Here is a 57671-nt window from a genome sequence, read left to right on the forward strand (position 1 = left end):
CATGCCCAACTCGATTGGCCTGGTGATCGAACGCCAGCGCCTGGCCGGCGAGAAGGACGGCCTGATGTGGTTCTGCGAACGCTGCAACCACAAGCTGTACGAGGAATACTTCACGCTGGACAGCATCGAGCACGATTTCCCACCGGTATTCGAGCGCTTTTATCGCTCGATCGAGTCGCGCACGTGCGTGGAATGCGGGCATCTGAACCCGGCTCCCGCGCGGTACTCCGACTGAGACCCCACTCAGCTGGATCGACTCACCCGCGCAGCATCCATTTGCGCGCCATACGACGCAACGAGGCGTCGCTGGCGGGATCGTCGGCAATCTCCCCGACCGAGCGCCAGGTCAGCGCATTCGATTCTTCGCTGAGCACGAACTGCTCATTCGCTCCAGCGCGAACCACGTAGCGCACGTCGTAGTGCCAGTGTTCCGGCTCATCGCCGCGTGCGGGAATGCGGTGTCGGTCGAGATCGAACGGTTCCCGCAGCACGCTCAGATCGTCGAGCCCGGACTCTTCCTCCGCCTCGCGCAATGCGACACGGGCCAGATCGGTATCACCATCGGCATGCCCGCCCAACTGCAGCCAGCGGCCCAGCTTGCGGTGATGCGTGAGCAACACACGCTCTCCGTCCGCACTGACCAACCAGGCCGAGCCGGTGAAATGAGCATCCAAGCATCCCCTCTCAAAAGCGTGCGGGCGGGTCGTGAGCAGCTCAACAAAATGCCGCGTGTCCTGTTCTCCCGGCCACTGCCGACCGTAATGTTGAAACTGCGCAAGTAGCACGCTCATGTGATGCCCCAGGACCATGCGGCGCCGCACCCTAGCATGCGGCGGCCTGACATTATTTCAGACATTCCCCAGAGCACGCGTGGACGATCGCCAGCGCCCTACAGGCGCGCCCGGTCCTGCCCGCAGTGCAACTTGTACGCCCACACCCCGCTGGGCTATGGTTCTCCGTCGTTGCCAGGGTAGCGACGAGCCAACCGTGACATCTGGCACGGTTATATGCGGTAAAGAACGAAAACAAGGCTGTAGGGGAGAGATATGCTGAAAAACCTGTTCGCGACGCATCCGATTCAGGCGTCGCCACACGTCGACGCGGGCGAGTTGCCCCACGACAGCCTGCAAGGCGAAGCCAGCCTCAAGCGCGTATTGACCGCTCGCCACTTGATCATGCTAGGCATTGGCGCGGTGATCGGCGCCGGTATCTTCGTCATCACCGGCCAGGCTGCTGCGGAACACGCCGGCCCGGCCCTGGTCATCAGCTTTATCGTCGCGGGTATTGCCTGCGCCTTCGCCGGCCTCTGCTACGCCGAGTTTGCCGCGATGATTCCGGTCTCCGGCAGCGCTTACGCCTATTCCTATGCCACGCTGGGCGAGATCGTCGCCTGGTTCATTGGCTGGAACCTCGTTCTCGAGTACCTGTTCGCTGTCGCCACGGTGGCGGCGGGCTGGTCGGGCTATTTCAACGAATGCCTGTCCATTCTCAGTCACTGGACCGGCCTGTCGTTGTCGCTGCCCCCAAGCCTGGCGTCCGCGCCGCTGGCGTTCATGGATAGCAGCCAGATCAACCACCTGATGGCCGGCCAACAGATCCTGGCCAAGTTCTCCGAGCATTTCTACCTGGTCAGCACCAACACCATCATCAACCTGCCGGCCATCCTCATCGTGACCGCGCTGACGATGCTGTGCTATCGCGGCATCACCCAGTCGACGTTCGTCAACTCGATCATCGTGGCGATCAAGGTGGTGGTGATCCTGCTGTTCCTGGTATTCGCGTTCCGCTACATCGATCCGGCCAATTGGCATCCGTTCATTCCGCCGGCGGAAGGTCCGGGCCGTTTCGGCACCAGCGGCATCTTCCGCGCTGCTGTGCTGGTGTTCTTCTCCTACGTAGGCTTCGACGCGGTGTCGACGGCAGCCGGCGAGGCGAAGAACCCGCAGCGCGACATGCCGATCGGCATCCTGGGCTCGTTGTTCATCTGCACCTTGCTGTATATCGCGATGGCGCTGACCCTGACCGGCATCGCCCCGTATCGCATCCTGGGCACGCCGGAGCCGGTGGCCACGGCGCTGAGCATCCATCCGGAGCTCAACTGGCTGAAGGCGATCGTCTCGTTCGGCGCGCTGGCTGGCCTCAGCTCGGTGATCCTGGTGATGCTGCTGGGCACCTCGCGCATCTTCTTCAGCATGGCGAAGGACGGCCTGCTGCCGCCGACCATCTCGCGGGTGCATGCCAAGCACCGCACGCCGCACGTCGCCACCATCATCGCCGGCCTCGCCGCTATCGTGCTCGCCGGCCTGTTCCCGGTAAGCATTCTGGGCGAACTGGTCTCCATGGGTACGCTGCTGGCCTTCACCACGGTTTGCCTCGGCGTGCTGATCCTGCGCTACACCCGACCGGACCTGCCGCGCTCGTTCCGTGTTCCCGGCATCTGGGTGGTTAGCGTGCTTGGCTCGCTGATCTGCCTGTATCTGTTCTGGCAGTCGTTCCAGGCCAACTGGCCGCTGATGCTGGGCTGGACCACGGTCGGCATGCTGATTTATTTCGGCTACGGCTACGCCCATAGCAAGCTGCGCAAGCAGAACTCCTGATTCGACACGAAGGGCCGGCCTAGTGCCGGCCCTCTCGTTTTGACCGATGGCGGCATGCCGCCCCCACGACCAACGCTTCACCAGGTTGTTGCCCCATGCTCAAGCAGTTATTCGCCCGTAAAACCGACTTCTCTGACGCCGACGATTCGCATGGGCCCGCGCTTCGCCGCACGCTCGGCCCATGGGGTGTGACCGCGCTGGGCATCGGCGCGGTGATCGGCACCGGTATCTTCGTCGTCACCGGCCAGGCCGCGGCCGAGCACGCCGGCCCCGCTGTGCTGATCTCGTTCATGCTGGCGGCGATCTGCAGCGGCTTCACGGCGCTGTGCTACGCCGAGTTCGCCACGCTGATCCCGATCTCCGGCAGCTCCTACTCCTACGCCTATGCCACCCTTGGCGAGATGGTGGCCTGGTTCATCGGCTGGAACATGGTGCTCGAATACGGCATCTCGGCCTCCGCCGTGGCGGCCAGCTGGACGGGGTATTTCACCAGCCTGCTGGACAATATCGGCATCCATCTGCCGATAGCCCTTACCGAAGCACCGCTGGCGTATACCAATGGGCATCTCGTCACCACTGGGCACCTGATCAACCTGCCTGCCGTGGCGATCGTGGCGGCGCTTACCTGGCTTTGCTATGTCGGCATTCGCGAGTCGTCCGGCCTCAATGTGCTGATGGTGGCACTCAAGGTCGGCCTGATCATCGTGGTGGTGGTGGCTGGCTACCGTTACGTCGATCCGGCCAACTGGCACCCGTTTATCCCCGCGGCCGAGGGGACTGGCAAATACGGCTGGTCCGGCATCATGCGCGGCGCCGCCATGGTGTTCTTCGCATATATCGGCTTCGAAGCCACTTCCACCGCGGCCCAGGAGTGCAAGAACCCACAAAAGGACTTGCCGTTCGGCACCCTGGTGTCCCTGGTGATCTGTACCGTGCTCTATCTGGCCATGGCTGCCGTTTTGACTGGGCTTATCTCTTACACACAGCTGGGCACCAGCGAGCCGGTGGTCACCGCGATCCGCGTGCACCCTGAACTCGGTTGGCTGCGCTGGATCGTGGAGATTGGCGCGCTGATCGGCCTGTCGTCGGTGATCCTGGTGATGATCATCGCGCAGCCGCGCATTTTCATGGTCATGTCGCGTGACGGCCTGTTGCCGCCGGTGTTCGGTCGCATCCACCCCCGTCATCGCACGCCGCACATCAACACGCTGATCACCGGCACCGGCATTGCCCTTCTCGCGGCGATCTTTCCGCTGGACCTGCTGGCTGATCTCACCTCGATGGGCACGCTGATCGCGTTCGTGGCGGTCTGCTCCGGCGTACTGATCCTTCGCTACACGGCGCCGCATTTGCCGCGCGGATTCCGTGTGCCCTGGGCCTGGGTCATCTGCCCGGCCGGCGTGCTCAGTTGCCTCGCACTGCTGTACTTCATGGACTGGTTCAACTGGGTCTTGATGATTGCCTGGACCGTCGGCGGACTGGTGATCTATTTCGGCTACGGCATCCGCCACAGCCGGCTACGCGCCCAGCTGAATAAGTGACCACGGCGAATTGCCCGCCAACGGCGGGCAATTCCTTCGAACGTCAGGGAACAGGCTATTCACGTCCCAGATGATGAATAGCCACCGCGGCGTGGTCATTCGTGATGCAAAGTCTCGAATGTCACCATAACTCATTGTAATTATTGAATTTAACGAGACTTTTTCGATAATTTTTTTGGCGGCACAGGCCCCAAGACCGCTGGCCGGGAGTATCATCTGTGCTCCGCGGGTATATCACTTGGCAGTGGGCCCCGGATTGCCGCCCGGCGCGTCAGGCGGGTCAGCTCCTCGGCCTGACGCGTCTGGGCAGCATCTTCTACTCACCGAGTTCTTCGGTTGAAGTTGCCCTTCAGTGATTTCAAAAAGCTTCGCGCATTCGCGCTGAAGCTGCATGCCTCAGTGACTGAATCAGAAAAAGCAAAGGCCGGCACGAAGGCCGGCCTTGCAATGCTTCAACGCGCAACGAATGATCAGGCTTTCTTGACTGCGTGCGAGACGCACCAACCCTTTGCGCTGACGGCCTTGCCCGGGAACAGCTGGCACGGGCCAAAACCGGTCGGGCCGCCGGAGTAGAACTGGCAGTTGGCACAGGTGTCGCCGGGTTTGCGCTTGGCATCCGTAGTCGTGCTGGCATCCTCGACATAACCGAGTGCCTTGGCCGTTGGATCTGAATCAGACAGGTGCGGCAAATCGGCAGCGCGCGCGAAACGCGGCAGGCCACCAATCATGACGGCAGCGGCAGCGGTCCCTGCAGCAGCCTTGAGAAAACGACGACGCGATTCGATATCTTTTTCATGCGACATGGCTGAACTCTCCGTCAAGTGAAACACCCTTATCCACCGCGTCTGCGGCGGATCTTGGCCGAATGCTACTCGCTCGAAAAAAGCATCGTGAGAACGAATCGCATTTTCGCCGCATTGCACAAAACAAGCGTGTTATAGTGCCCCTTCATTTGGACGTCCATTCGCCATGAGTCAGGCTCTTCCCGCCACCATCTCGCCCGAGCTGTTTGCCCAGCGCGCCGATGCCATCGCCGATGCTGCGCGCGAGCTTGCCGCCGCCGGCTGGACCCCTGCGACCAGCAGCAATTTCTCCATGCGTATCGACAACGATCACGCGGCCATCACCATATCGGGCCGCGACAAGGGTCGCCTGGGTCGTGCCGACATCATGTTGATCGACATGCAGGGCAAGGCCGTCGGCACGTCGGCGCGCCCCAGCGCGGAAACCGAGCTGCATACGCAGATCTATCGCCGTTTGCCGGAAATGAACGTCGTACTGCATACGCATTCGCGCACGCAGAGCGTGGCTTCCCGCCTGTTCGCTCGCGAAGGCGTGGTGACGCTTGCGGGCTGGGAATTGCAGAAAGCCATCGCCGGCCAGACCACGCATGACAGCGAACTGGCGATCCCGGTATTCCCCAACACGCAGCACATGCCTGAATTGGTGGCGCAGGTCGATGCCTGGCTGGACAGTGGCCGACCGCTGCACGCTTACCTGATCAACGGCCACGGTATCTATACCTGGGGTCGCGACATGGCCGAGACACGTCGCCATCTGGAAGCACTCGAATTCCTGCTTGGCTGCGAAATGGACTTGAGGAGTCTTTCCGTATGAGCCGCCTGCGCATCTTCAACGACACCCTGCCGCAAACGCCGTTGTCTGTGCATACCGATCACGCGGACATCGCCCACGAGCTGGCCAAGGTCGGCGTGCGCTTCGAGCAATGGGAAGCCAGCCAGCCGATCGCCCCGGGCGCCAGCCAGGACGAGGTCATCGCGGCGTATCGCGCGGATATCGATCGTTTGATCGCGGAGGAAGGCTACCAGGCGGTCGACGTGATCAGCCTCAAGCCGGACCATCCGGATCGCGCCACCCTGCGCCAGAAGTTCCTCAGCGAACACACCCATAGCGAGGACGAAGTGCGCTTCTTCGTCGCAGGTGCCGGCCAGTTCACCCTTCATCTGGAGGGCAAGGTCTACGACATCCTCTGCGAGCAGGGCGACCTGATCGGTGTCCCGGATGGCACGCGCCACTGGTTCGACATGAGCGAGTCGCCGTATTTCGTGGCGATCCGGCTGTTCACCAACAAGGACGGCTGGGTGGCCCAGTTCACCGGCGAGGATATCGCCGAACGGTTCCCCCGCATGACGCCGCAAGCCACGGTCTGAGGCCCGCGTCGCGGGCGGTATGGTAGGCGGCGACCGTGGTGGCGGGTAAGCTTGTGGCCCCCGCTCCCTGGTTCTCCGCATGACCGTTATCCGCGCCATTCTCACCGATATCGAAGGCACCACCAGCTCGATCAGCTTCGTCAAGGACGTGCTGTTCCCCTATGCGCACAAGCGCCTGCCGGCGTTCGTGGAAACCCATGGCGATACGCCCGAAGTCCAGCACTGGCTGCACGAGGCGGCCAAGGAGGCAGGGATTATCGAGGCGCCCCGGCAGGAGGTGATCGAGTTGCTGCTGGGCTGGATTGACCAGGACCGCAAGTCCACGGCGCTGAAGGCGCTGCAGGGCATGATCTGGAAGGACGGCTACGAGAGCGGCGATTTTCGCGCCCATATGTATCCGGAAGTCGGGGCAAAACTGCATGCCTGGCGTGCCGACGGCCTTCACCTCTATATCTACTCCTCAGGCTCGGTTCCCGCGCAGAAGCTGTTCTTCTGCTACAGCGAGGCCGGCGACCTGAGCCCGCTGCTCTCGGGTTACTTCGACACCGAGACGGGCCCCAAGCGGGAACAGGCTTCGTACGAGAAGATCGCCGCGGCCATCGGCGAGCTGCCGGGACATATCCTGTTTCTCTCCGACATCGTGGAAGAGCTTGACGCCGCCAAGGCCGCCGGCTTGCGCACGGGTTGGCTGCTGCGCGCTCCCCTGGCGATACCCGACGCACCGCGCCATCCCGCTTATGCTGACTTCGACGCCATCGTCCTCTGACCTCCGCGCGAGCCACCTTCATGCGTACCGCACTCACTGCCCTGCTCGCCTTCGCTGCCGGGGTACTGCTCATGCTGGGGCTTGCGCGCCATGCGTCGCCACCTGCCAGACCAGCCGACGGCAAGAGCACCGTCGCCGAAGTGCGCTCCGTGCCCGCGCCCGCACCCGCCACCACGACGGCAGGTGATGACGGCAACGACGCCCCCGACTCCACCGACAACTGGCCAAACAAGGCACCGTCGCCTGAGCAGGTGATCTATGGCCAGCGCGACATGCTGCAAAAGGCACTGGCCCGCCTGGGACCGCGCATCGCTGGCCGCCCCAACCTTTACGTGCTTGCCTTCGGCGCCGACGGTGGCGAGGACGTGTTCCGCAACGAAGCCGAGTACGCTGCCAAGCTCTTTCCGGAGCGGTTCGGTGCAGGCACGCATGTGCTGGTGCTGGAAAACAATCCGAACTCGCTGGAGAAGCACCCACTGGCCACCTGGAGCAACCTGGAGGCCTCGCTGGACGGCCTCGCCGACGTGATGAAGCCGGATGAGGACATCCTGCTGGTTTACCTCACGACGCACGGTGGCGAAGACCACAGCCTGCTGGTGGATATGGATCCGCTGCCGCTGGACCAGATCGCGGCGCCCGACCTCGGCGATATTCTGAAGAAGCGTCCCTTCAAGTGGAAAGTGGTGGTGGTGAACGCCTGCTATTCGGGCGGATTCGTACCGACCCTGCATGGCCCTGGCACGCTCGTGCTCACCGCGGCTCGCGCCGACCGTAGCTCGTTTGGTTGCGGTTCCGATTCGGACATCACCTATTTCGGTCGCGCCTGGCTGGTCGATGCGCTGAATCGAACGCCCGATTTCATGGAGGCCTTCAGGCAGGCCTCCGGCGAAATCGCGCAATGGGAACAGAAGGACAAGCTCACCCCGTCCGAACCACAGATGGACGTAGGTGCCGGCATCGCCGATCAGCTGGCGCTATGGCGCAAGCACATCACGCCAGGTCCAGCCGTGGCGTTCAAACCTGCGCCTTCGTCAGCGACGCCAGCGGGCCCGACGGCGGCGCACTGACTCGATTACGCGTGTACGCGGTGAGCCGCGTGCCAGAGCCAGCGCTCTTCGTTGATCGTCGCGCCGCTCGCGTCACGCGGAAACAGCACCGCGCTACGCGGCGCCACCCGTAGCTCCATGCCTGCATGGAGTCCGAGGCGGGACAGATCTTCGCTGGCCACGTCGGCCTCCAGCGCCTGATCCAGCGAGGGCACATGCAGATCGAGGTGGGCCACGCTGCCAGCAAGATAGATATGACGCAGGCGTGCCTCCCACGCCGGCTGTGACGAAGGGACCGCCACGCGTAGCTGCTCAGGCCTCACATACGCTCGCGCCTCGGTAAATCGTCCTTCCCACGGGTCACCATCGGGCGCCCAGCCAGCGGCAGCGAATCCCTCGCCGTTCCGCGTTACCGTGAATCGATTGACCTTGCCGATGAACTCGCACACGAAGGGGGTGGCGGGCTGCTGATAGATGATTTCCGGCGCGCCCACCTGCTCGATGCGTCCGTGGTTCATCACCGCCACGCGGTCGGCCAGTTCGAGCGCCTCTTCCTGATCGTGGGTGACGAAGACCGTAGTGAGCTGCAGCTCCTCATGCAATTCGCGCAGCCAGCGCCGCAACGCCACCCGCACCTGGGCGTCCAGCGCGCCAAAGGGTTCGTCCAGCAGCAACAAGTCGGGCTCCACGGCCAGTGCGCGCGCCAGCGCGACGCGCTGCCGCTGGCCGCCTGACAACTGCGACGGGTAGCGGCCGCCAAAATCTTCCAGCTGCACGCGCTTGAGCAGACGATCCACCCGCCCGCGTATGTCGGCACGCGACGGGCGCGACCGCCACGACCGTACACGCAAGCCAAAGGCGATGTTCTCGGTGACGGTGAGATGGCGAAACAACGCATAGTGCTGAAACACCATGCCGATCCGGCGCTGCCTCGCAGGTGTGGCGAGAAAGTCTTCATCGCCTTTCAAAACCGTGCCGCTGTCCGGACAGTCCAGGCCAGCCAGAATGCGCAGCAAGGTGGTCTTGCCCGACCCCGAGGGGCCGAGCAGTGCCAGAAACTCACCGGGTGCAATCGTCAGACTGACATCGTCCAACGCGGCAAACTCGGTGAAACGGCGGTTCAGATGGGACAGTTCCAACGGCATGCAACGTCCTTAATGTCCACCGGGCGCGTGCGCGGCAATTTCGTCGCCATAGCGCCATTCCAGCAGGGTCTTGGCGGCCAGCGTGATCAGGGCCAGCAGGGCCAATAGCGAAGCCACGGCGAACGCACCGACGTAGTCGTATTCGTTATAGCGCATCTCCACTTCCAACGGCATGGTGGTGGTCAGGCCGCGGATATGGCCCGACACCACGGACACGGCGCCGAACTCGCCCATCGCACGCGCATTGCACAGCAGCACGCCATACAGCAGCGCCCAGCGGATATTAGGCAAGGTCACGCGAAAGAACATCTGCCAGCCGCTCGCGCCAAGCACGCGCGCCGCCTGCTCCTCTTCGCTCCCCTGAGCCTCCATCAGCGGTATCAACTCGCGGGCGACGAAGGGCAAGGTAACGAAGATCGTCGCCAGCACCAGTCCTGGCACGGCGAAGATGATCTTCACGCCATGGCTATCGAGCCACGGCCCGAACCACCCCTGCGCGCCGAATAGCAGCACATAGACCAGGCCCGAGATCACCGGCGAGACGGAGAACGGCAGGTCGATGAAGGCGCCTAACAGCGCCTTGCCGCGAAACTCGAAGCGCGTCATGGCCCAGGCCGCAGCGATGCCGAAAATCAGGTTCAGGGGTACAGCGATGGCCGCAACGATCAAGGTCAGCCGAATCGCCGCCAGCGCTTCCGGCTGTTTGATCGCGACGACATAGGCGGCAGCACCCTGTCGAAACGCCTCCACGAAAACCGTCGCCAGCGGCAACAGCAGGAACAGCACCAAGAACCCCAGCGCGACGAGGATCAAGGCGGCATGCGCGAGACGCCGCGGCCAGCCAACGGGACGGGAAGGCAACGGCACCTTCATCGACTACGCTCCGCCCAGCGACCGCTCCAGCGCTGCAGCAGTGCCACGATGACGAGCAGTGCGAATGAAAGTAGCAGCATGGCCGCGCCTAGGGCGGCAGCGCCGGCGTAGTCGAACTGCTCGAGCTTCTGCACGATCAACAGCGGCACGATTTCCGAATGCATCGGAAGATTGCCGGCGATGAAGATCACCGAGCCGTACTCGCCCATCGCCCGCGCCAGGGCCAGCGCAAAGCCGGTCAACAGGGTCGGCGCCAACATGGGCAGGATCACCCGGAAAAACGTCTGCCAGCGCTGCGCACCAAGGCTTTCGGCCGCCTCTTCCACGTCACGCTCCAGCGACGCCAGCACGGGTTGCAGCGTCCGCACGACGAAGGGAAAGCCGACAAAGACCATCGCCACGAATACACCGAGCGGCGTATAGGCCACCTTGATGCCAAGCGGATCGAGCCACTTGCCGAGCCAGCCGTTCGGCGCATACAGCGTGGAGAGCGCGATGCCCGCCACCGCGGTTGGCAAGGCAAACGGCAGATCGACCAGCGCATCGAACAGCCGCCTTCCCGGAAAGCGATAACGCACCAGCACCCAACCAACGAGCAATCCGATGACCGCGTTGAACAAAGCCGCCAGCAAGGCGCCGCCGATACTCAAGCGCAGCGCCGCCAGCGTGCGCGGCGTACTGAGCAGACGAATCAGTCCCTCCACGCCGATACCCGATGCCTTCCAGACCAGCGCCGCCAACGGCAGCAACACGATCAGCCCCAGGTATGCCAGCGCGTAGCCGAGGCTGATGCCGAAACCAGGAAGCACCCGGTGCCGCATGTCGCTTAGTTTCCCGTGCCGATCTGATCGAAGATGGCCCCTTCGTCGAAGAACTTCTTCTGCGCCTGCCGCCAGTCGCCAAACACTTCCTGGATGGTGAAGGTGTTGGTCGGCGGAAATTGGCTGGCGTATTGCTTCGCCACATCCGCAGAGCGGGGACGATAGAAATTCCTGGCGGCTATGTCCTGCCCCTGCGGCGAATACAGGAACTGGGCATAGGCCTGTGCCACCGCACGCGACTCTCGCTTGTCCACATTCTTGTCGACCACGGCGACCGGCGGTTCGGCAAGGATGGTGATCGATGGCACCACGATCTGGACGGCGTCACCGCCCACCTGCTTGCGCGCCAACAGCGCCTCGTCTTCCCAGGCGATCAGCACGTCGCCGATGCCGCGCTGGACAAAGGTGTTGGTAGCGCCACGCGCGCCGGTATCGAGCACCGGCACATGTTTGTAGAGGTCGTGCACGAATGCCCTTGCCGTCGCGTCGCTGCCACCGGGTTGCCTGAGCGCGTAACCCCAGGCGGCTAGGAAGTTCCAGCGCGCGCCACCGGAGGATTTCGGATTAGGCGTGATGACCTGCACGCCGGGCCGGACCAGATCCGCCCAGTCCTTGATGCCCTTGGGATTACCCTTGCGCACCAGAAAGACAATCGTGGAGGTATAAGGGGACGCGTTGTTCGGCAGCCGTTGCTGCCAGTCCTTGGCGATCAGGCCATGGTCGGCGATGGCATCGATATCGTAGGCCAGTGCAAGCGTGACGATATCCGCGGGCAAGCCGTCAACCACCGAGCGCGCCTGCTTGCCCGATCCTCCATGCGACATCTGGATGGTGACATTGTCGCCATGCTGCGCTTTCCACTGCGCGACGAATGCGCTGTTGATCTGACGATAGAGTTCGCGCGTGGGATCGTAGGACACGTTGAGCAGGGTGACATCCTTGGCTGCCGCAGCCGCGGTCACCAGCATGCCTGCGGTGAGCAGCAACACGGTGAGGAACTTCTTCATGACGCCTCCTGCGGATGAACGAACCCCCAGATTACCGTCGGGGCTTGACGATGCGAAATCGCAATATGGCATGACCTCATGTCGGCGCCTTGAGCGACATCACCCCGCTACACACGGGCATCAGCCGCTGTGGCCATCGCCCACGCTTTCTCGCGCAGCCGCACCCCGCTCGGAAAACCGCGCCGCAAGGCGATGCGCGGCGATGCGTATCTCGGGCATCGCCGTGCACTCCCACAGGTTTCCGCGCAATAGCGAACCGATCGCGTACAAGCCTCCTTGCGGCTCGCCGGATTCGCCAAGCAACTGTCCATCGGCCCTGGCGAGCACACCGAGCTGAAGCGGGTCGGCGACGGCCAGCCCGTCACGCAACAACTGGGATAGCAGATCGTGGGCGCCGTAGGCGACAGCGGTATCCAGCCCCGTCGCCTGTATCGCCAGGTCGGCCTCCAACGTACTGACCAATTGCGTCGCACGCTCGCGCAAGGTGACCTGCAACGGTGCAGCACCTTCCACTTCAAGCACGCGGGCCGCATGGACCTGCAGGCGCCCTTCCTCCTGCAGTTGATGGATGAGCTGGCCAGATGCTGGCGCCATGCGATGCCGGGAAGCCTCCCAGATCCATCGCGCGTGACGCAGGAACTGCCGCCTTTGATCGTTGCTCAACTGCTGCCACAGCAACGCGTTGATAGGACGCATGCCGTCGATCACGCTGCGCCAATCGACATCCGGCACGTCCTCCATGGCCTTGCGCACGAGGCGCACCATGGGTGCCACGCCATCGCACGCCAGCAGGGCCTGGTTGAGTTGTTCCTGCTGCGGATAGGACGCCAACGGCAAGGGCGCATGCGTGCATGGCAACAGTCCATGTCGCGATACCGCAACGAGCTCGGCGTTCGGCCATTGCATCGACGCCGACAACAAGGCGTCCACCGCAGTCAATCCCGTACCGATGACCAGTACGCGACGCGGCGCCTTCACACGTCGGTCCAGTCGCCAGGGATCGAGCTCATAGGCGCCGCTGGACAACGCCGCTGGCGATACCGTCCGCAAAGGACGTTGCGCGAGCGCACCGACCGCAAGCACGATGTGGCTGACCTCGAGCCATCGATCCGCATCGATGCGCACAGCATAGCCCCCTCCTGGGCGACCCAAGAGCTCGCGTGCGCTCTCTGGATGAATCCTGAAACTGTGCCCTGCCTTGCGGGCGGCATCGATACGCGCGCCGACCTGGGCCTGGATGAAATCCCCGAACAGCCGTCGCGGCAGGAAATCGGTGCCCTTCACTTGCCCAAGCTGACGCGAGGCGTGCTGGATGAACTCCTCGCCCTGCTCAAGGAAGATACCCATGCTCGACGCCCGCACGTTGAGCAGATGCCTATCGTCGCGCGTCGCATAGGCCACGCCACGCCCGGGTGCTTCCGGGCCGACGATCCAATGCACTGTGCCGTCATGGCATTGCGCCAACAACTCGCCGAAAGCCGCCGCCCCCGCGGCACCACCACCAATCACAGCGATATCTGCCATAAAACGTTCCTCGTGTCGCGGACGCTGGGTCGTGCGGTCTGCCAAGGCAGGTCGCTTGCTCCACGCCGTGCAGGACTGCTCAGCTGAAAGAGGGATTCACACCGCAAAAACGGACGACGGATCCAACGCCTGGGAAGGCACTCACGACCTGACGCCCGCGAACCTGGTGCGCGTGTACCAGTACGAAACTGGCAGATGCGACCCGCATGACGCTACCCCGACGCGTGAATGTGCCTGATGCAGAATCAATCACAGTCCCCGTTAAGGCGGCGCTAGCCCTTCGTCGTCGCCCGCAGGACCGACATGCCCTGAAGGTTATGACGCCGCCCGCTCCGCGTGGCGCTCGGCCAGCACGGCGGCGACATCGCCCAAGCCCAGCCCACGGGCGCGCAACGTCACGACCAGGTGAAAGATCAGATCGGCGGATTCGCCAAGCAAGGCGGCATCATCCTGCGCGACCGCGGCAAGAGCGGTCTCCACCCCTTCTTCACCCACCTTCTGCGCCATGCGGCGAATGCCGCCTTCAAACAGCTTGGTGGTATAGCTGCCCGATGGCCGTTCGGCATGGCGGCGCGCTACCAGTGCGTCCAATTCAGCAAGGAAGCCCAGCGGTGGCGTCACGTCGTCGCCAAAACAGCTGCTGGTGCCCTTGTGGCACGTTGGTCCGTGCGGCTCGGCTAGCACCAGCACGGTGTCGGCATCGCAGTCCGCGCGCACGGACTTCAGCACCAGCACATGACCCGACGTCTCGCCCTTGGTCCACAAGCGCTGCTTGCTGCGACTGAAGAACGTGACCCGTCCCGTGGCCAGCGTTGTCGTCAATGCCTGCGCATTCATATAGCCCAGCATCAGCACTTCGCCACTCAGCCAGTGCTGGACGATGACGGGCAGCAGGCCATCGCCTTTTTCCCAGTCGAGCTGGGCCGGGTCGAAGTTGCTCGGGTCCATCTGCATTTCCTCTTGAAGAAGATCGGGTCACGGCTACGGCAAATCGAGAGCGTTTAAGCTTCGACACGGAGTGCGCCCAGCTCGCCTGCCCGCTCCTAGATTCTGACTACGACACCCTGCCCGGCCAGCCATTGCTTGAGCGTAGGTATGGCAATGGTGCCCGCGTGAAATACGCTGGCGGCCAGCGCACCGTCGACATCGGCCTGCTCGAAGGCGTCACGGAAGTGCTCGGGCGCACCCGCGCCGCCAGAAGCGATCAAGGGTACCCGGCAGATCGCGCGAATGGCCGCGAGCTGTTCCAGATCGTAGCCCTGACGGACGCCGTCACTGCCCATGCAATTGAGCACGATTTCGCCTGCCCCCCGTTGCTGCGCTTCGCTGACCCAGTCCAAGGTGCGGCGGGCGAGCGCCCGGGTCCTGGACGGATCGCCGGTGTACTGGCGTACCCGCCATTCGCCATCCGCATCGCGCAAACTATCGATACCGACGACGACGCATTGCACGCCGAAGGCGGCGGCAAGCTCATCGATCAATTGTGGATGCTCGAGCGCTGGCGAATTCACCGAGATCTTGTCGGCACCCGCGTGCAGCACCGCACGCGCATCCTCCGCGCTGCGGATACCGCCCGCCACGCAGAACGGTATGTCGACTTGCCGCGCCACACGCTCGACCCAACCGCGATCGACGCTGCGCCCTTCGGGACTGGCCGTGATGTCGTAGAACACCAGCTCGTCGGCGCCTTCGTCGCGATAACGCAGGGCCAGATCAACGATCTCGCCCATCACCACATGATCGCGAAAGCGAACCCCCTTCACGACCTTGCCCTCGCGTACGTCGAGGCAGGGAATGATGCGGCGACTCAGCATGCCAGTGCCTCGGCGACAGAAAAACGGCCTTCCAACAAGGCCCGACCAAGGATCACGCCGCGCGCTCCCGCCTCGCGCGCTGCGCGAATATCCTCGAGCGAACGAACGCCGCCCGATGCCTGCACGGCGAGCGATGGCACGGCGATGGCAAGGTAGCGATAAAGATCGAGATTGAAGCCGCCCAGCATGCCGTCGCGCTGAATATCGGTGCACAACAGATGCTTCGCACCATGCGCGGCATACCACGGCGCAAGGTCGTCGAGCGTGCGCGACTCCGTTTCGGTCCAGCCCGCGCTCGGCAGTGTCCATGCGCCATCTTGTTGCAGCGTGTCGAGGGCCAGCGTGAACCGCTCAGCGCCGTAGGACGTGAGCCAACCGGCGACCCGTTCCGGCTCGCGTATCGCCAGGCTGCCCAGTACCACACGCGATACGCCCGCATCGAACAGACGCTGTACATCCGCTTCGCCACGCACGCCGCCACCGGCCTGCACACGCATCCCGGTGCCGGCAATCGCCTCGATCACCGACAGATTGTCCAAGCTACCGCCGCGTGCTCCGTCCAGGTCCACCAGATGCAACCATGGCGCACCAGCCTCGACATAGCTGCGCGCCAGCGCACGTGGATCGAAGTCGTAGGTGGTCTGCTGGGCGTAATCGCCCTGCTTCAGTCGCACGACAGAACCGCTGCGCAGGTCGATCGCCGGAATGACGGTAAAGGTCATAGTTCGAGGAAGTTCTTTAGCAAGCGTGCGCCGACCTTGGCCGAACGCTCCGGGTGGAATTGCATACCGTGAAAATTGCCGCGTACGATCACCGAGGCGAATTCGCCACCGTAGTCGGTGGTCGCGAGCGTGTAGTCCCCATGGGGCACGGCGTAGCTGTGCACGAAATAGGCCCAATCCTGCTCACCAAGGCCCGCCAGCAAGGAATGTTCACGCTGGCGATGCAAGCGATTCCAGCCCATGTGCGGCACCCGCAATCCGGGTTGTTCGACAAAGCGGCGTACCGTGGCCGGCACCACGCCCAGACAGTCGACATCGCCCTCTTCCGAACTTTCGCACAGCAACTGCATGCCCAGGCACACGCCCAATACCGGTTGGGTGAGCGAGCGCATCAGCTCGACCAGGCCAAGCTCGCGCAAACGGGCCATACCCGGCCCCGCCGCGCCGACGCCGGGGAGGATCACCTTGTCGGCGGCGCGAATCGCAGCAGCGTCCGAGGTCAGCGCCGCATCAACGCCCAATCGTTGCAGGGCATAGCGTACCGAACCGATATTGGTACCGCCGGCATCGACCAGGACCACGCTCATTACAGCGCACCCTTGGTGCTCGGCAACTCGTTGCCCTCGCGCCGGATGGCCTGTCGCAATGTGCGCGCCACCACCTTGAAACAGGCCTCGACCATATGGTGTGCATTGTCGCCCCGCACTTTCAGATGCAGGTTGGCGCCCAAGGTTTCGCTCAGCGAGCGGAAGAAGTGCGGGACCAGTTCGGTCGGCACGTCACCCACACGCTCACGCGGAAACGCCCCGTCGAACACGAAGTACGGGCGCCCGGAAAGATCCAGCGCAGCGCTGGCCTGCGCTTCGTCCATCGGCAAGGTGAAATCCGCTTGGGCTTGCGCCGCGGTTTCTTGCCGAGGCAGGTCTTCCGGCTCGAAGCCATAACGCCCGATGCCACGCTTGTCGCCTAGCGCCTGCTTCAACGCCTGACCAAGCGCCAGGCCACAGTCCTCGATGGTGTGGTGCTCATCGATCTGGGTATCGCCGTCGCAGCGTAGCGCCAGCGCGAAACCGCCGTGCTTGCCGATCTGCTCCAGCATGTGATCGAAGAAGCCAAGACCGGTATGGATCTGGGGCTCGGCAGGCTTGTCCAGGTTCACGCTCACGGTAATGCGCGTTTCGCGTGTATTGCGCTCAACCGTCGACATGCGCGGTGCATCGAGCAGCTGGTGCACGATCTCGTCCCAGCTCGAGCCGTGCGCCCCCACCTTGAAGCCGCGCACGCCCATGTTGGCGGCAAACTGCAGGTCGGTGTCGCGATCGCCGACCATGGCGGAGGCGGCACGACTCCAGCCGTCGTCGGCCAGGTAGTGACGCAGCATGCCGATACCCGGCTTGCGGGTGTCCTTGCGCTCGTGCAGGAAGCTACGGTCGATCAGCACTTCACGAACGCGGATGCCCTGGGATTCCAGTATGCGCATGAGCAATTCGTGCGGCCCGATGAAATCCGCCTCAGGAAAACTGCCGGTACCCAGGCCGTCCTGATTGGTCACCATCACCAGCTCATAGCCTGCCGCCACGCAGCGCTGCAAGGCCGCAATAACACCGGGCAGCAGGGCAAACTTCTCATAGCTGTCGATCTGGAAGTCGTCAGGCTCCTCGATCAGGCAACCGTCGCGGTCAATAAAGAGAATCTTTCGGCTCATGCAAATACTTCCTGCAGCACAGTAAGAACCCTGTCGTTCTCTTCCGGCGTACCGATGGTGATGCGCAGCGCATCGCCCAGCTGGGGATAACGGCGCACGTCGCGCACCACGATGCCGTCGCGCAGCAGGCGCTCGTGTGCCGCAGCGGCATCGTCGAAGCGCACGGCGAGGAAATTGGCCTGGGACGGCAATACCTGGCGCACACCGGGTAGCGCGGCCAGCGCCGCCGCCATGCGCTGACGCTGCTGTCGCACGACCTGGATATGTTCGCCGGCCATCGCCTGACCGCGCTCGGAAAGCGCTTGCAGCGCGAGGTCCACGCAGGGAAGTGGCAATGGATACGGCGGAATGATGCGGCGTAGCAGCCCGATCACCTCTTCGTTCGCCAGCAGGCTGCCGATGCGCGCGCCGGCCAGCGCCCAGGCCTTGGACAGCGTGCGCAACACGGCGAGATTGTCGAAACGATTGATCAGGCTCGCCACGCTCGCGGCGTCCGCGAACTCGATATAAGCCTCGTCGACCACCAGCAGCGCGCGACCGGCGAGCGCCTGCGCGAGGCGCACTACCTCAGCCTGTGCCACCAGCTGTCCGGTGGGATTGTTGGGCGTACAGACGAACACCAGCTTGACGGCGGGGGGCAACGCAGCAAGCAGCACATCCACATCGATCGCGAACGACGGGCTCAAGGGCACTTCGACCACCGCCGCATTCTGGATGCGCGCGCACACCGCATACATTCCGAACGTGGGTGGTTGGATGGCGATGGCATCCTGGCCCGCGCGGCAGAATGCACGCACCAGCAAGTCGATGGCTTCATCGCTGCCGCGTCCCACCAGCACCTGGCTGGAACGCAGGCCATAGAGCGCGGCCAGGGCATCGAGCAAGGCCTGTGGTTGCGGATCCGGATAGCGATTGCAGCCCAAGCCATGGTCCCCCGGTGGCGCCCAGGCCGACTCGTTGGCATTGAGCATGATCTTGCCGCCGCTGGCTTCCATGCGCGCAGACGAGTACGGCTGCATGGCGCGGATCTCGGGGCGCGCCAGGTCGAGCACGCTCATGCCGCCTCCTCCAGCGCTGCCAGGCGTAAGGTCACTGCCCTGCGGTGTGCCTCCAGTTGTTCGGCGGCAGCCAGCGTGGCGGCACAGGGTCCGATCGCACGCAGCCCCTCCGGGGACACTTCCTGCACCGTGATCTGTTTCTGGTAACTGGCTACGGACACACCGCTATAGCTACGCGCGTAACCATAGGTCGGCAGTACGTGATTGCTGCCGCTGCAGTAGTCGCCCAGCGATTCGGGCGTCCATGCGCCCAGGAAAACCGAGCCGGCGCTTTCGATGCCATCGAGCAGTTCGCGCGCGTTGCTCACCTGCAGGATCAGATGTTCGGGCGCATAGCGATTGCTCACGTCGATGGCCTGCGCCAGCGAAGCCACGGCGATAAGCCGGCTCTGCGCAAGCGCCTGCGCGGCGATCTCCGCGCGCGGCAGCGCCTCACATTGACGCGCCACCTCCGCCTCGACCGCATCGAGCATCGCCGCCGACGGACTCAACAGGATCACCTGGGAGTCGGGGCCATGTTCGGCCTGCGACAGCAGATCGGCTGCCACAAAAGCCGGATTGGCCTCGGCATCCGCAATCACCAGGACCTCCGACGGACCGGCCGGCATATCGATGGCAGCACCGTCCGGATCGGCGGACACCTGCAACTTCGCTTCGGTGACCCAGGCATTACCTGGACCGAAAATCTTGTCGCACCGGGGCACTGACTCGGTGCCATAGGCCATGGCAGCGATGGCTTGCGCACCACCCAGCTTGAACACCTTGTGGACACCGTTGCTCCGCGCCGCGTAAAGCACGGCCTCATCGCAACAACCATCGGCGCGAGCCGGCGAACACAATACGACCTCGCGGCAACCGGCAATGCGCGCCGGAACGCTCAACATCAGCGCCGTGGAAGGCAGTGGCGCGCTACCTGCCGGCACATACAGTCCGACTCGCCCGACAGGGCGCAGCACGCGCTCCACGCGCACGCCAGTCGCCGTATCCAGCGCGACGGGCGTAGGCGCCGCTGCGCGATGGAACGCCTCGATACGTGCTGCCGCCTCGTCGATGGCGGCTTTCAGTTCGGGTGCCAGCTTTGCTTCGGCTGTGCGAAATTCCTCTTCCGTGACATCGATGGCCACGAGCGCGCAGCGGTCAAAGCGGGCGCTGAGTTCGCGCAGCGCGTTGTCGCCATCGGCACGCACGCGCGCAATGATTTGTTCGACGCCGCTACGCAGGCTGTCTGCGCGCGATTGCGCTGGCCGGTCCAACGCTGCGCGCTGGCCCGTCTCATCCAGGGCATTCCAGTCCAGGCGGTTCATGCTTTCGTACCTCTCGCTTCCGCCCGCATCACGCAAGCATCTTCTCGACGGGCAGCACGAACATTTCGCGTGCCCCCGCCTTCTTGATTTCTTCCAGCTGCCGCCAACTCACCTCGCCAGCACACAGCGCCTGCAGCATGAGCTGGTCGGGCTGGCCGGCCACCGGCAGCAGCGTTGGCTGCGGACCACCGGGCAACAGGCGGATAACGGCATCGAGCGCCCCGCGCGAGGTCTGCAGCAGGAGCAGGCGCGACTCGCGCACCTGGATCACGCCGTCCAACCGCTTGAGCAGCAACTCGATCAAGTCGCCGCGCTCATCGGCCGGTAGCGTTTGCGGGCCAGCCAGCACGGCTTCGCTTTCCAGCAGCACCTCGGCCTCACGCAATTGATTGGCGACCAGGGTGCCGCCGCTTTGCACCAGGTCGCAGATGGCATCGGCCGTGCCCAGGCGTGGTGCAATCTCCACTGATCCGGCCAAGGTGACCACGCCCGCCTGCACCCCGCGCGTGCGCAACCACTCACCCAGCAGGCCGGGATAGGAAGTGGCGATGCGTTGGCCGTTCAATTGAGCAGCATCGTGGTAGTCGAGCTCTTGTGGCACCGCAATGGACAAACGGCAGCGCCCGAAGCCAAGCGGGCGCCATTCGGACAAGGCGGGGCCCTCGCGGCCGGCCGTGAGCTGGTATTCGCCGAGTACGTTGCGCCCAACGATGCCCAGATCGCATACGCCCTGCGCGATCAGCCCCGGAATATCGTCGTCGCGTACCAGCAACAGATCGACCGGCTCGCCTTCGCCGAAGCAGAACAGCTTGTCCCGGCTTTGGCGAAACGTCAGGCCACAGCGATTGAGCAGGTCCAGCGCAGGCTCGGTGAGCCGGCCGGACTTCTGCATCGCGATACGCAATCTGTCCCGCGGTTTCATGCTTTTGCCTTCTTGCTGGCCGCCCGACGACGGGCGGCACGGGCGCCTGCGGCGAGATAACCGCCACTACCCTGATTGAGATAGCGCGCCACGCGGCCGATGGTGGTGATGCTCACGGCCGTGCGCTCGTGAATCTCGCGATAGGAGACGCCGTCGAGCAAGTACGGCACGACGCGCCAGCGGTCGATCATCACCTCGAGCTCGGCCGGCGTGCACAGGTCGTGCAGGAACGCGGACATCTCTTCGGCATTCTTCAGCGACAGCAATGCCTCGCACAAGCTGAGCTCGGCGGACTCGGCCGGGGTTTCGGGATCGATCGATCGACGCTTCATAATGTACTAATGCGTTAATACAGTGGAGCGCATCATACGCAGTTTGGCGCGCCGCAGCAAGGCGCGTCAAAACCTACTCCCTGAGACGATTCAGGCTAGGGTGTTGGGCGCACGGAAGTCCCGGCCCATAGGAACACGCGGGATCTGCGTGAAGGCGCGCGAAACCCGGCCTCTTTAGGCCCGTGTAGACAGTGAGGTCAGGTCATTTCCACTGATAAGCGGCTGCCCGCACAACGCGACTGCGCGCCTTAGCCGAGAGCGCAGGAAAAGACTGTTCCAGAGCAAGTTCTGCGGCAGCCGACCCTTCCGGCACGGATCCATCCGACCAGTGACGCTCATTGCAGCCTTCCGACCAGATGGCGGTAATCAGGGAACGCTCGTCTTCCGCAAGTCGCTCGATCGAGACCAAACTGTCGTAGAACATCCATGGCCGGGCCCAGTCGGTATAGGCCTCGATCACGGCGTTGATTTGCGAAAACTGACCCATTGCGGTTTAGCTCGCTCAACAGAGAAAAGCCAGCGTATCAGTGTCCGAGCTGTCCCGGAAGCAACATTGCCCCTGGTCTTGCGCGCCAAGGGACCGCCAAGCCATGTTTCGGGGGTAACTGCTGCCGAATGTCCCCATCGTCCGCCCGTCGGAGTGATGGGAGTAGCGCTGGTTTCCGGCTACGCGATATCTTTGCGAACATTGAGAGTTGCGTTCGAGCGTCTTTGCCGAGGGCCATTCGCCATGCTGAAAGAATTCAGCCAGACCGTCCTGCTGCTCGTCACGGGTCTATTCCCGATCATCAACCCACCTGCATCGGCACTCATCGTGTTGAGCCTGATGCCGCACGCGACGCCGGCTGACCGGGCCGAGCTCGCCTGGCGCATCACCGCCAACAGCTTCGCCATCTTGTTAGGCTCGCTGCTGATCGGTGCCTACGTGCTGTCCTTCTTCGGCATTTCCATTCCGGTGCTGCGGGTGGCGGGCGGCCTGGTCATCGGCATCGCCGGCTGGAACCTGCTGCAAAAACCGGATGACGCGGACAGCGACGACGAAACGCAGGCGCTGAAGGCACGAAAAAGCGATGGCTCGCTGGCCTCCAAAGCGTTCTACCCCTTGACGCTTCCGCTCACTGTGGGTCCGGGCTCCATCGCCGTGGCCATTGCACTTGGCACGGGCTCACCTCAAGAAGGACCTTCGGCGGGCCACTTCCTGGGGGTGGGCGCAGCACTCATCATCCTTTGCGCAAGCATCTATACCTGCGTGCGCTTTGCGGGGGATCTGGAACGGCTGCTTGGCACCGTTGGCACCCAGGTCGCCATGAGGCTGTTCGCCTTTGTGATCTTCTGCATCGGCGTTCAACTGTTATGGCTCGGCCTTTCAGAGTTGCTCGCCTCCGTCCCATTGAAGTGAGTGCCGCTCGAGCGCGGTGCCCGTATCGATTGCAAGATGCGGGCCCGACGCCTCCTGGCCTGACTTGCGGTGCGTGACGCGTTGTCTCACCAAGGATGTGGCCACCTTACTCGTGCTAAATTACGCCACTGATTACGCGCGTGCGCCCTGGAAATTCCGGTGCTTCAACGAAAGGCCCCTCGTCAATTCGTAGCATGGCTAGCAATGCTGGCCATGATGCTTATTGTCGTGATGCCGGCCATTTCACGCAGCTTGCCGACGACGGGCCCGATGCCGGGCATCGACGACGCCTGCCCCTTCCATCTAACGGAAGCCAAGCACCCGGCATTGCCCGACAGCCCCGCCGACTCCACGGAACGTTGCGGCTACTGCGTCCTGCTTAACCACAACGCGCTCCTCGCCTCTGGCAAGGTGTTGCATCTGCTCCCGGTTGCTCCCAGCCCAAGCGTTCCTGTGCTGGCCAGGGCGGATGACGCCTACGCGTCGCCGATTCTGAGCGCCCCTCCCCGCGGACCGCCGTTGATCGGCTAACTGCCAGCAGACTTTGCAGCGGCCTGATGGCTGCCGCCGTCTACTTCTCTCTCGAGCGATCACCCCGGTGTGGGTGCCGTGCCGCGTTGCCGAAAGCCGCTTGCCACGCACCTCGCTTGTACGCATACAACACCGCAGCGTGAGCGGCCGCGATGGTCGCAACCTGCCCATGGAATTTCATTCATGCGCACCATGAATTCGACAAGCACGTCTCCCATGCAATCTCCAGGGCGAGTCTCTGATTCTCGATGCCGCGCGTTTTGCACGCGAGCACACAAGCTGCGCCTCACGGCCCGGCCGCTGGCTGCGATAGCCGGCATCTTGGCCATGGGCATGCTCCCCCAGGCAGCCCATGCGTGTGCTACCTGCGGGTGCACGCTGAGCACGGATGCGGCCACGGGGTACTCCACCGTGTCTGGTTGGCGCATCAACGTGGATTACACCTATATCGATCAGGACGAGCTGCGCAGCGGCGGCAGCAGGGCAACGCCGGAGCAAGTGGTGAACCAACCCTCCGATGCCTCGCTGGGCGGTGGGGAAATCGAAAAGCGCACGATCAACCGCTACTACAACGTTTCCGCCACTTATCGCTTCGACGCGGACTGGGGCATGACGTTTGTGTTGCCTTATGTCATACGCGATCACTCCACGTACGGCACCCAGCTGCAGCCCTATACACCTGCCGCCATCGCGCCCGACCAGATCAGCAATTCGCACGTAGCTGGGATCGGGGACGCCAAGGTGCTTGCCAGCTATCAAGGCTTCCTGCCCACGCACAACTTCGGCGTGCAATTCGGCATCAAGCTGCCGACCGGCCATTACGGCGGCCAGACCGATGATGGTAATTTCGTGGGCCACCCCTCCACGTTCAACTCGGGTCCGAATCTTGGGCAGTCGCTGGATACCAGCCTGCAGGCTGGCACCGGCAGCACGGACCTGATCGCGGGTGCGTACTACTTCCAGCCGGTGAGCCAGAACTTCGACGCCTTCATCAACGGACAATTCCAGGCGGCGATCAAGCAGAATCTGAATGCACCCGGCGCCGATTTCCGCCCCGGCAATCTCGCCTCCGTCAGCCTTGGGCTGCGTTACGAAGCCCATGCCAACTGGGTACCCCAGGTGCAGATCAACTGGTTCCACAAGAGCGCGGACCAGGGCGCCCTGGCCGACCGGCCCGACACCGAGGGAACGGTGGCTTACCTTAGCCCGGGCATCAGCGGCAGCCTGAGCGAGAACCTGCAGGTTTATGCCTTCGTGCAGGTGCCCGTTTACAGTCATTTGCAGGGCTACCAGCTGTTTCCGCGCTGGACCGGTACGGTGGGCATCAGCATGAAACTCTGAGCCCGAATCACCGACACGCCTCGGGTGGCGTTGCCGCGATTTTTCCGCAACGCTTCACGAGGCACTTCCATTCCTTCTTTTACATTCCACGCCATGGCTAACTATCTGCGCCACCTATTCGCCAGTCTGTTGCTGGCCACGCTTGCACAGCCCCTGCTCGCCAACGACCTGGTGGTGGGCAAGGCAGCCCCACCGATTGCCTTGAAAGCCCTGGACGGGAAGCAGATCGACTTGCGCGATCTGCGCGGCAAAGTGGTGATCGTGACGTTCTGGGCCACCTGGTGCGAGCCTTGCCGCGAGGAGCTGCCGTTGCTTTCGCGCTACGTGCAGGAGCACGCGGACCAGGGCCTGGTCGTGCTCGGCTTCAGTCTCGATTCGCCCGACCAGCTCGACCAGGTGAAAACGGTGGCAAACACGCTGAGTTTCCCGGTCGGGTTGCTGGGCGATCCCCACGTGCCCGGTTACGGCCGCATCTGGCACTTGCCGGTGAGCTTTACCATCGACCGCAACGGGCAACTCATCGATAACGGCTGGAAGGACGAACAGCCCGCATGGACGCAGGACCGGCTCGACAGAGTCGTGACGCCGTTGTTGAGCGCCGCCCGCCAGGACGACGTTGCGAGTCATCGCCCATAGCCAGGCGCAATGCAGGCAGTGCCGTGCCTGACGCGCTTCGAGCACGGTCTTCCATCGATATGGGACGCGCCTAAGACAAGCCTAAGTGTTCGGTCGGGTTGCATCACCCGCGCGCAACAGAACTGTCAAACGGGCCTTTCACGCTAGCGGGCTATTGAACCCACTACGTAGGCCATCATGCTCAGCCGATTCAGCAGCAAGCGCGCGTCCGCCGATTCCCTTGTTCTTCGCCCGATCGTTCGGGGCATTCGTCAATGGCATGCCCCGTTTTGCCTGATGATGGCCGCGGGCCTGTGCCTGAGCACGTATGCCCACGCCACGGACGACAACACCGCCGACGCGGCGTCGACCAGGCAGACTGCCAAGCCGCCCAAGCAGCTGGAAGAGGTCGAGGTACAAGGCACCACGAACAATTCCGCGCTGACGCAGACGCCGACCCAGGCGGACCTGAACATCACGCAGCCGCAGACGGTGATCGGCCTCGACTGGATCAGCAACCACGTCGCGCCGACGGCCGACTACGCAAACATTGCGTCCATTGCGCCGGGCGTGACCAATGTGAGCCCGGCCGGTCCAGGCCTCGGCGAATCCAAGCAGACGACTCTGCGCGGCTTCAACGACAACCAGTACAACGTCACCTATGACGGAATTCCGTTTGGCGACACCAACGATTTCAGCCACCACACCAGCAGCTACTTCCCGGCCAAGATGATCGGCCAGATCGTCGTCGATCGCGGCCCGGGCAATGCCAGCACGATCGGCGAAGCTACCTTTGGCGGTACGATCGCGTTGAGCTCGAAAGACGCTCTCGACAGCTTCGCGTTCATTCCCACCCTGAGCATGGGCAGTTATGACACGCGGCTGACGAACCTCGAGATCGACTCCGGACGCCTCGACGACCTCAACGGCGGCAAGTTCATCCTGATGGGCCAGTATCTCAGCACGGATACCGCCAAGACCAATGGCGACACCACGCGCAAGACCGGCTATGTCAAGTACGTGCAGCCGATCGGCAGCAGCACCGAACTGACCTTTGTCAGCAACTACAACTACATCAACTTCAACAACCCCAACCTGAGTTCGCTGACCCTGCAGCAGATCGCTCAGCTCGGCCGCAACTTCGGCTTGGACAACGACCCGACCAGTCTTAACTGCGCCTGCTACAACTACCAAACCAAGCAGACCGACCTGGAATACATCGGCGTGCATAGCCAGCTGTCGGACACTTGGTCGCTGGACAACAAGCTCTATACCTACGCCTACGACAACACCAGCCATGAAAGCCCGTACGTGGGCACCAAGGCGTCGAAGACCAACATCGGCGGCTACATCAAGATCAACGACTACCGCGCCTGGGGCAATACGCTTCAGGTGGCGCACACCGACGACATCGGGCAGTTCCGCACCGGTGGCTGGTACGAGTACACCAACAATGATCGCAGCAGCGTGGCCATCGACTACGGCCGTGGTGGCGCGGTCGATGTGAAGGCTGGCCAGCCGTTGCAGGGCAGCTTCAACGCTCAGGGCGTGTATAGCGGCCCCTACAAATACACCATGGAAGACCAGCTGCACACCAGCCAGCTCTATGCGGAGTACGAGTGGTACGCGACCGACGGCCTGAGCGTGACTCCGGGCGTGAAGTATCTGCAGGTCAGCCGCGATATCGAGGCGCCGATCAACCAGACCACCAAGACGCCGCTGTACTACAGCCAGACCTGGCGCAAGACGCTGGGCTACCTCACGGCCAACTACCTGTTGCGCGATGACTGGAGCATCTACGCGACGGCGGCGCAGGGCTTCCTGACGCCCAATCTCAACGAGTTCTACGTACCCAATCCTGCGCTGAACAACCCGGCACCCGAGCAGACGATGAACTACCAGTTCGGCACGGTCTACAAGACCGACCGCTTCAATGCCGACGCCGACCTCTATTACATCAACTTCAAGAACTACGCCTTCTCGACCACCATCCCGGGCACCACGGACGCGGTGTACTACCTGGCCAGGGGTGCATACATCAAGGGCATCGAAGGCGAGATGACGTATTTCGTGGGCCATGGCACCAGCGTGTTCGCCAACGGCTCCCTGCAGGACGCTACCTTCAAGGGCTCGCAGCTCGATATCCCTAACGTCCCCAACCGCACCGCTGCGCTCGGCGTGATGTACGAGAACTCGGGCTTCTTCGCTTCGCTGTACGACAAGTACACCGGCGGGCAGAAGGCCTACAACTCCAACTTCAATCCCGATGTGGCTTCGTCGGTGACATCGACGGTGGCGACCGGCGGGTACTGGCAGGCGGCGATGAGCATCGGTTACGGCCAGAACCTGACGAATGCGGCGATCAAGAGCTACAAGATCCGACTGCAGATGGACAACCTGTTCGATGCGCACGACCTGGTGATCAACTCGGTCAGCGGCAGCACGGGCTCGTATTACGTGCTGCCGGGTCGCAGCTGGTTCCTGTCCGTCTCTGCAGCCCTCTGATCGAGCGTGGTGATCCCGTCATGAAACACACTCCACGCTCTCGCCTCCTGGCTTGCTTCCTGCTGCTGGCCGGCACGTGCCTCGCCGGCAGCGCCCACGCCGCCGGCACCTACCTGAGCAACGCGCAGGTCAACAACGTGATGGCCGCACTGCCGCCACCCAGCACGCCGGGCAGCGCCGAGGATCGAGCCGATCGCGCGGCTACCGATGAAGCGTTCGCCCATCGTTCCGCGGCGGACTTCGATGCGGCCCTACAGGAAGAAAAGTTCGACGCGTTTGCGTTTGCTGTCGTCATCGGTCCGGATTTCCGAGCCGACAAGCTCCCGCACGTGGCCGCGCTGTTCAAGGAGGCCGAGCTCGAAACGAAAGACGCCGTCGATGCGTCCAAGAACCATTGGAAGCGATTGCGCCCCTGCCCGCCCGGCTCGGCCTGTGCGAAGGACCCGGAGCAGGCGAAGAAGAAGAGCTACGGCTATCCGAGCGGACATTCGAGCCGCGCGACGGTCGACGCCATTCTGCTGACGCAGCTGTTTCCGCAGGATGCCGACGCACTCAGGCAGCACGCCCAGGACATTGGCTGGCGGCGCGTCGTCAAGGGCGTCCACACCTTGCAGGACATCTACGGCGGTCGCATGTTCGGCCAGGCGCTGGCCAGCGCCATGTTGAGCTCGCCCACCATGCAGAGCGACCTGGCGGCTGCAGCGGAAGAGCTTCGTGCGGCGGGGCTGGTCAAGCAGAAGACGCCAGCGGCGGCCAGCCAGACCGGCCACTGAGAGGGCCTCGAAAAGGAACCGTCATTCCCGCGAAAGCGGGAATCCAGTGACTTTCAACGCACAGAACACAAAGGCGCTGGATTCCCGCTTTCGCGGGAATGACGGGTAATGGGACGGCTCTTCGAGGTATCCCTGAGCACCTCGGCGCGAATCCGGGCTGTCAGACCGCGGCGGACGCCGAAAGCAGACTCGCCACGGTCGCAAGCTCTTGCATTCGCCTGGTAATGTCGGTTTTCCCGCTCCTGTCACAAACCTGCAAGACAATAAGCGCAGGCGAAGCGCCATGCCTTCGGCGAGCTTCGTAATCGCATCATTGACGGGGGACACGTGCACATCATTCTGGTTGAGGACGATCAGTCGTTGGGCGCCGCCATTCGGCGAGCGCTCGAACGTCTCTCGTATACCGTGACGTGGCTGCTCGATGGCAGCCAGGCCACGGCCGCCCTGCGTGATGAATCCGCCGATCTGGTGCTGCTGGATCTGGGGCTTCCCGGCAAGGATGGCCTCGCTGTCCTGCGCGAGACTCGCCAGAACAAGATCAATACGCCGGTGCTGATACTGACCGCGCGTGATGCCGTGCAGGCCCGTGTACAAGGCCTGGACGCCGGAGCGGATGATTACCTCACCAAGCCGTTTCACCTGGATGAGCTGGGTGCGCGCATCCGTTCGCTGACGCGCCGCGTACAGGGTCTCGCGGTGAACAGGATCGAAGTGGGTGCACTCTGCCTGGACCTTGGAACGTCCGAAGTAACGTTTCGGGGCAAGCGCGTCGAGCTCACCCGCCGTGAATTCTCCTTGCTCCAGGCCTTGATGGAACGCGCTGGCCGCCTTGTGCGCCGGGACGCGCTCGAAAACTCGCTCTATGGCAACGACAAAGTCGTGGGCGACGGCGCGCTCGACGTACTCGTGCACGCTCTGCGACGCAAGCTGAGCTTCGAAACGATCCAGAACGTTCGGGCGTTTGGCTACATGATTCCGCGCGACCCGCAATGACCTTGAACAGCCTTCGCGGCCGACTGCGCTGGATGATCGTCGCGATGCTGCTCGTCGTGTGGGTTCCCCTGGCCATCTACAGCTTCTCGCACACCAGTGCAGAACTGGAGGAAATGTCCGATGGCCGGCTTGCCCAGGCCGCCCACACGATCAGCGGGCTGGTCCAGCGTGTCGGCATCCAGGGGCTTGTCGGCAACGAGCGGTTACTGGCGAGTGTGCAGAAGAAAAAAGTGATCCAGGCAGCCGGCGATGTTCCCACCTGGGAGTCGGAGGTCGGTTTCCAGGTCTTCGACCAGCACGGAAAGCTGGTCCTTGGCTCGGCCAACCTGCTGGCGCTGCCGCCCTCTCCGATGGATCGTTCGTCTTACCAGGATCTGCGCAAGGCTCACCACATCTGGCGCGTCTACACCTACGTGGACACGTCCAACGACATGGTGATCCGTGTGGCCGAGCGCTATGACACTCGCCTCGAGATCATCAACACGCTGTGGCTCGAACACGGCCTGCCCTTTCTGCTCGGCCTGCCCGTGCTCGCGTTGCTGATCGGCTGGTCCGTCGCGCGGGGCTTGCGACCACTGGTGGCGCTCGCCTCGGCACTATCGTCACGCGAACCCGGCAGCCGCGAGCCGATCACGCTGAACAACGCTCCGCAGGAACTGCAACCCGTACTCACCGCCCTCAATGCGCAGCTGGCACGGCAAGAGGATGCGCTGGAACGCGAGCGACGTTTCAGTGCCGACGTGGCGCATGAGCTACGCACGCCGCTGGCCTCGATCATGCTCAATTTGGAGAGCGCCATGGCGACGAACGATCTGTCCGAAGTGCATGACAGCCTCGCTGGCGCGCAACACAGCGTGGGCACGCTGGCGCGCCGCATCGAACAGTTGCTTGCGCTGGCTAAACTCGAAACGGGTACCGCTTCCAGCCAACTCGCCACCGTCGATCTCATGGAAGTGGCCGGCGATGTGATCGAGGAATTGACCCAGGTGATCGCCGGCAGCGGCGTGGAGCTTGGCTTCCCGCGGTCGAACACGCCCGTACTGGTGCAGGGCTACGATGCGGCACTCGCCGCTCTGCTGCGCAACCTGCTGGAGAATGCACTGCGCCATGTGCCGGCCGGAGGCCAGGTCCAGTTAGCCATCGAGCAACACGATCACGAAGCGACCCTGGAGGTGATCGACGATGGCCCCGGTATTCCGCCCGAACGCCGGGATGCGGTGTTCGGGCGATTTCATCGCGAAGCATCGAGTCGGGGCGAAGGTTACGGCCTGGGGCTTTCGATCGTGCAGCGGGCCGCCGGCATGCACAACGCATCCATCGAACTGCTCGACTCGCCGTTCGGCAAGGGCCTACGCGTAAGAGTCGCCATTCCGCTGGGCGCCTGACTCTTCGGAGAGGCGGTTCAGCGCCAAGCAAACTGACAAGCCGCGGCGGCGTGAGACAATGCGCCTTCCTGTCAGGACCAAGACCTCTCATGACCGTCCCCAAAGACGCTTTTCGGCGCTTCCAGGAAGAACTCGCCGAACTGGACCGCAAGCAGCCGGCGGCCCAGAAAGAGCTCACGGACGACGCACGCCTCGCCCTCGCAAAGAGCGAATTCCTTGCAATCCAGAAGCGCTATGGCTTGTCCGTGGCCGATGTCGTTGCGTTCTTTCCTGAAGAGGATGGCATCCAGTATCTGCAGCAGCTCATCGCGGCAGGCGAAGCCGGCACCAAGCCCAGGAAGAGCACCAAGAAGCAGCCGTAAGCCTGGTGCTGGCGACTTTGTCGTCCTGGCCGCTGGGATTTGAATGGGCGTTTGCCGGAAACGTGCTCAATGTCGTCTCCTAAATCGATGCGACGCCGGTGACGGCTACCGCCGACGCAGGCTGGATTTCGAGATCGGAAAGGCTGCCTCACCCTGCCTGAGATCCCACCCCGCTCGCCTTCATGCATTGCCTTGGACCAAATAGATAGGTAACCTACCTATTTATTATCTCTGGCGCTGCTATGGCTACGTCCTCATCCGGCCCAAGCGACGCATCGACGCTCGCCGAACAGTTACGGCCGGCGCTTCACCGGATTATTCGCCTGCTGAGGCGCACGTCGGACGACGCCCCCATCTCCCCGCTGCAAAACCTGCTGCTGGTGGCGATACACGACCACCCCGGCATTGGCGTAGGTGAACTGGCGAACCTGGAACGCGTTCGCAGCCCGACCATCAGCGGCCATCTCAAGTCGATGGAGGCTGCCGGACTGGTCAAGCGCGCCACTCCGTCGTCCGGAGACAAGCGTCGCGTCGGTCTGGTGGTTAACGAGAGTGGGCAGGCCATGATCGAAGCGATGCGCAAGCGACGTACCGACAGCCTCGCCCACGCCCTTGCCCAGCTATCGCCCGAATCACGCGAGTCGATCCGCCAGGCCATCACTGCATTGAACGAGATCGGCTGATGACGGAACAGACTTACCCCAACGCCACGCTGACGGGAGACATCGCCACCGCGGCAGGACACCCTTCCGAGCGGGAGATACGGCAGGTCTTTGCCGGCCTGATCATCGTGCTGGCGCTTGGCGCGATCGATCAGAGCATCGTCGCCACCGCCCTGCCCCGCATCGTCCGGGATCTCGGCGGCATCAGCCATCTGTCCTGGGTGGTGACCGCCTACGTGCTGGCCTCGACCGCGACCATGCCGCTGTATGGCAAGTTGAGCGATCAGTACGGGCGCAAACCGATGATCTTTGCGGCCATCCTCACGTTTCTGCTCGGCTCGGCCTTGAGCGGTGCCGCGCAGAGCCTCACCGAACTGATCGTGTTCCGGGCGATTCAGGGGCTGGGCGCAGGCGGCTTGCTGCCACTCGCGCAGATCATCATCGGCGACATGGTGCCGCCGAAACAGCGCGGTCGTCGCCAGGGTGTGATCGCGGCGGTCTTCGCCATCTGCAGCGTGTTCGGCCCGATCCTCGGCGGCCTTATCACCGACTTGTGGTCCTGGCACTGGATCTTCTACGTCAACCTGCCAGTCGGCGCCGTGGCGCTGCTGATGATTGGTCGCACGCTGCGCCAGTACGCCCCCCTGCATAAGCGACGCATCGACTATCTTGGATCGGTGTTGCTGACCTCCTGCACGATTGCGCTGCTGCTGGTGCTGACCCTGGGTGGCTCGGCATGGGCATGGGATTCGGCGGCCATTCTCGGCCTCAGCGCCTGCGTGGCCCTCCTCGGCGTGGCCTTCGTACGGCACACCAGGCACGTGCCAGAACCCGTGCTGCCACTCGACCTGTTCCGCAATCGGCTATTCGTCATTGCTTGCACGGTGCTGGCCCTGACTTTCATGGGCTTGCTCGGCGCGACCCTGTTCTTTCCGCTGTTCTTCCAATTGGTGATGGGCGTCAGCCCGGCACGCTCCGGACTGCTGACCGGGCCGTTGATGGTCGGCATGGCGGCAGCTTCGCTCTTCAACGGGCGTGTGCTGCTGCGCTCGGGCCGTTACAAGCCAGCGCAGGTGACCGGCCTGGCCATCGCTACGATCGCCTTTGGCGTTCTTGCCTGGAGCGCAAGCACGTCGCAAGGACTCGTCGTTATCGAACCCGCCATGCTGTCGCTTGGCGTGGGCCTGGGACTGGTCATGCCCAACATGACCATCGCCGTGCAAAACGCGCTGTCGCCCATGCATCGCGGCGTGGGAACCGCCACGTTGGCGTTCTTCCGCTCGCTCGGCGGCCTTATCGGCGTAGCAGGCTCGGGCGCCATCCTGGCCTGGCAGATACGCAGCTTTGGCGGCGCCCATGCCCCTTCCACCGCCATGCTCGCCGAAAGCGGTGCGGCGCCAGCGGACGCGCTATCGCCGCAGCTCCAGGCCGCCGCCGTGATGGTCTACCGGCATGCGATTGCATCGACCTTCATCGTCGGCACCTGTATCGTCGCCTGCGCTTTCCTGGTGATCCTGCTGCTGCCGGAAATTCCGCTGCACGATCATCATCACGCGCCGGCGGCGCCGGCCAAATAGCACGGCACGAGCCTCACGATGCCCCATCCACGCAGCCGCATGATGTCGCTGTCGATCGGCCTGCTCGTCATCGCCATCGCCTACTTCGCGTTGACCGCGTGCGTCCTGCAGTGGATGCGCACGGACCTCGATGCGATCGCCATGCCGTTGAGCGCCTATCTCATCGGCGATGGTGGCGCGTGGTTGCGTTGCGCGTATTACCTGATGGCTGCCGCGCTGGCATGCCTGGCCTGGGCAAGCTATCGCGTGACCGATGCCCGAGCGCGCAGCCGGCTTGCGAGCACGCTGTTTGTCGCCGCCGCCTTAACGTTGCCGCCCGTGGCCATCACGGCCACCTACGAATACAGCGCACAGGAGAGCCAGGCGCGACTGATCCACAGCATGGCCGCGCAAAGCACGTTCCTGTGCCTAGTGATGGGCATGCTGTTGTTGTCATCGCGCTGGCGACGCGACCCGCACCTGCGGCGCGGAAGCCAGGCAGGCATCGTGCTGGCCTGGCTGGCCTTCGTGCAGATGGGGTTGCTGGCTCTTTGGCAGGGCGCGCCGCCCGGCCTGACGCAGAAGCTGCTGATCGCACTGATCCTGCTGTGGCTGGGCTGGGTAACGCGCCAGTTGCTGCGCGTTACCCGCTAGCGCCGCTACTCAGCGCTGCGCGAAGACCCGATCGCGCACCAGTTCGCACACCGTGCGCACGTCGCCGTCCATGGCGCGATCGCGCGCCATGAAGCTGATATGGCGACGCAGTGCATCGTGCGCCTCACGCACGGCCGAACCGGCGTGGAAGTCGCCCACGTTGGCCAGCGCGCGGGTGAGCTCCTGCACTTCGGTGACAAACTGCGCATAGTTCGGATGGCCTTCGCGCGGTGCATTGGCCACCTTGCCGGCCAGCGCCTGCCAATCGCCGCGGGCCGCAAGCCTGCGTGCCGCGTTGAGCATGGCCTGGCGGAAATCCAGCGCCTGCGCAGCGGTATACAGTTCCAGTGCAATCACATAGCCGAGATCTTCCATCATCTCCAGCACGTGGCGCGCTTCGTTCGCCCCCATCGACACATGGTCTTCCGCGTTCGCACTGGTCGGCACGGAATACACACTGGCCGGATGCGCGCGGGTGGCCAGGTCGTTCACCAGCGCGGCGGCGGTGTACTGCACGATCATGAAGCCGGAATCGGTGCCATCTTCGTTGCCGGTAAGAAACGCCGGCAGGCCGTCATTGGTGGCCGGATCGACGAGCTTGTTCAGACGGCGCTCGGCAATCGAAGCGAGTACCGGAATCGCCGCCTTCACGTAACTCATGGCCAAGGCCAGCGGCATGCCGTGGAAATGACCGGCGGAGATCACCTGATCTTCGATGAACTGGGCGTCCTCGGCGTCCGGGAAGATCAACGGGTTGTCGGTCACCGAGTTGAGCTCGATATCGATCACGCGACAGGCCTGGGCCCAGGCATCGCGCACGGCGCCATGCACCTGCGGCATGCAGCGCAGGCAATAAGCGTCTTGCGGCTGATGCTTCTTGCCACCCTTGAACGGCAGGAAGCGCGAGTAGAACGCCTCGCGACCGTGACGCTGGTTGGCCGGCACCCAGTCCCAACCGATATCGAAGGTGAGCGCCTGATCAGCCGGATCAACCCAGGCGTCGGCGGCCCACTGCTTGAAGCGCGGCACCAGATGGTAAGGAATGTCGACCAGGGTGCTGCCTTCGAGCAGTTCGCGCACATGCGCGGCCGTTTCGACCTGGCCGGGATGCGGACGAAGTGCATGCACTTCAGGACGCAAGGCGCCGCTGCGGCCGGCGAACGCGTCCAGCGTCATGGCAGCGGCAAGATCGGCAAGATCCAGCAAATGTTCCAGCTCATCCAGCGCCAGCGTCGCCGTCGCGAGCATCTGCGCCGTGCCGTTATTCAAGGCCAGACCTTCCTTGAAGGACAGGCGAATCGGCGACAGGCCCGCGCGCTTCAGCGCTTCGGCACCCGTCACGCGCTCGCCCTGGTAAAACGCTTCGCCACCACCCAGCAGCACGATGGCCAGGTGTGAGAGCGGTGCGAGATCGCCACTGGCGCCCACGGAACCCTTCTCCGGCACCACCGGCACCACGTCGGCATTGAGCATCGCGGTCAACGCCTTCAGCGTTTCCACACGAATACCCGAGTGGCCACGCATCAGCGTATTGATGCGGATGACCAGCATCGCGCGCACCACATCCGCTGCGAACGGCTTACCCACGCATACGGCGTGCGTGGTGATCAGGTTGTGCTGCAGCTCCTCAAGCAGGCTGCCTTCGGGCTTGTCCGGATGCCCACCCGGAAGCTCATCACGCAGCCGATGCGCGCCCAGCAGCTTGTCGGCATTGCTGCCGAAGCCGGTGGTCACGCCATAAGTGGGTTCGCCACAGCTGACCTTGTCGGCCAGGAAATCGGCGGCGTGCTGCACGCGCACGAGCTGCGCTTCGTCCAGCACCACACGCAGGCCCTGGCGGGCCACGGCGACCAGTTGTTCGCGAGTCAGGCTATTGCCGTCCAGGAGTATCGTGTTTGCGGTCATGCTTGCTCCGAGCCCGGACGGGCCATCGATTAGGTTTTAGGTTCCTCATTGCCGCGCATGGGGATGCGCGGCAAGGGTTCATCAGGCGCCGACTTCGGCCTGGGCCAGCTCGACCCTTAGCGTCTTGATCAGTTCCGTGCGCTGCACTTCGAACTGATCCTCGCGACGCAGGTCCTTCACCGTCACCACGCCCTTGGCCAGCTCATCCTCGCCCAGCACGATCACGAAGCGGATGCCCGCGCGATCGGCGTACTTGAACTGCTTGCCGAGCTTGCCACCTTCCAGCACCACTTCGGTGGCGATGCCGGCACCGCGCAACTCACTGGCCAAGGCGAGATAAGCCGGCAGCTGCGCAGGATCCATCTGCGTCACCAGCACGTCGACCGTACTCTGCGCGGTGCCGACCAGGCCGGCGTCGCGCAGCTGCCAATAGAGCCGCGTCAGGCCAATGGAAATGCCCACGCCGGGCAAGTGCGACTTGGTGTACTGCCCGGCCAGATTCTCGTAGCGACCACCGGAGCAGATCGAGCCGATCTGCGGATGATCGTTGAGCGTGGTCTCGTAGACCGTGCCGGTGTAGTAGTCCAGGCCGCGCGCAATCGACAGATTCAGCAGGTAGTGCGACTCCGGCACGCCGAAATCGCGGATCATGCCCAGCACTTCCTTCAGCTCGGCGCGGCCCTGCTCCATCGCTTCCGGGCCAGGGCCCAGCGCGTCGAGCTTGTCGAAGGCATCCTGCAACGAGGTGGAGCGCGTCTGCACGAAGGCGAGAATCTTCTGCGCCGTTTCCGCGCTGAGGGCAAACGCTTCGCCAGTGAGCGTGTCGCGCACGTAGTCGGCGCCGCGCTTGTCCAGCTTGTCCACCTCTCGTAGCACCAGCGTCTGCTGCTCGCCATCGGTGATACCCAGGCTCTCGAAGAAGCCGCGCATCAACTTGCGGTTGTTCAGCTGGATGGTGAACGCGCCGATGTTCAGCTCGCGGAACACGCTATAGATCACCGCCGGCACTTCGGCGTCATAACGCACCGACAGGCTGTCCTTGCCGATCACATCGATGTCGCACTGGTAGAACTCGCGAAAGCGGCCGCGCTGGGCGCGCTCGCCACGGTATACGCGCTGCATCTGGTAGCGACGGAACGGGAACGACAGGTCGTGCTCGTGCTCGGCGACATAACGCGCCAGCGGCACGGTCAGGTCGAAGCGCAGGGCCAGCTCCGGTACGCCGTCGCCCTTCTCGGCATTCAGCGCGCCCGTGGATTGCACGAAATAAACCTGGCGCTCGGTTTCGCCGCCGGTCTTGGTAAGCAGGACGTCGGAAAATTCCATCACCGGCGTTTCGATCGGCAGGAAGCCAAAGCGCTCATAGTTGCGGCGGATCACGTCGAGCATGCGCTGGAACGCGATCTGGTCGAGCGGCAGCAGCTCGAGCACGCCGGGCATGGTGCGGGCCGGGGTAAGCGCCATGAAATCCTCTGCTTAGCGATGGTAAAGACGTTGAATTACCGCCTGGCGGAACACCGTCAGACGTAGCCGCATAGATTAGCAGAAGGCCACCGGAAGCCCGAGCCGCAAGGCCTCACGGGCAACCGCCGTACGTAGCGTCGGAAAATTTGCGCGTCCCTGTTGCCAAGCTCGCGCAGGGTCATTAAGATACGCGGCTCCCACGGGGTGTAGCTCAGCCTGGTAGAGCGCTACGTTCGGGACGTAGAAGTCGCAGGTTCGAATCCTGTCTCCCCGACCAAAATTCGAAGAAATCAAGGCTCTGAAAACCGCTACACAGCGTGCTTTCAGGGCCTTTTTCTTTTCTGGCGCCCAGCTCGCCCCGAGTTGCCCTGGCCAACCACTCGAAGCGGGCCATCGGGTGCCGCAGGCGCGCATGCCCATCTCAGATCCTGGTGAGCATGCGCGCTGCGCCTTGGGCGGCGTCCCTGCCGCAGGCAAGGCGCCGCGAGATCCGCGCCGCTCAGGGCGTCTTGGCGGACTGAAGTTGCTCGACAATGGCGAGTGACTTGCTTACATGATCCTGCGGATGAAGATGGTCGGCTTCCGAGGAGAACACCGCGGCGACTTTCCCGTCGCGCCCGATCACGAACGTGGTACGCGAGATGAAGCCATGGTCGATGACCTCGCCGCGCACGTCCTTCGCATCCGGCTCGGCTGCCGACATTTTCAGATCGAAGGACGCAGCGATCTTGCCGTCAGGGTCCGAAGCGATCGGAAACTTGCCAGCGCAGTAGTTCGGGTCGGCCGAGAATGAATTGAGTCGCTGAATGCTGTCGGCAGAGACGCCGATGATCGTCGCGCCGGCAGTCTTGAACTTCGCCGCCTCGGTGGCAAAGGCATGCGCCTCGATATCGCAGCCGCCGGTATAGGCCGACGGGAAGAAGTACACGATCACGGGTCCGCTCTTGAGGGCATCCGCCAGTGAAAGCGTGAAGTCTTTCCCGGCCTTGCTGGCCTGGGCGGTAAAGGTAGGTGCGGTAGTGCCTGGAGCTATGGCCGCAAACGCCGACGGCGCCGCAGCCATCGCAGCGATCATGGCACCAGTTGCCAGCGAGTACATAAGACGCTTATTCATGCAGTAACCCTCGTTGTGTACCTAGAAAGCTCAAGTGACATCCTCCCATTCGGCGAAGAACTGCCGTTTGCTCGGCAAGTATCCCATTGCTTCGCGTCGAAATCGCCGCCGTCTGCTCCTCGCGCCTGACTTCAGCGGCTAGATCTCCGTCAGCGGCATGCCCTGGCGCCTACGGTAGGCCTGATGAAAGCCTCCCGTGTGATGCAGCTGGGCGCCTTGCGCCAACGCTTCGTTGGAAACGACACGGCAGAGAAAGAACGTGTGCAGGCCGATCTCCTGGCTATGCACAATGGCCAACTCCTGAATGCGCAGCGCGGCAGCCACGGCGGGAATCCCAAACGCCTGTGAAGGACGCACGGGAAACGGGAGCGCACTCCAGTCCTGGAGCGCGTGCTTGTGGTGCTCGGCGAGCTTGTAAACGATCGCCTTCATCGGCGCCGGGATGTTGGACAGAACCACCCGGCGCAGGTCGCGCATGTCTGCCACGGAAACATTCGTGCTGCGTAGCGCAAGCGAAAAAAGACCGCTGCGCTCGAGTGGACCAATCAGGTCCATCGGAAAGATATTTGGGTGGCCGGGCGCGCCAACGGAGACAAGGACAACAGGCCGCGGACACAGATAGGCAATCATCAGCTGCTGTACCGCGGTAGGCGTTGTATTCAAATGGCTCGACGCGAGGTTCTTGCGCATGACGCGGTTTTGCAGCCACGCATTCCACGGGCGCCGCGGCCAGCCGAGGCAGCGGTGTTCGCCGGCGGCCACGTGGTAGAGGACGATGGACGCCTGTTCGGTCGTAACCGGGGCCAGCCGCGCCAGGCGCAAGACACCTAGAAGCCGTCCTGTGGCGCTATCGCTGTACTCAAGTACAGGACGTGGGCCGGCATCAAGGCTGGTCGCAATCACCAGTGGATTCAGCGAAGCCACCGTATGGTCCGCCGTGACGATGGCCGACTTACCGTCCCAACGCAGGGTGGCGGTGACGACCTGCTGCGGAGGATCGACGGCAACCGTGGACCATTGCGGTAAAGGACGCACGAACGGCCTTATCCAATCCTTCCACATCTCAAACCCGCCGCAATAGCAAGAACATATAAAGATGGGTGGCCCATCCGAGACCACGCGGAGTGAGGCGCTCCAGCCGGAAATACGGTGCTGCCGCTCGCGCGACGACATGCGGCGCAAAGCGGTGAATGCCGCTTTCGCTTGGGATGGCGTAGCGACCATGTCGCATAAGCTTTATCACATTCGCCCTCCACCAGCTGTAACGCGCATCACCGAGGTAATAAGGATTGAGCATGCTGGCCAGCACGAAACCGCCCTGGTAGATCACGCGTGACAGTTCTTCGAAAAGCTGCGTGTGATCCGCGAAATGATCGAAGACGGCGAAGTTCGCGGTCACTGCCTGCACCCTGCAGGTGAGCGGTGGCGCAACCGGGACGATGGTTTTGCGCGCGATTTCGTCGCGGCAGTGCTGTTCCAGGCACTCGTACATCGCTTTCGAAGGCTCATACACGAAAGTCAGGTGTCCGTTGGCGGCATAGGCTTTTGCATCAATACCCGTACCAGCGCCGAAATCCAGGATGTCAGATCCCGCCGGCAGCAAATCCAGCGCCATCTTCTGGAAGCTGTCGCGGACTACCCGGTCTCGCTGCGAGGTCAGAATGAATTGGTGGTACTGCTCTCCTGTATGCATGTCATCGGCTAACCTGATGTCTGACTTGCGTATTGAGCATGCTTCAAGCGCCGGCAAGGGAAGGTTCGTTGACGTGAGTGCCGGCCAGGCCAGGAATGGTTGCGCAGGGCCAGGCGTAGGCCGCCCACCGAAGCCAGGCCTGGCCCCGCAAGCAGAGGTCTTCGGCGACTAGGACTTCGCGCGGTTCGAAACGCCAAACGAAGCCTCCCTAGGCGACGGATCACGCTGCCCCTTCACCATCGTAACAAGGTCGTTGCCGATGGTCAGACACTGGTCTGCGATGGCCGCCACGCCACTCCGATGGGATACGACGATCAGGACCGTTTGCCGCAGTCGCGACTTTACCGCGGAAAGAACTGCTATCTCAGCAGCGGCGTCGAGCGCGCTCGTCGCCTCGTCCAACAAGGCCAGGAAGGGCTGCCGCAGGATGACCTGGGCCAGCAGCAGGCGCTGCAGCTCGCCTCCGGAAAGCCGGCTCGACGAGTTGTACAGTGCCGTGTCGAGTCCGTGCTTTGAACTCGCCAATCGCTTGTCCAGTCCCACGTCCCGCAGCGCGCTGCGCAACATCTCGTCAGTGGCTTCGGGCGCAGCCCACAGTAGGCACTCGCGCACGGAATGCTGCCACGGCCGCACGTTCTGGCTGACATAGGCACCATGCCGCACCCGTTCGCAGTACTCCTCAAAGTCGATCGGCCGTTCGCCGGCGCGTGCCGCAAAAGTCACCGGCGCCATCATGCCCGCCAGAACATCGACCAGGCTGCTCTTGCCGATGCCGGAGTCACCCGAAATCAAGGTCAGCTCGCCGGGCACCAGAACCAGGTCGCCGACGTCAAGACCGCAGGCTGGTGGCATCAGCCGCATCCGCTCGATATGCAGCGCGCCAGCGGAAGTCGTCGCATGCGATGGTGCCGCGGATGGCCGGGCCGAATCCAGATGCATGTAGCGCTGCCACAATTCGAAGGCCGGCGCGGCCGAACGCAGCTGCTGAAAACTCTGCCGGGTCGACATCAGATAGGGCAGCAGGCGCCCCAGCAACAGGCACACCGCAATCAGCGACGCCTGGTCGATGCCGCGCCAGCGATGGGCCAGCACGAACAGCGCAGCGATTCCCGCCGCCGCCAGCAGCTCCAGCACCAGCCGCCCGGAAGCCAGCAGCTCCAGTTGACGCCGATAGCCATGGCACAGCCTGGCTGAAATGGCGCCGTAGCTTTCCTTCTCCACGTCCTCCTTGCCGAACGAGCGGATGTGGCGCAGGCGCCGCGGAAAATCCTCGCTATGCCAGAACAATCGCGTCATGTCCACGACGTACTGGCGACTGACCAGCGATTGCTCACGCCCATAGGCACGTGACGCCAGCAGTCCAAGACCTGCGAGCAGCGGCGCCGCCAGCATCAAGGGTGGCGATACCCAGAACGCGAAACCGATACTGACGGCAGCAGTGACACCGGCGATCAGCAATTGCTGCAGGGCGTTGAAACCCTGCACGATCAGCTCGACGTTATGGATGAGGACATTGGCGATTTCCGCGGACGTCGAATCCGCCAGCGAGCTCAACGGAGCGTCGACCACGCGCGCATGCACTCGGCGGCGCAGGCTCATGCCGTAACGACCTACCAGGCGCGCTCCCAAGCGCGCTGTCTGCCAACGCAACAGAGCGAAGGTAACCATCGCGGCGGCGAAGATGGCAGCCTGCATTTCGACGCTGCGGCCTGCGTCGAACAACACACTGCCAAACGGCAGCGTGTGTCCCGGCTGGACCAGCGGCACCAGCAGCACCGTGGCGAGACTGCCGGTAAACGCTACCCCCAGCGACAGCACCACATACGCCGCTGTTTCAGCCAGCTCGGCGTGTGTAAGCGTACGCACAAGCGAACGCAGCAGGTCGTGGACTCGATCAGGTGCTGGCGACGGCTCGCCCGACATCTTTACGGGCCCGCGCCGCTGGCCGACAGCATCGGCCGCGGTTTCGTTGGCACTTCGTGGTGAGTCAGAACGGCGCTACTCCGGACATGCTTTGCCATGTCGGTAAGTGCGGCCAGCACGGGAAAAGGTTGCGCGAAGCCGCTCCCAGTGTGCCGTCGGATGCGATCGGCGGCATCAGTCGAGAAGTTGGCGCAGTGCATCGACAGAATCCCGCGGATGATGTCCGCGGCGCAGTTCATAAACGCCCAGCTGCATCATTCGCTGTTCAAAACGATGCCAGCCCGGTTGTCCGGACGCATAGGCCTGATCGGCGCGCAGCCGTACAGCAATGTCGCCCTGAGGAATAATGCTCAACAGGGCATCGGGATCATCGGCCGGTTGGCCGGAAACGAACACCGCGCCGACCAGCTCCAGCGGAACCGCCGCGAGCCGCCCATGGCCCTGTCGCAAATCGGCTTCAAATTTCTCGACGCCACTGCGGCGACGAATGATGGGCGCCCGGCTGATCCAGCGCGTGGCTGCGTCATCGTCGACGAAGCGCAGCGCATCGGCCTGCACGTGCAAGTAATTGGCGACGCCCGTGGCGAGCAGGCTTTCGGGCTGCACGAACACAGCATCTTCGGCAAGAAAGTCCAGGCCCTGCAGCAGGCAGTGCAAGGCGAGCGTCGACTTGCCCGAACCGCTGGCTCCCAGCAACAGGACGCCGCGCCCGTGCTGGCCGACGCAGGCGCCATGCAAGGGCACCAGGCCCAGTCCGCGCGTCGCCAAAGTGAAGACGGCAAATTCGATGAGCTCGTAACGCAGATGGTACGGATGACCGAGCATGTCCTCCGAGGCCACGATGAGGGCGCGATGCTGTTCGGGCGCCAAGACCACATAGTTGGACGCATCCATCACGCCGCAGAGCAGACCTGCACCGGATTGCACACGCACCGGTGGCGGTTCGACGGCATGCGGCAAAACCTGGCTCGGCAGCAGGCGCAGCTCGATGCGAAACTCCGGTGCGCCTATCAGCAACTGGTGTGACGGCAGGCCGGCGTAAGCGGCCTCGACCAGATCCAACAGCGCCTCGCTGGTGCTTTCGAAGCGGAAGCATCCGCCCAGGACCTTCCGGCGCACCGAGTAGCGGTGGTCGGCGGGCCGTTCGCAAAAAGGGTCCGCGCCGGCGTCTTGAACGTCGGCGCAGAGGACAGGGCCATCGTCGTCGATCAAAAGTTTCTGCCGTCTGATTGCCGGGCGCCGTACTGCGCGGATACGAATGCTGGCCAGTAAGTACCGCCCTGGCGGGAAAAGGTTGCGACGGCGTCGCAGGCGGCACCGGTTCGCCGGAACGGTGTCGCTGCACGTAGACGGCGATAGGCGGCGCGCGACGTCCGAATACTTTGCCGCATGAGGCAACCGAAGCCGCACGCCGGGGCACTCACGCCTAGTCAACGATGATCGTTGGAGCCGGCACGCCGGCCCGACGCCCATGCGCTGCCGCAGCTTGCCCACGGCTTACGAGACTCTTTGCGATGCTGAATATCCAGGTTGGCCACTCCTACTTTTTGGGATACGACCCGAAACAGTGGGAGCGCGGCAAGCCCTATCCGCCACTCGCCACGATCCAGGTCGCCGCGCTGCTGAGGGAGATGGGGCACGCCATCACCCTGTTCGATGCGATGCTGGCCGATGGCGTCGAGGACTACCAGGCGTCTCTGCAGTTCGCACGACCGGACGTGGTGGTGATCTACGAAGACAACTTCAACTACCTGACCAAGATGTGTCTCGGCCGCATGCGCGAGGCGGCGTGCCAGATGATCGCCGAGGCACGCGCCGGCGGTGCGCGCGTGATCGTCGCTGGCTCCGACGCTTCCGACCACCCGGATGCCTTTCTCGCGGCGGGCGCCCATGCCGTGCTGATCGGCGAAGGCATCGCGGCGCTGATCGAATTGATCGGACGGCTGGAACGGGATGCGGATATCGACACGCAGGGCTGGGTATCCGGCATCGCCGGTGTCGCAACGCTGATGAACGGACAAACGCAACTGACGCGAGTCGGCGTGATGCCGCCGGATCCACGAATAATAGGCCGCCCCGCCTGGGACCTGGTCGACATCGAACGCTATCGGACGATGTGGCGCGAACGCCATGGCCACTTCAGCCTCAACATGGCGGCGTCGCGGGGCTGCCCGTTCCGCTGCAACTGGTGCGCCAAGCCGATCTGGGGCAACCACTACAACCAGCGCACTGCCCAGGACGTCGCAGCGGAGATGACTTACCTGAAACAGACGTTCAAGCCCGATCACGTCTGGCTGGCGGACGACATCTTCGGCTTCCACGTCGACTGGGTGACGGAGTTCGGTGCGCACCTGAGCGCCGCCGACGGTTCCGTCCCTTTCACCATCCAGACCCGCGCCGACCTGATCAGCGAGCGGATGGCTGCTGCGCTGAAGCTGGCTGGGTGTAGCGAAGCCTGGATCGGTGCGGAAAGCGGCAGCCAACAGGTATTGGATGCCATGAACAAGGGCACCAAGGTGGAGGATCTTATTGCAGCTCGCACCCGGCTGGGCGCGCATGGCATCCGCGTGGGCTTCTTCATTCAACTGGGCTATCTGGGCGAACAGCTGGCCAATCTGCTGGCGACCCGCGAACTGATCACCCAAGCCGCTCCGGACGACATCGGCGTCAGCGTCTCCTATCCGCTGCCGGGGACGAAATTCTATGAGAAGGTCAAATCGCAGCTGGGCGAGAAAACGCATTGGCAGGACAGTGGAGACCTCGCCATGATGTTTCGCGGCGCCTATGACTCGGACTTCTACCGTCAGGTTCGTGACCTGCTGCATGAGCAAGTCGTCCTCCAGCAGTCGCAGCCGCTCGAACACCCGCCTCACAACCAGGCCCGGGTTGCGCTCGATGCACGTTGGGATGCGCTGATCGCCTGCGAGCAGGCGCACCGTACCCAGGACGCCGTGCCCCCTTCGACGACGCCAGGCAATGTGGAGCCGCCGCGACATGCTACCTCCGCTCAAAACCGTTAGGGCCGGCCTGCGCCGCACCACCGAGGCGCTGGCCGAGGAACTGGCACGGCCGGGTACCACGACGCCTGAATGGACCGATCTTGAGTGGCGATTGGCATCGGCGGCGGCGGCCGTGCACGGCGTATCGCCGCTACTCTGCCGGCTCTCCACCTGGAAGAACCCGGAGTGGCGCCAATTTCTGACGAGTCAACGCGAGCACGTCGAACTTCGCCACCAACGCATCGAGGGACTGCTGAAGCGCCTCGACGCCGACGCGCGCGCCGTTGGGCTGGCCCTCGTCCCCCTGAAGGGTTCCGCGCTGCATGCCTTGGGGCTCTATGTGCCAGGCGACCGGCCGATGGCCGACATCGACCTACTCGTCCGCGAAGACGACGCCGAGCTGGCGACCAGACTGCTGCTGGAGATGGGATATGTAGAGTCGTTCGTGGTGTGGAAGCACCGGGTATTCAAGCCCACGACAGGCAAGCCATATGCAGGGCTGGGCGAGCACCGCGATACCCCGGTCACCATCGAACTGCATACCCGCATCCAGGAACGGTTACCGATTTCTCTCGTCGATATCACCGAGAAAATTTATCCGCGGCGTCCTCAGGCTGGTTTGAATGCGTATCCGTCGCGCGGTGCCTTGATGAGCCACCTGTTGTTGCACGCGGCTGGCAACATCTGCAACCGCAGCCTGCGCCTACTGCATTTGAACGACATCGCGTTGCTATCGGCACACATGTCCACAACCGACTGGAGCGTGTTGTGCGGTGAGCATGCCGCCGACTCTCGATGGTGGGCGCTGCCGCCACTGCGCCTGGTTGCGCGCTACTACAAGCGCGCGGTTCCCGAAGACGTCATTGCCCGCCTCGAGCGCTACTGCCCTCCCTTGCTGCGGACGATGTCGCGCCGCCAGACCCTCACCCAGGTTTCGTGCTCGGACCTGTGGCTCCACGCACTCCCCGGCATCGAGTGGTCCCGCTCAATAAGCGAAGCGGGGCGCTACGTCAGGAATCGCCTCAGGCCATCCGAAGAAGCCATCCAGGAACGTGCCGACATGGCACGAACACAGCTATGGCTGCAGGGTCAAAGCTGGGTCACCTCGAAACATGGTCATCGCATCCTGACCTGGCTCACCCGGCCGGTGCCGCGGTTGGACACCCTGTACGTGGTGCGCGCGGCGTTGGAAACACCGGCGACGGCGACCAGCCCCGAAATCATTCGGTACGCAGTGGGAGAGCGATGAGCGATGGGCACGCTGCACGCCTGCATGGCAGCCAGGGATGCACTGCTGCCTGGGATCAAACTGCGTTGCCCGCGATGCGAAACCAGCATTGACGGACTGATTTGCCCTGCGTGCGCCTTTTCCATCGAGATAGACGACGGCATCGCGCACGCCCTGACGCCGGAGTCGCACGCGCACTATGCCCGGTTCATGGAAGATTATGAGCGAATAAGGGAGTCGGAGGGTCGCGGCAGCGAAAGCGAAGACTTCTATCTCAGTCTTCCCTACCGGGATACGTCAGGAAGGCATCGCGAGCAATGGCGGATCAGGGCCCGCAGCTACGATTACCTGGCCCGGCATCTGCTGGATGGCGCCGATCGCGGCAACCGGATTCTGGACCTCGGCGCGGGCAATGGCTGGATGAGCTTTCGCCTGGCACTGGCCGGGTATCGACCTTGTGCGGTGGACCTGCTCGCCAATGACAGCGACGGACTGGGAGCGGCCCGGCATTACCGGACACGCCTGCCGGAACTCTTTCCGCGTTTCCAGGCCGAGATTCGCCATCTCCCCTTCGCGGACGAACAGTTCGACGCCGCCGTGTTCAACGCCTCCTTTCATTACGCCGAAGACTACGAGGCAAGCCTGCGTGAAGCGATGCGCTGCGTGAAAAAAGGTGGCGTGGTCATCATCAGCGATACGCCGTGGTACAGCCGGAGCGAAAGTGGCGAGCAAATGCTCGCGGACCGTCGCGCGGCCTTCCGGCGAAGTCATGGCACGGCGGCTGACTCGATCGCCACGCTTGGATTCCTTACGGATGAGCGCCTGGGCAGGATGGAAGACGCGCTAACGATCCACTGGGATGTGCATCGTCCGTGGTATGGCCTGAAATGGGCCATGCGACCCCTGGTGGCGACATGTCGTGGCAGGAGGGAACCTTCGAGGTTTCGACTTTACGCGGCCCGCAAAAGCGCATGATCGCGACGACACAAGCCATGAACGATCGCTCGATGGGAGTAACGCCGGTGGTTTCGGTCGTCCTGCCGACCTACAACCGCTTGCCGCTCCTGCGCGAGGCTATTGGTTCGGTAGTCAACCAATCATTCAGTGACTGGGAACTCATCGTCGTCGACGACGGTTCCACCGACGCCACGCGTGGTTATCTCGAAGCGATCGATGATCCACGCATCCGGCCACTCTGGATGGAGCACCGCGGCGATCTCACTTCAGCACGCAGCGCCGGCCTCAAGCACGCGCGCAGCCCGTGGGTGGCATTTCTTGATTCGGACGACTTGTGGCTGCCCGGAAAACTGGAAGTGCAACTGCGCCGGCTCGCCGCGCAGCCTGAATGCAGGTGGAGCTACACGGCGTACTCGCTGATTGACATGGAGGGGACATCGCTGCCGGAGCGGTCGGACCTTCTGCCTCCGCCGGTTTCCGGATACATCCTCGAACCCTTGCTTCGGTTCGAGCTCTCGACACCGGTCCCGACCATGCTCGTGCAGCGATCGCTCATCGAGGAAATCGGCGGGTTCGACGAAACCATCCCCATTCATTCCGACTACGACTTCGCGCTGCGACTCGCTGCACGTGGCGAGGTCCTCGCGTTACCCGATATCTTGACCCTGGTGCGCGAACACCCGGACAGGACCACCGCGCGCTTGCGCCTCGCGGAGCTTTACGCCGATCAGGAGCGCGTATTCCGCAAAGCCGCGGCAGCCACGACGGACCGGGAAGTACGGGTGCTATGCCTGCACCAGTGCGTGATGCAACTGGCAGGACTGGCAGCGGCATTGTCGCGGGAAAGGTCACACGGGGCCGCGTTCGCGGCACTGCTCCGCGCCGCCCGCATCACACCTTTCAAAGGCGTGGTCTGGAGAACGGCGGCGGGATGCGCGGTGCGGGCGTTGGGAGTGTTCACATAAAGACGTGAATCACGATCAAGCTGGACGCCGCATCGTCGCCGGGTGCAACGCTCCGGCACTCGCTTCACCGTGCCGCGAGAGGGGTGTGCTGAGGATACAAAGCCTGGAACGCCTGAACGGTGCAATCGGCGTCCTCCAGTATCGCGCGCCGCTGCGCTGCCCTGGCCAGTCGGAGCCGCAGTTCCTCATCGGCAAGCATTCGACGGATGGCGTTCGCCAACGCATCCCAGTCCTTGACGGGCACGGCCAGGGTCGCCGAGGGCGACCACTCCGCGAAATGCCCGACCGCGGTACCAACCGCAGGCACGCCTGCCACCGCGGCTTCCAGCAGGACCAGCGGGCCGGCCTCGTGCAACGAAGACATCACCAGTAGATCGGCCGACTCCATGATGGGGCGCAGTTCGCGCTGCGTCTTGAATCCATGAAACCGCACGTGGCGTTCCAGTCCAAGCTGGCCAGCCAGTCGTTGCATCTCGCCCTGCAGCGTGTCCACGCCGACGATGTCCATCTCGAATTCCAGCCCCGTGTCGACCAGGGCTGCCAACGCCTGCAACAGTGTCAGCTGATCCTTGACGCGGTTGAGGCTGGCGACGTGGATCAGCCGCGCCGGCTTCGCGCTGCGCTGGCGCGGCGCCAGCGGCGGCCATGCCTGCAGGTCGACGCCCAGCGGTACGCGCTGCGCCTCGAGGCCGAGCGCCCGCAGCGAATCGATGATCGGCGTGCTGGCCGCCGTGATGACATCAGCGCCGCGCAGCACCCACGCTTCGCGCAGCCGCCCCTTCCATTTCCTCCGGCCGCCGTAGCCGATCGCGTGAAGTGCTACCAGCTCGCCGCCGGCGACATGCACCAGGCTCGGCAGCCGCAGCAGTTTTGCCGCGGCCACGGCGACCAGGCTGCAGGAACCGGAGAAGATGGCATGCACCAGATCGAAGGGTGCGCGGCGATGTTCGGTGCGGATCGCCGCGATCGCGTGCAGCCTGGTCCAGCCGTCGCCGATGTTGTGTATGGTGGCGCCGGCGAGTTCCCAGCAACCCGCGGCAGCTTCCTGCTGCAACGCGAAGACATGCACGTCGTGCATCCGCGCCAGCCGCTCGATCAGCGCCAGCAGTGCCGGGATCACGCGAAACTCGCCGGTACGATCCACACCACCGGGTACCACCAGCGCCAGCTTCACGATGCCCTCCGTCGCCGGTCGTCGTGGATCTGCGCATACGCGTCAGCCCATTGGCGGCCCACGGCGGCGAACGACAGCGTGGCATCGAAGTGCGCACGCACCTGTGCCGGCGACGGCTTGCTGGCCGCGGCATCGACCAGCGCCTCGGCCAGTCCCACCGCGTCACTGCACGGCCACAAGCGGCCGACGCGACTGTCGCCGATCAGCGCGCGGAAGGACGGGATATCCGTGATCACCGGCGTTACGCCGCAGGCCAACGCCTCCAGCACGACATAGCCGCAGCTCTCGGCGAGACTGCCCGAGACGAACAGGTCCGCGGCGCGCATCAAGGTCTCGACCTGGGCGTGAGTAACTTTGCCCAGCAGGTGCACGCGCCCGGCAAGCTGTGGATCGCGCGCGACGCGGGCTTGCACTTCGTCGAGCAGGGGCGCATTGCCGAAGGCACACCACAGCTGCAGGCCAGGCAGCCGCAGCGCCGCCCGAGCCACGCCGTCAAGCACAGTCAGCGGCTCTTTGCCGGGACTCAGGTGACCCACCCACAGCACGCAGGGATTGCCGTGAAGACCTGTCTCCGCGCGGGCATCGGCGCGGCTGCCCACGGTGAAGCGAGTGCTGGATTCGGGAATCGCGAAGAGCCGTGCATGCGGCCCGAACAATCCATGACGGGTGAACGGTCGCGCCAGCTCGGGTGCCGTGAAGGCGACGCCGGTAATGGCCGCATACCAGCGCCGCCACTGCGGCCGCCGCCACCAGCGCGGCGGCCCATCGGCGTGGTCCTGCATGAGGATGGGCAGATCCGGCAGGCACTGCGATACGGCAAAGGCGTCTTCGGCGAAGGCCAGGCTGTGCCCATGCAACACGTCTGCCTTGAGGTCGGCGAGCAGTCCGGCAAAACGGCGCCCCCGAGTTTTAGCCCCATCCAGTCCCCTGACGTCGATGAAGTGGTAGTCGATGCCGTTGCGCGTGATCTGCTCCTCGCATGCTGCCGCCTGGATCACCGAAACCCGGGTTCCAGAACTGGCCACCACGTCGGCGATATCCACCAAGGAGTGCCATTGGTCGAGAACCTCGGCGGGCGCAAGACTCTCCGACGCGGGCAGGAAATTGAGCTGCGCGACGTGCAAGGCCCGCACTGCCCTAAAGGCCCGATGTCTGCGGCATGCGCAGGCGCACCAGCCGATTGGCCAGCTCCAGTTCCCACGGCCGGTTGTACCTACCGTAGCGATAACGCCAGCCGGCCATGGCGCTCAGGCCGCGCTTGGCCCAGGACGGCGAACGCAGGTCCTGCACCGTGGGATAGCGGCAGCGCAGCACGGTGACGAAGTCCTCGATGCGTTGGCGCAACCTGTCGTCAAGCCAGGGCGCATCCGCATGGCAGGTGTAGTCCACCCAACGCGGCTGCGCCCAACCCTCCGGCGTCGTCGGGAACACGACCGGCTCGCCGTTGAGGTCGAACAGCGGCTTGGCGGGACGCTTGGCGCGATCCTGCTCGTGCCTGCTGATCTCGGGCAGCGGCGTGTAGATGTAGATGACAACTTCCGTCTGCGGATTGATCCGCTTCAGCGTGCGAATGAACTCGAACGTGTGTTCGGTCTCTTCCTCGGTATTCTCCGGCGGCGCGACCATGAACGACAGTTCGGGAATCACGCCGTGGCGCCGGCACAGCTCGACCACCTCCACGGTCTGATCCGGCCGCGTGCCTTTGCGGATTTCCTTGAGCATCTGGCCGTTGGGTGACTCCGCACCGATATACGCCATCCGCAGCTGGCTCTTGCGTACCAGCTTCCACGAGCTCTCCGACAGGTTAAGCAGCGCGTCCGAGCGGGCGAAGCACCACCATGGCAATTCGAATCGGGCCATGACTTCGAGCAGTGGAACCATGTCCTTTTCGCGATCGAAAAAGTTGTTGTCGAAGTACTGGACCGAGTCCGCGCCGAGTTCGTGCTTGAGATAGCTCAGGTCGCGTTCCAGCCGCTCCGCCGCGGGCAGCACGGTAGTGCCGCCGAACATCGCGGCCACGCCGCAGAACGTGCAGCGGAAACGGCAACCCGTGGCCGCCTGGTGCGCGACGGTACGTCGACCGAGATAGGTACGCGCCAGGTATCGCCGAGGGTCGCCGAGCTTGTCATAGGGCAACACGAGTTCGGTGTCACCCAGCGTGAAGCGGCGGTTCGGATTGTGCACGATCGCGCCGTCGTGCTTCCACGACAGCCCACCGATCATCGCGAGCTTCGCGTCGTCCTTGGCACCTATGGCAGCAATCAGCTCCGGCAGCGATTCCTCGCCCTGCCCGCGCACCACGTAGTCGACGTATGGCGCGCTCAGCGCCGCATCCGTATTGAGCGTCGGAAAATAACCACCCCAAACGATCGGCACCGCCGGAAAGCGCTCGCGAATGGCCGTGGAGACCGCAATGGCCGGCGCAAGTTGCGGGCCGCCCATGACGCTGATGCCGACCGCGTCGAACGACGACACCTCCATCGCGCGCAAGCTGTCCTCGATGAAGTTGCGGTCGACGTTGCCGTCGACGATCTGACTGCTGCCGGTCCGCTCCAATGCCGCCGACAGGTGCAGGAGAGACAACGGAAAGCGCGCGCTACGACGCGACGTGATGGTGGGATTGATCAGCAGTGTGCGCGGTCCATGGGTCATGGCGAGGGCCTGCAAATCCGAGTAGTCATGGCTCGCGCCTCAGTTGGAACACCAGGGCGACGGGAACCTCGAGCGCCAGGCGGTCGAAATGTGCGTCAGCAGGGATGTCAGCCGGGTCGAGTTTCGGCTCCAGCACCTGCTCGATGCGCAGCCCCTGCGCCGCGCAGGCCGCATGCCAATGGCTGTACAGGTGCTGCGTGTGCCGCACGGCGTAGCGCTCGCCGCCGGCCTTGAAATCACGCTGCCAGCCGAGCGCATGCCCGATCGGATGCACGTCGCTGCAGAGCACCCTGCCGCCGGGTCGGGTCACGCGGCGCAGCTCGGCCAGCGATTGTTCCAGACTCTCGAGATGGCCGATGACCAGGCCACAGATCGTCAGGTCCGCCCAGGCGTCCGGTAGCGGAAGGGCTTCCAAGTTGCCCTGCAACAACTCGATCTCGACCTTGGCGCCCGGTTGGCGCGCATCTAGCTCAGCAGACGCACGATCCAGCATCTCTGGCGAAAGATCCACGCCAATCACACGTGTCGCGCCACGTCGCAACACATGCAACATATAGCGTCCACTGCCGCAGCCCGCGTCGAGCACGCGGTATCCCGCCAGCCCGGCAGGCATCAGGGTCAGCATGGCTCGTTCTTCGGCCTGCATGACCGGATTATGCGCGCACGCCGGATAATGAGGCGCCCACAGCGCATAAGCCTCGGTAGGTTCAAGGAGGGGCGTGTCGGTCATCGGCAGTGCGCCTCGGCGGTAAGGTCGATCCCGCGCCCTCGGCTGCCAGTGGCAAGCTCAAGCCCGGGTTCCAGCGCTATCAGCGCCGGATCGGCTAATGATCTGGCCAGCAGTTTCGGCTTGCCGTCCAGGATCACCGGTACCGTGTCGACTCCGGCTGCATCAAACCATTCGACGAAATCGTGGTCCGCGATGCGCGGGACGCCGTCTCGCACGACGGCGCGAATCTCGCTGCGTTGGATGCCGGCAAGGCCGTTCGCCTCGTCGCCGCCACGATCCCGGACGATCACCATGTCCGCCCACGAACCAGGCGCAAGGCTGCCGCGCTTCGGCAAGCGCAGAATGCGCGCAGCATGCGTGGTCGCCAGCGCCAGCAATTGGCCCGGACCGAGATCACCCAGTGCCATGGCCGACTGCATTTCCTCCAGCATGTCGCGCGCGCCGCTCAAGCGCGAATCGGTGCCCAGCGCCAGCCGCCCCGCCGCACATAGACGTCGCGGATCGAGCGTCTTGCCCAGTAGCGCCAGATTGCTGGTCGGGCACCAGACTACCGCCGCGCTTGCGGCAATGATGCGGGCGATGTCCTGCTCCCGCAGACCCACGCCATGGATCAACACACTGTTGGCCGCCAGGCACCCGAGCTGGTCCAGGGTGGCCAATTCCGACTGTGCGGTCGCGTCCGTACCCTCCGCCAGATGGATCATCCAGGGCCGTTCGGCTGGCGTGGCGAGGAAGCTCTCCGGCACCGGCGGACCATAGTCGGGCCAACCCAGCGCATAGCTCCACCCGAAGTCCCGCAATAGCGCCACGGGAAAATCCGGCGCATCAAACGCCTGCTGCCAAGGATCATGGTGGGCGACACAGGTCGTGCCGGCGAGCAGGTTCTTCAGCGCCCCGTGCCGGAGCCTCAGCGTCTTGGGCCACTGCAGCGCAGCGCTGACCTCAGGCTCGTCAAAATGCGCCCGGAACGCCTCGATCCACGCATAGCTGTTCGGGAAAGGAGCGCCTGCTTGCAACGGGGGTACCGCGTTGACGTGCAGGTGGTCGTGCGCATTGATCAGACCTGGGAAGATCAGATGATCACGAAGGTCAATTCGATAACCCCACGCCGCGAGTGATGTACCCACTTCCCCATGCCGGATCAGCAGCGGCGCGCGAGAGACACCTTCGGGCGTGATGGTGGCCGCGTGACACAGGCTGGTACTCGCATTGGGCAACAAGACGTCCACGGACTCAACGCCGACGCATGACAATCAGGAAGTGATCACCCATGTTGCGTAGTATCGGTAACGCACCCAGGTGATCGTCGAGCCAGCCCAGCCGTTCACACCAACGACGATGGCTGCGGTAGTAATCCACCAGGTAAGGCGGCGGCAGGAACAAGCTCAACGCCCGATAATTCTCCAGCACGAAGTGCTCAGCAAAGGCACGATAGAACTCCCGGGGAAGGTAGTAATAGGTCCAGATGGTGTGCCGGTTCATGCCCACCGCCGTCGCCCCCCGCCGGGTACGCACGGCCGCCCGCCTGAAGCGCCCCCGCAGCGTGTAGTGAACCACTTCCCATGGGCAGATCCGTCCGATCACCGACAACACCAGATGTCCGTTTGGCCGAAGCAATCGTGCGCACTCGGCTGCGATCGAACGCATATCCGGCACACAGTTGAAAGGTCCGAAGTTTGAGTAGATGCCGTCAAATTCGTCCTGGAGCTTATCGAGCTGATGTATGCCCAGGTGCGTAGCCGTTACCTGGGACTCAAGCCCTGCAGCGGCGGCGCGAGACTTTGTCCGCCCCACCATCTGTGGCGACCAGTCCGTGGCGGCCACCTGGTAGCCGCACCTGGCGAACTCGATGGCATCGATGCCGGTGCCACAACCAAGATCGAGCAGGCTTGATCCGGCGGGAATATGCTCGAGTACGGTTTCCCACAGGGAAACCCGCATGCGCTGGATCAGTTCGTTGTTGCCGCGTGGACCATCGTAATCAGCCGCAACGCTGTCAAAGGCGCGTTGCGTATCGAGCAACTGACTTTCGCCCAACGACGCCCCCCATGGCCGTGGGCAATTCATCCCGGCTGCAGTGCCTCGCTTATCAGTTCCGCACCCTTGCTGCCCACCCATATCCATTCGCGCTCCACCGCCATGCTGTGCGTATCTGATCGTGAGTGCCGATGTGAATGACTTTGGTTGAATGGTCTCGCACCAACAGAGCTGTTCTAAACGCTTCGTCGCAGCGCATTTCTCGCGACGGCAGCAAAGGCCCCTAGCCCCAACGCCGCGAGGATGCCCACACCCCAGAACATGACGGGATTTGGGAAGGCCGGTCCCTCAGGCACATAGACGGGCCAGAGCGACGAAGTCTCGTAGGTATAGCCGGCGCTCAGTTTGGTGAGGAGGTCACTGCGCGTCGTCTGCAAAGTGCGGATTTCCTCGCCCCTGCTGGCGACCAGTACGCCGGCGAGCGAAGCAGCCTGGCCGCTCTTGTCGCCGGCATCTCCCCTGCCCGCGATCTGCAACAGCCGATCCCGATCGGCCAGCGCGTCCTTCAGGCCAGCCTGCACCTCGTCCAGACGCGCACGCGCAAGGGCCAGCGTTGTCGCCTCCAGACCTTGGTGAACGATACGCAGCTGAGCAACCGTGGCCTCGGCGAACTGGCGTGCCTGCAGCGCGGAGTCTCCGCGCACGGTAAATCGAACGAACGAAGCCGCATATAGCAACGGATCGACCCGCAGGCTTTTCCGATAGAGCCCGGCCTCGCGCGAATCGACGGGCAGCCCGATGCTTTGCATGACCTCGTTCTGAAACGCCCTCGTCTGCAATCGCTCGGCAACCCGTTGCAGTGGCTCTACCTTCGGGTCCTGGCCCTGGGGGACCTGGCCAACCTGGGCGATTTGTATCCATGCGGTCGCTTGCCACTGGCGCTTTGACAAATGCATGAAGGCAAACGTGGCTGCCAGGACCAGCACCACCATGACCAGGAACCACTTCCACTCACGGGCAAGGATTCGCCACATATCGACCAGATAGATTTCGTCTCTTTCCATGGCATGGGACTCTTTCAAGGAATCAGGATGAGGGTTTTCCGGCATCCGCCGGCAGCACAGCGACGTCCGGCCCGACACCTGGCACCCGGCGGTTCGGCAACAGCACCACCAAGGCCTGAAGTACGAGGCAAATGACGATGAAACCGACGTTCGTCCAGGTAAATGCCTGTGGGGCGAACGGCGACATCACGCAGACATAGGACATGCGCAGGAAGATCAACAGGGAAAACAGCGATACGCTTGGATACAGGCGCCGCACACTCCAGCGCTGCAGGATATAGAGCAGGATGATGGACATGATCGCGCCCAGCGGACCGAGCGCGAGCAGGAACGGCAGGAACTCCGAGCCGACATTGATGTTCGATGCGTCGAGCGGAATATCCGTGCCCGCCGTCGCGATCGAACCGCTCATGGGAACCAGCTGGTTGATGAGAAAGGTCGAATTCGAATAATGCTTGGCCAACATGGAAGCGAAGTTGTACGGACCTGCACTCGCATAGAGCACCAGCCACCTGACCCCCACAGGCGCCGCCCGATACAGATCGCTGAAAGGCAGCGCAACGGTGTCCAATGTCCCGGAGCGCAGGATGCCGAGCACCGAGAAGACCGATCCTCCGATGATCGCCAACAGGGTCACGGTCACCCATGGCAACCGTTTCGCCGGGTCCCTGCGGAATAGGATCACCAGCGCCGTCGCGAAAAGCGCCGCAAAAATTCTGTTCCGGTCGATCACCAGGACCGGAAAGGCGAAACCGATCAGCATGAGCATCCCGCGCAACCACTTGTTCCTGGTGCACAGCAGACCAATGGGAGGAAGCACCCAGCACATATCGGATATATGCCGCACATGTTCCCGACCGCCTTCCATTTGCGCGTAGGACGCGGGCGCGTCGATCAACGGAACCGGAAACAGGGTCAGGTCGAGCCCACAGAACACAATGATCACGGCCGCAAAGCCAAGCGCAAGGAAGGATTCGCGCGTGCCAACGTAATTCCTGGCACGAAACTGTTCCGCCGACGGCAGCCTCAGTCCAGAGAGCAGGTCGAACAGCAAGATGGCCAGCGTCGTTACCAGCAACAACAGAATCCCTTCCAGGTAGCCGGAAGGAAGCCTGTAAGACAGCAACGTCAACCCGCAGGCGAACAGCATGGGCACGCACAGGTAGATCGACGGAATGCGCAGGAGCCTCCTCATGCTCCCTCCGCAAGGTGCAATGCCGACCGCAGTTTGATCCTGGTCCTAACGACTAGCGAAAGGTAAACGAGGAGATGAAAGGCGAGAGGCCACAGCCGCCGCTGAAGGAACGATATCTTGGCGCCAATGAAGTGCGACTGCGCCTTGAGCAAGGTGCGGTACGGGTCACTGAACAGCGATATCCTTCGCAAGGCGACGCTTTGGGATTCCAGTAGGTTGAGGATCCGGGCCCTGGTATCACGCGTCCTGCTCAGGTTGGAACTGTGGAGTCGGTAAGCGCAGACACGGACGTCGATGAATCCGATCGCGTCATGGGACACCAGGCGGAGAAAGAAATCCCAGTCATCTATCCGCAGGCTCTCATTCCAGCCCGCCACGGTTTCCAGTGAGCGCTTGCGAATCAGCGCTACCGGCCCCCCGATGGCCCAGTGGCTGATAACCGCCATGCGGATGCCTTCGTCGGACTGATAGAGGCCTTTGTTGGCATGGTGCAGATCGCACATCCCG

The 57671-nt window shown here is 63.5% G+C and carries 56 protein-coding genes and 1 tRNA gene (2 of these 57 only partly in view); 24 read left to right on the top strand and 33 right to left on the bottom strand.

Annotated features, from left to right (window positions below):
* A protein-coding gene (locus tag OUZ30_RS11960) for a 3-hydroxyanthranilate 3,4-dioxygenase (RefSeq protein ID WP_266182539.1) crosses the window boundary here: on the top strand, positions 1-235 show its end. The gene continues 290 nt to the left of window position 1, outside the view; 235 of the gene's 525 nt are visible here — the last part of the coding sequence; its start codon lies off the left edge, out of view; its stop codon occupies positions 233-235.
* A 22-nt stretch (positions 236-257) separates the two neighbouring features.
* On the opposite strand, the gene OUZ30_RS11965 is transcribed toward OUZ30_RS11960, so the two are convergent.
* Entirely contained in the window at positions 258-809 is a 552-nt protein-coding gene (locus OUZ30_RS11965) for an NUDIX hydrolase (protein ID WP_266182540.1), read from the bottom strand.
* A 237-nt stretch (positions 810-1046) separates the two neighbouring features.
* Here OUZ30_RS11965 and OUZ30_RS11970 point away from each other — a divergent pair, with 237 nt between their 5' ends.
* Both OUZ30_RS11970 and OUZ30_RS11975 read left to right on the top strand, forming a co-directional pair.
* Entirely contained in the window at positions 1047-2597 is a 1551-nt protein-coding gene (locus tag OUZ30_RS11970) for an APC family permease (protein ID WP_266182541.1), read from the top strand.
* A gap of 95 nt (positions 2598-2692) precedes the next feature.
* Positions 2693-4138, top strand: coding sequence for an amino acid permease (locus OUZ30_RS11975; protein WP_266182542.1), 1446 nt, complete (start codon positions 2693-2695; stop codon positions 4136-4138).
* Positions 4139-4608: 470 nt separating this feature from the next.
* Here OUZ30_RS11975 and OUZ30_RS11980 read toward each other — a convergent pair whose 3' ends face one another.
* Positions 4609-4941 (bottom strand): high-potential iron-sulfur protein, encoded by a 333-nt coding sequence (locus OUZ30_RS11980; RefSeq protein ID WP_266182543.1) that lies wholly within the window; start codon positions 4939-4941, stop codon positions 4609-4611.
* Positions 4942-5107: 166 nt separating this feature from the next.
* Between OUZ30_RS11980 and OUZ30_RS11985 the strand changes: the two genes are divergently transcribed.
* From OUZ30_RS11985 to OUZ30_RS12000, 4 genes are all read left to right on the top strand, one after another.
* Positions 5108-5755, top strand: a complete 648-nt coding sequence (locus OUZ30_RS11985; RefSeq protein ID WP_266182544.1) for a methylthioribulose 1-phosphate dehydratase — start codon at positions 5108-5110, stop codon at positions 5753-5755.
* Positions 5752-6309 carry a 1,2-dihydroxy-3-keto-5-methylthiopentene dioxygenase gene (locus OUZ30_RS11990; RefSeq protein WP_266182545.1) on the top strand — a complete coding sequence of 186 codons (558 nt, stop codon included), beginning with the start codon at positions 5752-5754 and terminating at the stop codon, positions 6307-6309. Before OUZ30_RS11985 ends, OUZ30_RS11990 begins: the two co-directional genes overlap by 4 nt.
* A gap of 79 nt (positions 6310-6388) precedes the next feature.
* On the top strand, positions 6389-7075 hold the full coding sequence (gene mtnC, locus OUZ30_RS11995; RefSeq protein ID WP_266182546.1) for an acireductone synthase: 687 nt from the start codon (positions 6389-6391) through the stop codon (positions 7073-7075).
* 20 nt (positions 7076-7095) lie between these two features.
* Positions 7096-8142: a C13 family peptidase gene (locus tag OUZ30_RS12000; protein ID WP_266182547.1), complete on the top strand. Its 1047-nt coding sequence runs from the start codon at positions 7096-7098 to the stop codon at positions 8140-8142.
* Positions 8143-8147: 5 nt separating this feature from the next.
* Here the strand turns inward: OUZ30_RS12000 and OUZ30_RS12005 are convergent, their stop codons facing one another.
* The 15 genes from OUZ30_RS12005 to OUZ30_RS12075 all read right to left on the bottom strand — a co-directional run bounded on the left by OUZ30_RS12005 (position 8148) and on the right by OUZ30_RS12075 (position 21835).
* Positions 8148-9266 carry a sulfate/molybdate ABC transporter ATP-binding protein gene (locus tag OUZ30_RS12005; RefSeq protein ID WP_266182548.1) on the bottom strand — a complete coding sequence of 373 codons (1119 nt, stop codon included), beginning with the start codon at positions 9264-9266 and terminating at the stop codon, positions 8148-8150.
* A gap of 9 nt (positions 9267-9275) precedes the next feature.
* Positions 9276-10139: a sulfate ABC transporter permease subunit CysW gene (cysW, locus tag OUZ30_RS12010; protein ID WP_266182549.1), complete on the bottom strand. Its 864-nt coding sequence runs from the start codon at positions 10137-10139 to the stop codon at positions 9276-9278.
* The gene (cysT, locus tag OUZ30_RS12015; protein WP_266182550.1) at positions 10136-10960 is read right to left on the bottom strand and encodes a sulfate ABC transporter permease subunit CysT; all 825 of its coding nucleotides are present in this window, start codon (positions 10958-10960) and stop codon (positions 10136-10138) included. The genes cysW and cysT overlap by 4 nt, the downstream gene beginning before the upstream one ends.
* A gap of 5 nt (positions 10961-10965) precedes the next feature.
* Positions 10966-11967, bottom strand: coding sequence for a sulfate ABC transporter substrate-binding protein (locus OUZ30_RS12020; protein WP_283255894.1), 1002 nt, complete (start codon positions 11965-11967; stop codon positions 10966-10968).
* 120 nt (positions 11968-12087) lie between these two features.
* Positions 12088-13491 (bottom strand): FAD/NAD(P)-binding protein, encoded by a 1404-nt coding sequence (locus OUZ30_RS12025; protein ID WP_266182551.1) that lies wholly within the window; start codon positions 13489-13491, stop codon positions 12088-12090.
* 315 nt (positions 13492-13806) lie between these two features.
* Positions 13807-14439 (bottom strand): bifunctional phosphoribosyl-AMP cyclohydrolase/phosphoribosyl-ATP diphosphatase HisIE, encoded by a 633-nt coding sequence (hisIE, locus tag OUZ30_RS12030; RefSeq protein ID WP_266182552.1) that lies wholly within the window; start codon positions 14437-14439, stop codon positions 13807-13809.
* Between the two features lie 95 nt (positions 14440-14534).
* A complete protein-coding gene (hisF, locus tag OUZ30_RS12035) occupies positions 14535-15305 on the bottom strand; it encodes an imidazole glycerol phosphate synthase subunit HisF (protein WP_266182553.1) in 771 nt (256 codons plus the stop codon).
* Positions 15299-16027: a 1-(5-phosphoribosyl)-5-[(5-phosphoribosylamino)methylideneamino]imidazole-4-carboxamide isomerase gene (hisA, locus tag OUZ30_RS12040; RefSeq protein WP_266182554.1), complete on the bottom strand. Its 729-nt coding sequence runs from the start codon at positions 16025-16027 to the stop codon at positions 15299-15301. Before hisA ends, hisF begins: the two co-directional genes overlap by 7 nt.
* The gene (hisH, locus tag OUZ30_RS12045; protein WP_266182555.1) at positions 16024-16614 is read right to left on the bottom strand and encodes an imidazole glycerol phosphate synthase subunit HisH; all 591 of its coding nucleotides are present in this window, start codon (positions 16612-16614) and stop codon (positions 16024-16026) included. Before hisH ends, hisA begins: the two co-directional genes overlap by 4 nt.
* Positions 16614-17732, bottom strand: a complete 1119-nt coding sequence (hisB, locus tag OUZ30_RS12050) for a bifunctional histidinol-phosphatase/imidazoleglycerol-phosphate dehydratase HisB (RefSeq protein WP_266182556.1) — start codon at positions 17730-17732, stop codon at positions 16614-16616. Before hisB ends, hisH begins: the two co-directional genes overlap by 1 nt.
* Complete coding sequence (gene hisC, locus OUZ30_RS12055; RefSeq protein ID WP_266182557.1) at positions 17729-18790, bottom strand: histidinol-phosphate transaminase; 1062 nt, start codon at positions 18788-18790, stop codon at positions 17729-17731. Before hisC ends, hisB begins: the two co-directional genes overlap by 4 nt.
* Positions 18787-20094, bottom strand: a complete 1308-nt coding sequence (hisD, locus tag OUZ30_RS12060) for a histidinol dehydrogenase (protein ID WP_266182558.1) — start codon at positions 20092-20094, stop codon at positions 18787-18789. The genes hisC and hisD overlap by 4 nt, the downstream gene beginning before the upstream one ends.
* 28 nt (positions 20095-20122) lie before the next feature.
* Positions 20123-21016: an ATP phosphoribosyltransferase gene (gene hisG, locus OUZ30_RS12065; protein ID WP_266182559.1), complete on the bottom strand. Its 894-nt coding sequence runs from the start codon at positions 21014-21016 to the stop codon at positions 20123-20125.
* Positions 21013-21348, bottom strand: a complete 336-nt coding sequence (locus OUZ30_RS12070) for a YerC/YecD family TrpR-related protein (RefSeq protein ID WP_266182560.1) — start codon at positions 21346-21348, stop codon at positions 21013-21015. The genes hisG and OUZ30_RS12070 overlap by 4 nt, the downstream gene beginning before the upstream one ends.
* 202 nt (positions 21349-21550) lie before the next feature.
* Complete coding sequence (locus OUZ30_RS12075) at positions 21551-21835, bottom strand: hypothetical protein (protein ID WP_266182561.1); 285 nt, start codon at positions 21833-21835, stop codon at positions 21551-21553.
* 243 nt (positions 21836-22078) lie between these two features.
* Here OUZ30_RS12075 and OUZ30_RS12080 point away from each other — a divergent pair, with 243 nt between their 5' ends.
* The 12 genes from OUZ30_RS12080 (at position 22079) to OUZ30_RS12135 (ending at position 34124) form a co-directional block, all read left to right on the top strand.
* A complete protein-coding gene (locus OUZ30_RS12080; RefSeq protein WP_266182562.1) occupies positions 22079-22747 on the top strand; it encodes a MarC family protein in 669 nt (222 codons plus the stop codon).
* A gap of 204 nt (positions 22748-22951) precedes the next feature.
* Positions 22952-23278 carry a DUF2946 family protein gene (locus tag OUZ30_RS12085; RefSeq protein ID WP_266182563.1) on the top strand — a complete coding sequence of 109 codons (327 nt, stop codon included), beginning with the start codon at positions 22952-22954 and terminating at the stop codon, positions 23276-23278.
* 411 nt (positions 23279-23689) lie between these two features.
* Positions 23690-24619, top strand: coding sequence for a transporter (locus OUZ30_RS12090; RefSeq protein ID WP_266182564.1), 930 nt, complete (start codon positions 23690-23692; stop codon positions 24617-24619).
* A gap of 93 nt (positions 24620-24712) precedes the next feature.
* Entirely contained in the window at positions 24713-25255 is a 543-nt protein-coding gene (locus OUZ30_RS12095) for a TlpA disulfide reductase family protein (RefSeq protein ID WP_266182565.1), read from the top strand.
* A gap of 177 nt (positions 25256-25432) precedes the next feature.
* A complete protein-coding gene (locus OUZ30_RS12100) occupies positions 25433-27739 on the top strand; it encodes a TonB-dependent receptor (RefSeq protein ID WP_266182566.1) in 2307 nt (768 codons plus the stop codon).
* A 20-nt stretch (positions 27740-27759) separates the two neighbouring features.
* Positions 27760-28512, top strand: coding sequence for a phosphatase PAP2 family protein (locus OUZ30_RS12105; protein WP_266182567.1), 753 nt, complete (start codon positions 27760-27762; stop codon positions 28510-28512).
* A gap of 327 nt (positions 28513-28839) precedes the next feature.
* Positions 28840-29505, top strand: a complete 666-nt coding sequence (locus tag OUZ30_RS12110; protein ID WP_266182568.1) for a response regulator — start codon at positions 28840-28842, stop codon at positions 29503-29505.
* On the top strand, positions 29502-30890 hold the full coding sequence (locus OUZ30_RS12115; RefSeq protein WP_266182569.1) for a sensor histidine kinase: 1389 nt from the start codon (positions 29502-29504) through the stop codon (positions 30888-30890). Before OUZ30_RS12110 ends, OUZ30_RS12115 begins: the two co-directional genes overlap by 4 nt.
* 89 nt (positions 30891-30979) lie before the next feature.
* Entirely contained in the window at positions 30980-31252 is a 273-nt protein-coding gene (locus OUZ30_RS12120; RefSeq protein WP_266182570.1) for a 2-hydroxyacyl-CoA dehydratase, read from the top strand.
* A gap of 242 nt (positions 31253-31494) precedes the next feature.
* Positions 31495-31935, top strand: a complete 441-nt coding sequence (locus tag OUZ30_RS12125) for a MarR family winged helix-turn-helix transcriptional regulator (protein WP_266182571.1) — start codon at positions 31495-31497, stop codon at positions 31933-31935.
* Positions 31935-33491, top strand: coding sequence for an MDR family MFS transporter (locus tag OUZ30_RS12130; RefSeq protein ID WP_266182572.1), 1557 nt, complete (start codon positions 31935-31937; stop codon positions 33489-33491). Before OUZ30_RS12125 ends, OUZ30_RS12130 begins: the two co-directional genes overlap by 1 nt.
* Positions 33492-33509: 18 nt before the next feature.
* A complete protein-coding gene (locus OUZ30_RS12135; RefSeq protein ID WP_266182573.1) occupies positions 33510-34124 on the top strand; it encodes a DUF998 domain-containing protein in 615 nt (204 codons plus the stop codon).
* 9 nt (positions 34125-34133) lie between these two features.
* Here the strand turns inward: OUZ30_RS12135 and OUZ30_RS12140 are convergent, their stop codons facing one another.
* Positions 34134-36029 (bottom strand): HAL/PAL/TAL family ammonia-lyase, encoded by a 1896-nt coding sequence (locus OUZ30_RS12140; protein WP_266182574.1) that lies wholly within the window; start codon positions 36027-36029, stop codon positions 34134-34136.
* Positions 36030-36110: 81 nt separating this feature from the next.
* Entirely contained in the window at positions 36111-37493 is a 1383-nt protein-coding gene (hisS, locus tag OUZ30_RS12145; protein WP_266182575.1) for a histidine--tRNA ligase, read from the bottom strand.
* Positions 37494-37693: 200 nt separating this feature from the next.
* Here hisS and OUZ30_RS12150 point away from each other — a divergent pair.
* Positions 37694-37770: transfer RNA gene (locus OUZ30_RS12150), tRNA-Pro, on the top strand.
* A 222-nt stretch (positions 37771-37992) separates the two neighbouring features.
* Here OUZ30_RS12150 and OUZ30_RS12155 read toward each other — a convergent pair.
* From OUZ30_RS12155 to OUZ30_RS12175, 5 genes are all read right to left on the bottom strand, one after another.
* Positions 37993-38607, bottom strand: a complete 615-nt coding sequence (locus OUZ30_RS12155) for a peroxiredoxin (RefSeq protein ID WP_266182576.1) — start codon at positions 38605-38607, stop codon at positions 37993-37995.
* Positions 38608-38745: 138 nt separating this feature from the next.
* Positions 38746-39642 carry a flavin reductase gene (locus OUZ30_RS12160; protein WP_266182577.1) on the bottom strand — a complete coding sequence of 299 codons (897 nt, stop codon included), beginning with the start codon at positions 39640-39642 and terminating at the stop codon, positions 38746-38748.
* A gap of 28 nt (positions 39643-39670) precedes the next feature.
* Positions 39671-40357, bottom strand: coding sequence for a class I SAM-dependent methyltransferase (locus OUZ30_RS12165; protein WP_266182578.1), 687 nt, complete (start codon positions 40355-40357; stop codon positions 39671-39673).
* A 111-nt stretch (positions 40358-40468) separates the two neighbouring features.
* Positions 40469-42223: an ATP-binding cassette domain-containing protein gene (locus tag OUZ30_RS12170; RefSeq protein ID WP_266182579.1), complete on the bottom strand. Its 1755-nt coding sequence runs from the start codon at positions 42221-42223 to the stop codon at positions 40469-40471.
* A gap of 174 nt (positions 42224-42397) precedes the next feature.
* Entirely contained in the window at positions 42398-43435 is a 1038-nt protein-coding gene (locus OUZ30_RS12175) for a phosphoenolpyruvate carboxykinase (ATP) (RefSeq protein WP_266183163.1), read from the bottom strand.
* 302 nt (positions 43436-43737) lie between these two features.
* Here OUZ30_RS12175 and OUZ30_RS12180 point away from each other — a divergent pair, with 302 nt between their 5' ends.
* From OUZ30_RS12180 to OUZ30_RS12195, 4 genes are read left to right on the top strand one after another with little or no spacing between them, the layout of a single operon-like run.
* Positions 43738-45243: a B12-binding domain-containing radical SAM protein gene (locus tag OUZ30_RS12180; protein ID WP_266182580.1), complete on the top strand. Its 1506-nt coding sequence runs from the start codon at positions 43738-43740 to the stop codon at positions 45241-45243.
* Entirely contained in the window at positions 45218-46471 is a 1254-nt protein-coding gene (locus OUZ30_RS12185) for a nucleotidyltransferase family protein (protein ID WP_266182581.1), read from the top strand. The genes OUZ30_RS12180 and OUZ30_RS12185 overlap by 26 nt, the downstream gene beginning before the upstream one ends.
* A 3-nt stretch (positions 46472-46474) precedes the next feature.
* Positions 46475-47425 (top strand): class I SAM-dependent methyltransferase, encoded by a 951-nt coding sequence (locus tag OUZ30_RS12190; RefSeq protein ID WP_266182582.1) that lies wholly within the window; start codon positions 46475-46477, stop codon positions 47423-47425.
* Positions 47365-48372 (top strand): glycosyltransferase family 2 protein, encoded by a 1008-nt coding sequence (locus tag OUZ30_RS12195; protein ID WP_266182583.1) that lies wholly within the window; start codon positions 47365-47367, stop codon positions 48370-48372. The genes OUZ30_RS12190 and OUZ30_RS12195 overlap by 61 nt, the downstream gene beginning before the upstream one ends.
* 64 nt (positions 48373-48436) lie before the next feature.
* On the opposite strand, the gene OUZ30_RS12200 is transcribed toward OUZ30_RS12195, so the two are convergent.
* The 9 genes from OUZ30_RS12200 to OUZ30_RS12240 all read right to left on the bottom strand — a co-directional run.
* Complete coding sequence (locus OUZ30_RS12200; RefSeq protein ID WP_266182584.1) at positions 48437-49546, bottom strand: glycosyltransferase family 4 protein; 1110 nt, start codon at positions 49544-49546, stop codon at positions 48437-48439.
* On the bottom strand, positions 49543-50670 hold the full coding sequence (locus OUZ30_RS12205) for a glycosyltransferase family 4 protein (protein WP_266182585.1): 1128 nt from the start codon (positions 50668-50670) through the stop codon (positions 49543-49545). Before OUZ30_RS12205 ends, OUZ30_RS12200 begins: the two co-directional genes overlap by 4 nt.
* Before the next feature lie 13 nt (positions 50671-50683).
* Positions 50684-52198, bottom strand: coding sequence for a B12-binding domain-containing radical SAM protein (locus tag OUZ30_RS12210; protein ID WP_266182586.1), 1515 nt, complete (start codon positions 52196-52198; stop codon positions 50684-50686).
* Between the two features lie 25 nt (positions 52199-52223).
* A complete protein-coding gene (locus OUZ30_RS12215; protein WP_266182587.1) occupies positions 52224-52928 on the bottom strand; it encodes a class I SAM-dependent methyltransferase in 705 nt (234 codons plus the stop codon).
* Complete coding sequence (locus OUZ30_RS12220; RefSeq protein ID WP_266183164.1) at positions 52925-54145, bottom strand: amidohydrolase family protein; 1221 nt, start codon at positions 54143-54145, stop codon at positions 52925-52927. The genes OUZ30_RS12215 and OUZ30_RS12220 overlap by 4 nt, the downstream gene beginning before the upstream one ends.
* A 16-nt stretch (positions 54146-54161) precedes the next feature.
* Positions 54162-54965, bottom strand: coding sequence for a class I SAM-dependent methyltransferase (locus OUZ30_RS12225; protein WP_425601497.1), 804 nt, complete (start codon positions 54963-54965; stop codon positions 54162-54164).
* Between the two features lie 176 nt (positions 54966-55141).
* Entirely contained in the window at positions 55142-56047 is a 906-nt protein-coding gene (locus OUZ30_RS12230; RefSeq protein ID WP_266182588.1) for a Wzz/FepE/Etk N-terminal domain-containing protein, read from the bottom strand.
* A complete protein-coding gene (locus OUZ30_RS12235) occupies positions 55992-57164 on the bottom strand; it encodes a hypothetical protein (RefSeq protein WP_266182589.1) in 1173 nt (390 codons plus the stop codon). The genes OUZ30_RS12230 and OUZ30_RS12235 overlap by 56 nt, the downstream gene beginning before the upstream one ends.
* A protein-coding gene (locus OUZ30_RS12240) for a glycosyltransferase (protein ID WP_266182590.1) crosses the window boundary here: on the bottom strand, positions 57161-57671 show its 3' portion. Its footprint extends 437 nt past the window's final position; only the last 511 of its 948 coding nucleotides appear in the window; its start codon lies beyond the right edge, outside the window — the gene reads right to left on this strand; it ends in the stop codon at positions 57161-57163. The genes OUZ30_RS12235 and OUZ30_RS12240 overlap by 4 nt, the downstream gene beginning before the upstream one ends.

Source organism: Dyella humicola, assembly GCF_026283945.1.
Taxonomy (GTDB): Bacteria; Pseudomonadota; Gammaproteobacteria; order Xanthomonadales; family Rhodanobacteraceae; genus Dyella; species Dyella humicola.

Coding starts and splice junctions, on each gene's coding strand:
- OUZ30_RS12195 (WP_266182583.1), top strand. CDS start 47,365: ATGTCGTGGCAGGAGGGAACCTTCGAGGTTTCGACTTTACGCGGCCCG.
- hisC (WP_266182557.1), bottom strand. CDS start 18,790: ATGAGCGTGCTCGACCTGGCGCGCCCCGAGATCCGCGCCATGCAGCCG.
- OUZ30_RS12135 (WP_266182573.1), top strand. CDS start 33,510: ATGCCCCATCCACGCAGCCGCATGATGTCGCTGTCGATCGGCCTGCTC.
- OUZ30_RS12005 (WP_266182548.1), bottom strand. CDS start 9,266: ATGCCGTTGGAACTGTCCCATCTGAACCGCCGTTTCACCGAGTTTGCC.
- OUZ30_RS12120 (WP_266182570.1), top strand. CDS start 30,980: ATGACCGTCCCCAAAGACGCTTTTCGGCGCTTCCAGGAAGAACTCGCC.
- OUZ30_RS12070 (WP_266182560.1), bottom strand. CDS start 21,348: ATGAAGCGTCGATCGATCGATCCCGAAACCCCGGCCGAGTCCGCCGAG.
- hisD (WP_266182558.1), bottom strand. CDS start 20,094: ATGAACCGCCTGGACTGGAATGCCCTGGATGAGACGGGCCAGCGCGCA.
- mtnC (WP_266182546.1), top strand. CDS start 6,389: ATGACCGTTATCCGCGCCATTCTCACCGATATCGAAGGCACCACCAGC.
- OUZ30_RS12215 (WP_266182587.1), bottom strand. CDS start 52,928: ATGACCGACACGCCCCTCCTTGAACCTACCGAGGCTTATGCGCTGTGG.
- hisG (WP_266182559.1), bottom strand. CDS start 21,016: ATGAAACCGCGGGACAGATTGCGTATCGCGATGCAGAAGTCCGGCCGG.
- OUZ30_RS12020 (WP_283255894.1), bottom strand. CDS start 11,967: ATGAAGAAGTTCCTCACCGTGTTGCTGCTCACCGCAGGCATGCTGGTG.
- hisS (WP_266182575.1), bottom strand. CDS start 37,493: ATGGCGCTTACCCCGGCCCGCACCATGCCCGGCGTGCTCGAGCTGCTG.
- OUZ30_RS12140 (WP_266182574.1), bottom strand. CDS start 36,029: ATGACCGCAAACACGATACTCCTGGACGGCAATAGCCTGACTCGCGAA.
- OUZ30_RS12000 (WP_266182547.1), top strand. CDS start 7,096: ATGCGTACCGCACTCACTGCCCTGCTCGCCTTCGCTGCCGGGGTACTG.
- OUZ30_RS12115 (WP_266182569.1), top strand. CDS start 29,502: ATGACCTTGAACAGCCTTCGCGGCCGACTGCGCTGGATGATCGTCGCG.
- hisA (WP_266182554.1), bottom strand. CDS start 16,027: ATGACCTTTACCGTCATTCCGGCGATCGACCTGCGCAGCGGTTCTGTC.
- OUZ30_RS12105 (WP_266182567.1), top strand. CDS start 27,760: ATGAAACACACTCCACGCTCTCGCCTCCTGGCTTGCTTCCTGCTGCTG.
- OUZ30_RS12085 (WP_266182563.1), top strand. CDS start 22,952: ATGCTGGCCATGATGCTTATTGTCGTGATGCCGGCCATTTCACGCAGC.
- OUZ30_RS11980 (WP_266182543.1), bottom strand. CDS start 4,941: ATGTCGCATGAAAAAGATATCGAATCGCGTCGTCGTTTTCTCAAGGCT.
- OUZ30_RS11970 (WP_266182541.1), top strand. CDS start 1,047: ATGCTGAAAAACCTGTTCGCGACGCATCCGATTCAGGCGTCGCCACAC.
- OUZ30_RS12180 (WP_266182580.1), top strand. CDS start 43,738: ATGCTGAATATCCAGGTTGGCCACTCCTACTTTTTGGGATACGACCCG.
- OUZ30_RS12235 (WP_266182589.1), bottom strand. CDS start 57,164: ATGAGGAGGCTCCTGCGCATTCCGTCGATCTACCTGTGCGTGCCCATG.
- OUZ30_RS12190 (WP_266182582.1), top strand. CDS start 46,475: ATGGGCACGCTGCACGCCTGCATGGCAGCCAGGGATGCACTGCTGCCT.
- OUZ30_RS12025 (WP_266182551.1), bottom strand. CDS start 13,491: ATGGCAGATATCGCTGTGATTGGTGGTGGTGCCGCGGGGGCGGCGGCT.
- OUZ30_RS12155 (WP_266182576.1), bottom strand. CDS start 38,607: ATGAATAAGCGTCTTATGTACTCGCTGGCAACTGGTGCCATGATCGCT.
- hisH (WP_266182555.1), bottom strand. CDS start 16,614: ATGAGCGTGGTCCTGGTCGATGCCGGCGGTACCAATATCGGTTCGGTA.
- OUZ30_RS11990 (WP_266182545.1), top strand. CDS start 5,752: ATGAGCCGCCTGCGCATCTTCAACGACACCCTGCCGCAAACGCCGTTG.
- cysW (WP_266182549.1), bottom strand. CDS start 10,139: ATGAAGGTGCCGTTGCCTTCCCGTCCCGTTGGCTGGCCGCGGCGTCTC.
- OUZ30_RS12080 (WP_266182562.1), top strand. CDS start 22,079: ATGCTGAAAGAATTCAGCCAGACCGTCCTGCTGCTCGTCACGGGTCTA.
- OUZ30_RS12100 (WP_266182566.1), top strand. CDS start 25,433: ATGCTCAGCCGATTCAGCAGCAAGCGCGCGTCCGCCGATTCCCTTGTT.
- OUZ30_RS11975 (WP_266182542.1), top strand. CDS start 2,693: ATGCTCAAGCAGTTATTCGCCCGTAAAACCGACTTCTCTGACGCCGAC.
- OUZ30_RS11965 (WP_266182540.1), bottom strand. CDS start 809: ATGGTCCTGGGGCATCACATGAGCGTGCTACTTGCGCAGTTTCAACAT.
- hisF (WP_266182553.1), bottom strand. CDS start 15,305: ATGCTGAGTCGCCGCATCATTCCCTGCCTCGACGTACGCGAGGGCAAG.
- hisB (WP_266182556.1), bottom strand. CDS start 17,732: ATGAGCCGAAAGATTCTCTTTATTGACCGCGACGGTTGCCTGATCGAG.
- cysT (WP_266182550.1), bottom strand. CDS start 10,960: ATGCGGCACCGGGTGCTTCCTGGTTTCGGCATCAGCCTCGGCTACGCG.
- OUZ30_RS12170 (WP_266182579.1), bottom strand. CDS start 42,223: ATGTCGGGCGAGCCGTCGCCAGCACCTGATCGAGTCCACGACCTGCTG.
- hisIE (WP_266182552.1), bottom strand. CDS start 14,439: ATGGACCCGAGCAACTTCGACCCGGCCCAGCTCGACTGGGAAAAAGGC.
- OUZ30_RS12075 (WP_266182561.1), bottom strand. CDS start 21,835: ATGGGTCAGTTTTCGCAAATCAACGCCGTGATCGAGGCCTATACCGAC.
- OUZ30_RS12130 (WP_266182572.1), top strand. CDS start 31,935: ATGACGGAACAGACTTACCCCAACGCCACGCTGACGGGAGACATCGCC.
- OUZ30_RS12095 (WP_266182565.1), top strand. CDS start 24,713: ATGGCTAACTATCTGCGCCACCTATTCGCCAGTCTGTTGCTGGCCACG.
- OUZ30_RS12125 (WP_266182571.1), top strand. CDS start 31,495: ATGGCTACGTCCTCATCCGGCCCAAGCGACGCATCGACGCTCGCCGAA.
- OUZ30_RS12210 (WP_266182586.1), bottom strand. CDS start 52,198: ATGACCCATGGACCGCGCACACTGCTGATCAATCCCACCATCACGTCG.
- OUZ30_RS11985 (WP_266182544.1), top strand. CDS start 5,108: ATGAGTCAGGCTCTTCCCGCCACCATCTCGCCCGAGCTGTTTGCCCAG.
- OUZ30_RS12185 (WP_266182581.1), top strand. CDS start 45,218: ATGCTACCTCCGCTCAAAACCGTTAGGGCCGGCCTGCGCCGCACCACC.